Source organism: Solimonas fluminis, assembly GCF_002930645.1.
GTDB classification, from domain to species: domain Bacteria; phylum Pseudomonadota; class Gammaproteobacteria; order Nevskiales; family Nevskiaceae; genus Solimonas_A; species Solimonas_A fluminis.
In genome coordinates this window covers 165,659-221,995 of record NZ_PSNW01000007.1, presented here as the reverse complement: position 1 = coordinate 221,995, position 56,337 = coordinate 165,659, and the positions used below count along the sequence as shown (strand labels likewise).

52 protein-coding genes, 1 tRNA gene and 1 pseudogene (1 of these 54 running past the window's edge) are annotated in these 56,337 nt (G+C 69.4%); 37 read left to right on the top strand and 17 right to left on the bottom strand.

Going from position 1 to position 56,337, the window contains the following annotated elements:
• The 8 genes from C3942_RS14220 to ntrC all read left to right on the top strand — a co-directional run.
• Positions 1-158, top strand: partial view of an efflux RND transporter permease subunit gene (locus C3942_RS14220; RefSeq protein ID WP_104231014.1) — the final stretch only. The gene continues 2,443 nt to the left of window position 1, outside the view; the window shows 158 of its 2,601 coding nt (coding positions 2,444-2,601); its start codon lies off the left edge, out of view; its stop codon occupies positions 156-158.
• 44 nt (positions 159-202) lie between these two features.
• Complete coding sequence (locus C3942_RS14215; protein ID WP_104231013.1) at positions 203-1,558, top strand: DUF1329 domain-containing protein; 1,356 nt, start codon at positions 203-205, stop codon at positions 1,556-1,558.
• A gap of 81 nt (positions 1,559-1,639) precedes the next feature.
• Positions 1,640-4,135, top strand: coding sequence for a DUF1302 family protein (locus C3942_RS14210; protein ID WP_104231057.1), 2,496 nt, complete (start codon positions 1,640-1,642; stop codon positions 4,133-4,135).
• A 10-nt stretch (positions 4,136-4,145) separates the two neighbouring features.
• Positions 4,146-5,135: a WD40/YVTN/BNR-like repeat-containing protein gene (locus tag C3942_RS14205; protein WP_104231012.1), complete on the top strand. Its 990-nt coding sequence runs from the start codon at positions 4,146-4,148 to the stop codon at positions 5,133-5,135.
• Between the two features lie 120 nt (positions 5,136-5,255).
• The gene (locus C3942_RS14200) at positions 5,256-6,074 is read left to right on the top strand and encodes a helix-turn-helix domain-containing protein (protein WP_104231011.1); all 819 of its coding nucleotides are present in this window, start codon (positions 5,256-5,258) and stop codon (positions 6,072-6,074) included.
• 32 nt (positions 6,075-6,106) lie between these two features.
• Positions 6,107-6,694: a DUF4124 domain-containing protein gene (locus C3942_RS14195; RefSeq protein WP_104231010.1), complete on the top strand. Its 588-nt coding sequence runs from the start codon at positions 6,107-6,109 to the stop codon at positions 6,692-6,694.
• An 83-nt stretch (positions 6,695-6,777) separates the two neighbouring features.
• Positions 6,778-7,848 carry a nitrogen regulation protein NR(II) gene (gene glnL / locus C3942_RS14190; protein ID WP_104231009.1) on the top strand — a complete coding sequence of 357 codons (1,071 nt, stop codon included), beginning with the start codon at positions 6,778-6,780 and terminating at the stop codon, positions 7,846-7,848.
• 76 nt (positions 7,849-7,924) lie between these two features.
• Complete coding sequence (gene ntrC / locus C3942_RS14185; protein WP_104231008.1) at positions 7,925-9,445, top strand: nitrogen regulation protein NR(I); 1,521 nt, start codon at positions 7,925-7,927, stop codon at positions 9,443-9,445.
• Positions 9,446-9,541: 96 nt separating this feature from the next.
• On the opposite strand, the gene C3942_RS14180 is transcribed toward ntrC, so the two are convergent.
• The 4 genes from C3942_RS14180 to C3942_RS14165 all read right to left on the bottom strand — a co-directional run bounded on the left by C3942_RS14180 (position 9,542) and on the right by C3942_RS14165 (position 13,072).
• Positions 9,542-10,132 carry a LuxR C-terminal-related transcriptional regulator gene (locus C3942_RS14180; RefSeq protein WP_104231007.1) on the bottom strand — a complete coding sequence of 197 codons (591 nt, stop codon included), beginning with the start codon at positions 10,130-10,132 and terminating at the stop codon, positions 9,542-9,544.
• Positions 10,133-10,141: 9 nt separating this feature from the next.
• Entirely contained in the window at positions 10,142-10,447 is a 306-nt protein-coding gene (locus C3942_RS14175) for a hypothetical protein (RefSeq protein ID WP_104231006.1), read from the bottom strand.
• 85 nt (positions 10,448-10,532) lie between these two features.
• Entirely contained in the window at positions 10,533-12,308 is a 1,776-nt protein-coding gene (locus tag C3942_RS14170; protein ID WP_104231005.1) for an ATP-binding response regulator, read from the bottom strand.
• 104 nt (positions 12,309-12,412) lie between these two features.
• Positions 12,413-13,072 carry a QsdR family transcriptional regulator gene (locus C3942_RS14165; RefSeq protein WP_104231004.1) on the bottom strand — a complete coding sequence of 220 codons (660 nt, stop codon included), beginning with the start codon at positions 13,070-13,072 and terminating at the stop codon, positions 12,413-12,415.
• A 195-nt stretch (positions 13,073-13,267) separates the two neighbouring features.
• Here C3942_RS14165 and C3942_RS14160 point away from each other — a divergent pair, with 195 nt between their 5' ends.
• Together C3942_RS14160 and C3942_RS14155 are read left to right on the top strand one after the other, a co-directional pair.
• Positions 13,268-13,714 (top strand): nuclear transport factor 2 family protein, encoded by a 447-nt coding sequence (locus C3942_RS14160; RefSeq protein WP_207766095.1) that lies wholly within the window; start codon positions 13,268-13,270, stop codon positions 13,712-13,714.
• Positions 13,714-14,457 carry an SDR family NAD(P)-dependent oxidoreductase gene (locus tag C3942_RS14155; protein ID WP_104231002.1) on the top strand — a complete coding sequence of 248 codons (744 nt, stop codon included), beginning with the start codon at positions 13,714-13,716 and terminating at the stop codon, positions 14,455-14,457. The genes C3942_RS14160 and C3942_RS14155 overlap by 1 nt, the downstream gene beginning before the upstream one ends.
• 171 nt (positions 14,458-14,628) lie before the next feature.
• Here the strand turns inward: C3942_RS14155 and C3942_RS14150 are convergent, their stop codons facing one another.
• From C3942_RS14150 to C3942_RS14120, 7 genes are all read right to left on the bottom strand, one after another.
• Entirely contained in the window at positions 14,629-15,429 is an 801-nt protein-coding gene (locus C3942_RS14150) for an enoyl-CoA hydratase-related protein (protein WP_104231001.1), read from the bottom strand.
• A gap of 16 nt (positions 15,430-15,445) precedes the next feature.
• On the bottom strand, positions 15,446-16,585 hold the full coding sequence (locus C3942_RS14145) for an acyl-CoA dehydrogenase family protein (protein WP_104231000.1): 1,140 nt from the start codon (positions 16,583-16,585) through the stop codon (positions 15,446-15,448).
• Between the two features lie 159 nt (positions 16,586-16,744).
• Positions 16,745-17,434, bottom strand: a complete 690-nt coding sequence (locus C3942_RS14140) for an acetoacetate decarboxylase family protein (protein WP_104230999.1) — start codon at positions 17,432-17,434, stop codon at positions 16,745-16,747.
• A 148-nt stretch (positions 17,435-17,582) separates the two neighbouring features.
• On the bottom strand, positions 17,583-18,350 hold the full coding sequence (locus C3942_RS14135; RefSeq protein WP_104230998.1) for an SDR family NAD(P)-dependent oxidoreductase: 768 nt from the start codon (positions 18,348-18,350) through the stop codon (positions 17,583-17,585).
• A complete protein-coding gene (locus C3942_RS14130) occupies positions 18,347-20,029 on the bottom strand; it encodes a GMC family oxidoreductase (RefSeq protein ID WP_104230997.1) in 1,683 nt (560 codons plus the stop codon). The genes C3942_RS14135 and C3942_RS14130 overlap by 4 nt, the downstream gene beginning before the upstream one ends.
• Before the next feature lie 41 nt (positions 20,030-20,070).
• On the bottom strand, positions 20,071-20,997 hold the full coding sequence (locus C3942_RS14125) for an alpha/beta hydrolase (RefSeq protein ID WP_104230996.1): 927 nt from the start codon (positions 20,995-20,997) through the stop codon (positions 20,071-20,073).
• A gap of 10 nt (positions 20,998-21,007) precedes the next feature.
• Positions 21,008-22,510 (bottom strand): flavin-containing monooxygenase, encoded by a 1,503-nt coding sequence (locus C3942_RS14120; RefSeq protein WP_104230995.1) that lies wholly within the window; start codon positions 22,508-22,510, stop codon positions 21,008-21,010.
• A gap of 140 nt (positions 22,511-22,650) precedes the next feature.
• Here C3942_RS14120 and C3942_RS14115 point away from each other — a divergent pair, with 140 nt between their 5' ends.
• Entirely contained in the window at positions 22,651-23,676 is a 1,026-nt protein-coding gene (locus tag C3942_RS14115) for an AraC family transcriptional regulator (RefSeq protein WP_104230994.1), read from the top strand.
• A gap of 54 nt (positions 23,677-23,730) precedes the next feature.
• Positions 23,731-25,803 (top strand): TonB-dependent receptor, encoded by a 2,073-nt coding sequence (locus tag C3942_RS14110; protein WP_104230993.1) that lies wholly within the window; start codon positions 23,731-23,733, stop codon positions 25,801-25,803.
• 428 nt (positions 25,804-26,231) lie between these two features.
• Here C3942_RS14110 and C3942_RS14105 read toward each other — a convergent pair whose 3' ends face one another.
• The 4 genes from C3942_RS14105 to C3942_RS14090 are packed head-to-tail and all read right to left on the bottom strand — an operon-like array spanning position 26,232 to position 29,657.
• A complete protein-coding gene (locus tag C3942_RS14105) occupies positions 26,232-26,693 on the bottom strand; it encodes a DUF6691 family protein (protein WP_165797455.1) in 462 nt (153 codons plus the stop codon).
• Positions 26,690-27,124 (bottom strand): YeeE/YedE family protein, encoded by a 435-nt coding sequence (locus C3942_RS14100; protein WP_104230992.1) that lies wholly within the window; start codon positions 27,122-27,124, stop codon positions 26,690-26,692. The genes C3942_RS14105 and C3942_RS14100 overlap by 4 nt, the downstream gene beginning before the upstream one ends.
• A 27-nt stretch (positions 27,125-27,151) precedes the next feature.
• Positions 27,152-28,093, bottom strand: coding sequence for a hypothetical protein (locus C3942_RS14095; protein WP_104230991.1), 942 nt, complete (start codon positions 28,091-28,093; stop codon positions 27,152-27,154).
• A 19-nt stretch (positions 28,094-28,112) separates the two neighbouring features.
• Complete coding sequence (locus C3942_RS14090) at positions 28,113-29,657, bottom strand: OmpP1/FadL family transporter (protein ID WP_104230990.1); 1,545 nt, start codon at positions 29,655-29,657, stop codon at positions 28,113-28,115.
• A 279-nt stretch (positions 29,658-29,936) separates the two neighbouring features.
• Here C3942_RS14090 and C3942_RS14085 point away from each other — a divergent pair, with 279 nt between their 5' ends.
• The 18 genes from C3942_RS14085 to C3942_RS14000 all read left to right on the top strand — a co-directional run bounded on the left by C3942_RS14085 (position 29,937) and on the right by C3942_RS14000 (position 50,931).
• The gene (locus C3942_RS14085; protein WP_104230989.1) at positions 29,937-30,446 is read left to right on the top strand and encodes a rhodanese-like domain-containing protein; all 510 of its coding nucleotides are present in this window, start codon (positions 29,937-29,939) and stop codon (positions 30,444-30,446) included.
• 50 nt (positions 30,447-30,496) lie between these two features.
• A complete protein-coding gene (epsC, locus tag C3942_RS14080; RefSeq protein WP_104230988.1) occupies positions 30,497-31,462 on the top strand; it encodes a serine O-acetyltransferase EpsC in 966 nt (321 codons plus the stop codon).
• Between the two features lie 19 nt (positions 31,463-31,481).
• Positions 31,482-31,757 (top strand): helix-turn-helix domain-containing protein, encoded by a 276-nt coding sequence (locus C3942_RS14075; RefSeq protein ID WP_104230987.1) that lies wholly within the window; start codon positions 31,482-31,484, stop codon positions 31,755-31,757.
• A 62-nt stretch (positions 31,758-31,819) separates the two neighbouring features.
• A complete protein-coding gene (locus tag C3942_RS14070) occupies positions 31,820-32,746 on the top strand; it encodes a family 2A encapsulin nanocompartment shell protein (RefSeq protein WP_104230986.1) in 927 nt (308 codons plus the stop codon).
• Positions 32,721-34,655: a family 2A encapsulin nanocompartment cargo protein cysteine desulfurase gene (locus C3942_RS14065; RefSeq protein ID WP_104230985.1), complete on the top strand. Its 1,935-nt coding sequence runs from the start codon at positions 32,721-32,723 to the stop codon at positions 34,653-34,655. The genes C3942_RS14070 and C3942_RS14065 overlap by 26 nt, the downstream gene beginning before the upstream one ends.
• A 95-nt stretch (positions 34,656-34,750) precedes the next feature.
• Positions 34,751-35,692: an SDR family NAD(P)-dependent oxidoreductase gene (locus C3942_RS14060; protein ID WP_104230984.1), complete on the top strand. Its 942-nt coding sequence runs from the start codon at positions 34,751-34,753 to the stop codon at positions 35,690-35,692.
• A gap of 287 nt (positions 35,693-35,979) precedes the next feature.
• Positions 35,980-36,960 carry an HTH-type transcriptional regulator CysB gene (gene cysB / locus C3942_RS14055; protein ID WP_104230983.1) on the top strand — a complete coding sequence of 327 codons (981 nt, stop codon included), beginning with the start codon at positions 35,980-35,982 and terminating at the stop codon, positions 36,958-36,960.
• Positions 36,957-37,730, top strand: a complete 774-nt coding sequence (locus tag C3942_RS14050; protein WP_104230982.1) for an MbnP family protein — start codon at positions 36,957-36,959, stop codon at positions 37,728-37,730. The genes cysB and C3942_RS14050 overlap by 4 nt, the downstream gene beginning before the upstream one ends.
• Positions 37,727-38,755 carry a cytochrome-c peroxidase gene (locus C3942_RS14045; RefSeq protein WP_104230981.1) on the top strand — a complete coding sequence of 343 codons (1,029 nt, stop codon included), beginning with the start codon at positions 37,727-37,729 and terminating at the stop codon, positions 38,753-38,755. Before C3942_RS14050 ends, C3942_RS14045 begins: the two co-directional genes overlap by 4 nt.
• Positions 38,752-39,240: a hypothetical protein gene (locus tag C3942_RS14040; RefSeq protein WP_104230980.1), complete on the top strand. Its 489-nt coding sequence runs from the start codon at positions 38,752-38,754 to the stop codon at positions 39,238-39,240. Before C3942_RS14045 ends, C3942_RS14040 begins: the two co-directional genes overlap by 4 nt.
• On the top strand, positions 39,237-42,305 hold the full coding sequence (locus C3942_RS14035; protein ID WP_207766094.1) for an efflux RND transporter permease subunit: 3,069 nt from the start codon (positions 39,237-39,239) through the stop codon (positions 42,303-42,305). Before C3942_RS14040 ends, C3942_RS14035 begins: the two co-directional genes overlap by 4 nt.
• A gap of 139 nt (positions 42,306-42,444) precedes the next feature.
• The gene (locus C3942_RS14030; protein WP_104230979.1) at positions 42,445-45,228 is read left to right on the top strand and encodes a hypothetical protein; all 2,784 of its coding nucleotides are present in this window, start codon (positions 42,445-42,447) and stop codon (positions 45,226-45,228) included.
• A gap of 115 nt (positions 45,229-45,343) precedes the next feature.
• Positions 45,344-46,207 carry a peptidylprolyl isomerase gene (locus C3942_RS14025; RefSeq protein WP_165797454.1) on the top strand — a complete coding sequence of 288 codons (864 nt, stop codon included), beginning with the start codon at positions 45,344-45,346 and terminating at the stop codon, positions 46,205-46,207.
• A gap of 9 nt (positions 46,208-46,216) precedes the next feature.
• Positions 46,217-46,858, top strand: coding sequence for an ankyrin repeat domain-containing protein (locus C3942_RS14020; RefSeq protein WP_104230977.1), 642 nt, complete (start codon positions 46,217-46,219; stop codon positions 46,856-46,858).
• 10 nt (positions 46,859-46,868) lie between these two features.
• The gene (locus tag C3942_RS14015; RefSeq protein WP_104230976.1) at positions 46,869-47,903 is read left to right on the top strand and encodes an efflux RND transporter periplasmic adaptor subunit; all 1,035 of its coding nucleotides are present in this window, start codon (positions 46,869-46,871) and stop codon (positions 47,901-47,903) included.
• Positions 47,900-48,949: an efflux RND transporter periplasmic adaptor subunit gene (locus tag C3942_RS14010; RefSeq protein ID WP_104230975.1), complete on the top strand. Its 1,050-nt coding sequence runs from the start codon at positions 47,900-47,902 to the stop codon at positions 48,947-48,949. Before C3942_RS14015 ends, C3942_RS14010 begins: the two co-directional genes overlap by 4 nt.
• Before the next feature lie 142 nt (positions 48,950-49,091).
• Complete coding sequence (locus C3942_RS14005) at positions 49,092-50,120, top strand: hypothetical protein (RefSeq protein ID WP_133164309.1); 1,029 nt, start codon at positions 49,092-49,094, stop codon at positions 50,118-50,120.
• A 64-nt stretch (positions 50,121-50,184) separates the two neighbouring features.
• A complete protein-coding gene (locus C3942_RS14000) occupies positions 50,185-50,931 on the top strand; it encodes a hypothetical protein (RefSeq protein WP_104230973.1) in 747 nt (248 codons plus the stop codon).
• A gap of 181 nt (positions 50,932-51,112) precedes the next feature.
• Here C3942_RS14000 and C3942_RS13995 read toward each other — a convergent pair whose 3' ends face one another.
• The gene (locus tag C3942_RS13995; protein ID WP_104230972.1) at positions 51,113-51,613 is read right to left on the bottom strand and encodes a potassium channel family protein; all 501 of its coding nucleotides are present in this window, start codon (positions 51,611-51,613) and stop codon (positions 51,113-51,115) included.
• Between the two features lie 123 nt (positions 51,614-51,736).
• Here C3942_RS13995 and C3942_RS13990 point away from each other — a divergent pair, with 123 nt between their 5' ends.
• From C3942_RS13990 to C3942_RS13970, 6 genes and pseudogenes are all read left to right on the top strand, one after another.
• A complete protein-coding gene (locus C3942_RS13990) occupies positions 51,737-52,747 on the top strand; it encodes an RNA polymerase factor sigma-32 (RefSeq protein WP_104230971.1) in 1,011 nt (336 codons plus the stop codon).
• Between the two features lie 300 nt (positions 52,748-53,047).
• Positions 53,048-53,473 (top strand): Hsp20/alpha crystallin family protein, encoded by a 426-nt coding sequence (locus tag C3942_RS13985; protein WP_104230970.1) that lies wholly within the window; start codon positions 53,048-53,050, stop codon positions 53,471-53,473.
• A 112-nt stretch (positions 53,474-53,585) separates the two neighbouring features.
• On the top strand, positions 53,586-53,876 hold the full coding sequence (locus C3942_RS13980) for a TraR/DksA family transcriptional regulator (RefSeq protein ID WP_207766093.1): 291 nt from the start codon (positions 53,586-53,588) through the stop codon (positions 53,874-53,876).
• 35 nt (positions 53,877-53,911) lie between these two features.
• A pseudogene (locus C3942_RS22970) lies at positions 53,912-53,986 on the top strand (thiol reductase thioredoxin); the annotation flags it as partial.
• 33 nt (positions 53,987-54,019) lie between these two features.
• On the top strand, positions 54,020-54,334 hold the full coding sequence (locus C3942_RS13975) for a thioredoxin family protein (RefSeq protein ID WP_207766092.1): 315 nt from the start codon (positions 54,020-54,022) through the stop codon (positions 54,332-54,334).
• Positions 54,335-54,338: 4 nt separating this feature from the next.
• Complete coding sequence (locus C3942_RS13970) at positions 54,339-54,962, top strand: hypothetical protein (protein WP_133164308.1); 624 nt, start codon at positions 54,339-54,341, stop codon at positions 54,960-54,962.
• Positions 54,963-55,401: 439 nt separating this feature from the next.
• On the opposite strand, the gene C3942_RS13965 is transcribed toward C3942_RS13970, so the two are convergent.
• Positions 55,402-55,478, bottom strand: a tRNA-Arg gene (locus C3942_RS13965).
• A 151-nt stretch (positions 55,479-55,629) separates the two neighbouring features.
• On the opposite strand from C3942_RS13965, the gene C3942_RS13960 reads away from it, so the two are divergent.
• Complete coding sequence (locus C3942_RS13960) at positions 55,630-56,112, top strand: c-type cytochrome (RefSeq protein ID WP_104230967.1); 483 nt, start codon at positions 55,630-55,632, stop codon at positions 56,110-56,112.
• Positions 56,113-56,337: the final 225 nt, after the last annotated feature.

The following is a 56,337-nucleotide window of genomic DNA, read 5'->3' as shown; positions in this document are numbered from 1 at the left end:
AGGTCGACATGGGAATCCTGCTGACCATGATGTTCGTCGCCAATGCCGTGGCCGCCGTCGTGCTGCTGCCGGCCTTCGCCGCGTTCCTGCTGCGCCCTGCCGCCGCAGCCGCCGCCGATGCGGCGCCGTCGGCGGCAGCCGGCTCCCAGGTGACCTGAGTTGTTCCCCCCTTCTTTACTGACGTGACAGAGGAGAAATCGAGATGAAGATGCGAATGCTCGCCATCGTGGCGCTGGCGGCCGTGCTGCCCTCGGCGGCGCTGGCCAAGGTGTCCGCCGAGGAGGCCGCCAAGCTCGGCAAGGAGCTGACGCCGGTGGGCGCCGAACGCGCCGGCAACAAGGACGGCACCATTCCCGAATGGACGCCCGCCAAGCAGTCCGGCGCGCTGAAGGGGCAGTTCCCCTCCGACCCGTCGATCGAAGGCGAGAAGCCGCTGTTCACGATCGACGCCAAGAACCAGGCGAAGTACGCCGACAAGCTGACCGAGGGCCACAAGGAGTTGCTGAAGCGCTTCCCGGCCAGCTACAAGCTCAACGTCTATCCCAGCCACCGCAAGGTGAACTTCCCGGAGAAGGTGCTGGCGGAAACGGTCAAGAACGCCACCCGCGCCGAACTGGAAGGCGTGGACAACCCCAAGGGCGCCTACGTCGGCTTCCCGTTCCCGATCCCGCGTTCCGGCGCCGAGCCGATCTGGAACCACCGCGTGAAGTGGCGCGGCGACGCGCTGCGCCGCTACAACAACCAGATGATCGTGCAGCAGGACGGCAAGTTCACGCTGACCAAGATCGTCGAGGACGTGAAGTTCTACTACGCCAACGTCGGCAACGCGAACCCGCCGGAGCTGAAGCCGGGCGTGGATTTCCTGCGCTACCTGTCGGAGACGATCTCGCCGCCGCGCATCGCCGGCACCTTCATCCTGGTGCACGAGAAGGCCGGCTTCGGCACGGAAGGCCGCGCCGCCTGGCTCTACGCGCCGGTGCTCAAGCGCATCCGCCGCGCGCCCGCGGTCTGCTGCGACAACCCGTATGAAGGTACCGACGGCCACCAGTTCTACGACCAGGTGGACATGTACAACGGCGTGCTCGAGCGCTTCACCTGGAAGCTGGTGGGCAAGCGCGAGATGTACATCCCGTACAACGCCTACCGCATCGCCGGCAACAAGACCAAGTACGCCGACATCGCGCGTCCCAACCACATCAACCAGGACCTGCCGCGCTACGAGCTGCACCGCGTCTGGGTGGTCGAGGCCGACAACAAGCCGGACCAGCGCCACACCTTCAAGAAGCGCCGCATCTACCTGGATGAGGACAGCTGGAACATCGTGGCCATCGACGACTACGACCAGCAGGGCAAGCTGATGCAGTTCCAGGAAGGCCACCTGGTGCCGTACTTCAACATCCTGGCGGCGACGACCCAGCCGGAGGTGATCTATCACCTCAACTCCGGCCGCTACTTCGTCACCGCGATGATCAACGAAGACCAGCCCTACGACGCGACGGTGTCGTTCACCGACAGCACCTTCGAGGCCGAGACGGTGCAGAAGCGCACGTCCAAGTAAGCGATCCAGGGGGCGGCGGTCCGCCGCCGCCCCTCTTCTTCCCCCTTACATAAAGAAGCGTCCGTGCAGGAGATCACGAAGATGCCCATCCGAATCCTTCCGAGGGCGGCGCTGCTGTCCGCCTGCGGCCTCGCGTCCGTGGCGGCGCAGGCTGCCGAGTTCAACTTCAACATCGGCGACACCGCCTTCAGTGCGGTGCTCAACAATACCGTCACGCTGGGCGCGTCCTGGCGCATCGAGGAACGCTCCGACGATCTGGTCGGAAAGTCCAACCTGAACCCGGACGTCTGCAGCGGCGCCTTCCAGTCCTGCCAGGGCGTGCACCGCGCGCAGAGCTACCCGGCGCAACACCTGGCCGACGCGCCCGGCATGGCGTCGATGAACTTCGACGACGGCAACCTGAACTACGACAAGGGCGACATCACCCAGGCGCCGCTCAAGCTGTCCCAGGACCTGAACATCAAGTTCGGCAACTACGGCTTCTTCTTCCGCGGCATGGGCATCTACGACGACATCAACTACCGCGGCTTCAAGGAGACCTATCCCAACAAGATCACCGCGGAGAACTACCAGCAGGTCGGCATCACCGGCGATGCCGGCGTGGGCAACCGCTACTTCGCGCGCAGCTACGGTCCCGGCGCCTACGTGCGCTCGGAGCGCGACGAGGACGAGGCACGCGAGATCGGCATGCGCTACGACCTGCTCGACGCCAACTTCTACGGCGTCGTGCCCTACCTCGACGGCGAACGGGAGCTGATCTTCCGCGTCGGGCGCCAGACCGTGAACTGGGGACAGAGCACGGTGGCCGTCATCAACAGCGTCAACCAGGCGCAGCCGGTCAACGCCAACAGCCTCTACCGCCTCGGCTTCGGCCTGCTGGAGGAACTGTTCGTGCCAGTCGGCATGATCCGTGCCAGCACCGAGATCGCCGGCGGCGTCAGCATCGAGGGCTACTACCAGTTCGAGTGGCAGCCGATCGAGATCCCGACGCCCGGCAGCTACATGTCCTTCGTCGACATCGGCACCGACAACCTTCGCGATTCGGTCAACGCGGCCTTCGGCGGTTCCGCCGACGACCCCGACCATGTCGGCTTCCAGCTCAACAGCCCGCTGGCGCTGATCACGCCGACCACGCTGACCATCGACCGCCTCAAGGACAAGGAGGCCAGCGACCAGGGACAGTACGGCGTGTCGCTGAAGTACTACGCCGACTGGCTCAACGACGGCACCGAGCTGGGCCTGTACTTCATGAACTACCACTCGAAGCTGCCCTACGTCAGCTTCTATTCCACCGATGCCAGCTGCGCCCGCCGCGAAGGCAACTCGATGGGCATCGATGCCACCAACACGCTGGAATTCCTCAACGCCTGCCCGAACCTGCCGGTGGCGCAGCCGATGGCCTCCACCCAGATCCTCGGCGACATCACCGCGCTGGCGCTGCAGCGTCCGGGCATCCTCGGCGAGATCGGCCTGGGCCTGGACCTGGGCACCGCGCTCGGCGGCCTGACCAGCCTGCTGATCCCGCGCTCCGGCCCGCAGAGCGACGCCGTGCCGCTGGATACCGCCAAGCTGCGGATCGAGTACCCGGAGGACCTGAAGATGTACGGCTTCAGCTTCACCACCACGGCCGGCGACCTGTCCTTCCAGGGCGAGGTGTCCTACCGTCCCAACGTGCCCCTGCAGGTGGCGCTGATCGACCTGGCCTTCGCCTCCTTCGGTCCGACGCTGACGCGCTGCCACGACGAGTCGCTGGGCTGCGCCGGCGCCAGTGCCGGCATCGGCTTCAACGAGGCCGGCCAGTATGTCGTCTACGACCAGAACAACTTCGTCGACGCCAACGGCAACAACCCCTACCCGGACGCGGTCAACCTGATCGTCGGCGCGGCGCCGGGCTCGGCCCGCTCCTTCCCCAACTTCATCATTCCCTACCGCGGCGGCGTGGTCGGCGAGAACGCGCCCAACAGCTACATCAAGGGCTGGATCCCGGGCAAGGTGGCGCAGTACAACATTGGCGCCACGCAGGTGCTCGGCGCCTCGGAGAACTGGATCGGCGCGGACCAGGTGATCCTGCTCTATGAGCTGGCCGCCACGCACGTGCTGAACATGCCGGACTTCGATCGCCTGCAGATCGAAGGCCCGATGACCGCGACCACGCACGCCAGCGCCGGCGCCAACGGCAGCGGTGCCGACGGCTCGCGCCTGGCCTGCTCGACCAACCCGTCCTGCTCGATCGGCCCCGACGGCCTGCGCTTCAACCCTTTCCAGGCGCCGCGCAGCGCCTTCGCCGACGACTTCTCCTGGGGCTACCGCGTGGTCGGCCGCATCAGCTACGAGTCGGTGCTGCCGGGCATCAGCGTGCAGCCGCTGTTCATCTGGCAGCAGGACATCGACGGCAACTCGCCGGGCCCCGCCGGCAACTTCGTCGAGGGCCGCAAGTCGCTGAACTTCCTGCTGGAGACCCGCTACGAGAAGTCGATGGCCTTCACCATCGCCTACAACACCTTCTTCGGCGGCGGCAAGAACAACCTGTACGCCGATCGCGACAACCTCGGCTTTTTCGTCAAGTACCAGTTCTAGAGGAACGACCATGCTTCGTCCGATCCCCTTCACCCTCGTGCTGGCCACCGCGCTGGCGGCCGGCCAGCCGGCCTTCGCCGCGGAGGCTCCCAAGCCGCGCGCCGCCGAGATCGCGCCGATGTCGGCGCACAGCCTGCTGACGCGCATCGTGCCGGCCGGCCGCGGCCTGGTGGCGGTCGGCGGGCGCGGGCATATCCTGCGCTCCGAGGACGGCAGCGCCTGGACGCAGGTGCCGGCGCCGGTGGACGCGCTGCTGACCTCGGTGTTCTTCACCGACGCCCAGCACGGCTGGGCGGTGGGCCACGACGCCAGCATCCTGCACAGCGCCGACGGCGGCCGCAGCTGGAAGCTGCAGAACTTCCAGCCGGAACTGAACCTGGCGCTGCTGGACGTGCTGTTCCTGGACGCCCAGCACGGCCTGGCCGTGGGGGCCTACGGCCTGATGCTGGAAACCCGCGACGGCGGGGCCCACTGGACCCGGCTGGAGCTGCCGATCACCGAGGAGGGCCTGCATTTCAACGCCCTGACGCGCCTGGGCGACGGCTCGCTGCTGGTGGTGGGCGAGGAGGGCATGATGGCCCTGTCGCGCGACGCCGGCGCCAGCTGGGAGCGCCTGGCCTCGCCCTACGAGAGCTCGCTGTTCGCGGTGCTGGCCTCGGGTGCCTCGGGTGCCGTGGTCGCCGGCCTGCGCGGCAATGTCTTCCGCAGCGACGACGTCGCGGCCGGGGCCTGGCAGCGCCTGGACACCGGCAGCCAGCAGTCGGTCTTCGGGCTGGCCGCGATCCCGGGCGGCGGCGTGGGCCTGGCGGGACTCAACGGCTTCCTGGAAGTGGTGGGCCCCAGCGGCCGGATCGAGCCGCAGCACTGGCGCCGCGCCGGGGCGGGCCCGGCCGGAGCCGGGCACGAACTCGGCGCCTTCAGCCACCTGCTGGCCTGGCGCGGGGACCTGCTCACGGTGGGAGACAGCGGGGTCCAGCGCTGGTCCCCGGCCCAGCCCTGAGGCCTGTGCATTACTTCCGAGGTAATTGAATGACCGCCGTGGGCGACGGAAACTGCCCATGAACCCAACACTGCAGGAGGCAAGAGCGTCCGCGCCCCGCGCGGCCGCCGGAAACCGCTCATGGCTGGAGATCTCGCCGATGTCGTCGCCTTTCCCAACCTGCTGCGCGACTGCCGCCGCGGGCGCCGCCTGTCGCAGCTCGACCTGGCCGTGGAGGCCGAGGTCTCGCAGCGCCACCTGAGCTTCCTGGAATCCGGCCGGGCCAAGCCCAGCCGCGAGATGGTGCTGCAGCTGGCACAGGCCCTGGACCTGCCGCTGCGCGAGCGCAACCGCCTGCTGCAGTCGGCGGGCTATGCCGGCCTGTTCCCGCAGCGCCGGCTCGAGACCGGCGACATGGGGCCGGTGCGGCAGGCGCTGGAGCGCCTGCTGAAGCACCACGAACCCTATCCGGCCGTGGTGGTGGACCGCGCCTGGAACCTGTTCATGGCCAACGACGCGGTGACCCGCGTGTTCGGCCTGCTCGGCAACCTCGACGAGATCTACGCCCGCGTCTGCGGCGACGGCCCGCGCAACGTGCTGAAGCTGACCTTCCACCCGCAGGGCCTGCAGCCGTACATCGCCAACTTCGCCGAGGTGGCGGCGCCGCTGCTGGCGCGCACCGCCCGCGAGGCGCTGGAGCATCCCGAGGTGCAGGCGGTGCTGGACGAGGTGCTGTCCTATCCGGGCATCCCGGCGCGCTGGCGCGTGCAGGAGGTGCATCCGCTGGCCCTGCCGGTGCTGCCCACCGATTTCCGCGTCGGCCCGGTCAGCCTGAAGCTGTTCTCCATGCTCACCACCTTCGGCACGCCGCAGGACATCACCACCGACGAACTGCGCGTGGAAAGCTTCTACCCGGCCGACGCGGCCAGCGAGGCGCTGCTGCGGCAGCTGGGGAAGTAGACCGCCGGGGGCGGCGGCGCTACCCTCGGGCCATGCGCGAACTGGCCCTGCTGATCGTCCTGGCCCTGCCGCTGCCGCTGGCGGCGCAGGTCTACAAGTACACGGACGAAAAAGGTGTGATCCACTACACCGACAAGGCGCCCGGCAAGGGGGCCAAGCCGGTCACCCTGCCTCCGCTGCACACCTACAAGCCCCTGGCGCCGCCGGAGTCCGAGGGGGCCGCCGCGAGCGGCGCCGGCGGCAACGACGCCTCCGCGCCGCCGGCGGACAAGGGCAGGGCCGCCGGCGGCGGCGATTTCACGGTCAGCATCGTCTCGCCGGTTCCGGACCAGACCAACCGCGACGCCAGCGGCAACCTGGCCGTATCGGTCAAGGTCTCGCCGGAGATGCCGGAGGGCTACACCCTGGCCTATTACGTGGACGGCAGCCCCAGCGGCGAGCCCACGGCCAGCGCCAGCACCACCCTGAGCGGCATCGACCGGGGCCAGCACAGCATCTCGGTGGGCCTGCAGGACCCGGACGGCAACGAAGTGGCCCGCTCCGCCCCGGTGACCGTCTACCTGCGCCAGCCCACGATCAAGCGCGTGACGCCCGCTCCGCCCCGCCCTGCACCACGTTGATGCACTAAAACGGTGCAAACCGCCCCGGACTGCGCTAGTCTGGGGCTGCTGCCTTTTGGCGCGACTCTTGCTGTGTCCCGCGCATGAAATTCATTCCCCGCAGCTCATCGGTCCGCCCGGAGGACGTGCTGGACGGTCTGACGACCGCGGTCATCGGCCTGGATGAGCAGCTGTGCGTCACCTCCCTGAACTCGGCCTGTGAAAACCTGTTCGGCATTTCCCGCAAGCACGCTATTGGTGCACCGCTGGCCGAGGCCATCCCGCACCTGGCGCCGCATGAGCTGAGGCTGCGCCGGTCGCTGGACAACGCCACCGGGTTCATCGAGCGCGAGCTGCGGCTGCAGCGCATCGGCGACGAGGCCGTCACCGTGGACTGCACCGTCACCCCCTTCATCCTGGGCCGCAAGCCGGGCCTGCTGATGGAGGTGCTGGCGCTGGACCGGCACCTGCGCATCTCGCGCGACGAGCTGCTGCTGGCGCAGCACCAGGCCAGCCGCGAACTGATCCGCGGCATGGCCCACGAGATCAAGAACCCCCTGGGCGGCATCCGCGGCGCGGCCCAGCTGCTGGAGCGCGAGTTCCCGGATTCCGAGCACCGCGAATACACCCGCGTGATCATCCGCGAGGCGGACCGCCTGCAGAACCTGGTCAACCGCATGCTGGGCCCCAACCGCGCCCCGCAGAAGAACTGGCTCAACATCCACGAGGTGCTGGAGCACGTGCGCCAGCTGGTGCAGGCCGAGTCCTCCGGCGACGTCGCTTTCCTGCGCGACTACGACCCCAGCATCCCGGAGATCAGCGCCGACCGCGAGCAGATGATCCAGTCGGTGCTGAACATCGTCCGCAACGCCATGCAGGCGATCGGCGGCGAAGGCACCGTGACGCTGCGCTCGCGCACCCGCCGCCAGTTCACCATCGCCGCCGTGCGCCACAAGCTGGTCGTCCAGATCGACATCGAGGACGACGGCCCGGGCATTCCGCCGGCGATGCTGGAGAAGATTTTCTATCCGATGGTCACCACCCGCGCGGACGGCACCGGACTTGGCCTGCCGATTGCTCAGTATTTGATTCATGCGCACGGCGGCCTGGTCGAATGCAGGAGTCGACCGGGCTGCACCGTGTTCTCCCTGTACCTACCCCTGGAATCGACATGAACGCCCCTTCCCCCTGGGCCCCGCTGGACGAAGGATCGACCGGCCGCCGCCAACCGCTCTCCCGCGGAGCCGCGCCATGAGCCAAGCGCTGCGCGTCTGGGTGGTGGACGACGACGAGTCGATCCGCTGGGTTCTGGAACGCTCCCTGGCGCGCGAAGGCATGCGCGTGGAAAGCTATCCGGGCGCCGCGGAGCTGCTGGACGCGCTCAACGACGACACCCCGGACGTGCTGATCTCCGACATCCGCATGCCCGGTGTCAACGGACTGGAACTGATGCAGCGGGTGCACCACTCCAAGCCGGAACTCCCGGTCATCATCATGACCGCCCATTCCGACCTCGACGCCGCTGTCGCCAGCTACAAGGGCGGGGCCTTCGAATACCTGCCCAAGCCCTTCGACGTCGACGGCGTGGCCTCGCTGGTGCGCCGCGCCGCGCGCAAGCAGGATGCCCCCGTGGAACCGGCAGGCATCGAATCCAGCGCCGACATCATCGGCGAGGCGCCGGCGATGCAGGACGTGTTCCGCGCCATCGGGCGCCTGAGCCAGTCCAACATCACCGTGCTGGTCACCGGCGAGTCCGGCACCGGCAAGGAGCTGGTCGCCCGCGCGCTGCACGTCAACAGCCCGCGCGCCGCCAAGCCCTTCATCGCGATCAATACCGCGGCGATCCCCAAGGACCTGCTGGAGTCCGAGTTCTTCGGGCACGAGCGCGGCTCCTTCACCGGTGCCGCCACGCAGCGCAAGGGCCGCTTCGAGCAGGCCGACGGCGGCACGCTGTTCCTGGACGAGATCGGCGACATGCCGGCCGACCTGCAGACCCGCCTGCTGCGCGTGCTGCAGAACGGCGAGTTCTACCGCGTCGGCGGCGTGGCCCCGATCCGGGTCGACGTGCGCGTGGTGGCCGCGACCCACCAGGCGCTCGAGTCCCTGGTGAAGGACGGCCGTTTCCGCGAGGACCTCTATCATCGCCTCAACGTGATCCGGGTGCGCATCCCGGCCCTGCGCGAGCGCCCCGAGGACGTGCCGCAGCTCGCGCGCCACTTCCTGGGCCGCGCGGCCGAGGAGCTGAAGACCGAGCCCAAGCGCCTGCGTCCGGAGGTGATCGAGCGCCTGAAGGCCTTCGAGTGGCCGGGCAACGTGCGCCAGCTCGAGAACATCTGCCGCTGGCTGACGGTGATGGCGCCCGGCCAGGATATCCACCTGCAGGACCTGCCGCCCGAGGTGCGTCCGGCGAGCTACGCCGCGGGCCCGGCGCCGGCGGTCGCTGCCGCCGCGCCGCCGCCGGTCGCGCCGCCTCAGGCGATGCCGGCTCCCGCGCCCGCCGCACCGGCCTTCGCGCCGCCGCCAGCCGCTCCGTCCGCCGGCGTCGCCGCGGCGCCCTGGGACGAAGAGCTGCGCCAGTGGGCGAATGCCGCGCTGCAGGCCGGCAAGGACGACCTGCTGGGCGAAGCCACGCCGATGTTCGAGCGCGTGATGATCGAGGCGGCACTGAACGCCACCCGCGGCCAGCGCCAGGAAGCGGCGCGCCGCCTGGGCTGGGGCCGCAACACGCTCTCCCGCAAGATCAAGGAACTGGGGATGGGCGAAGACGAATAAATCTCCGGAGGAGATTTTTCGTCTTCGCGGGTGGCCACGGATGGCGCCCCGGATCGGTCCGGGGAGCCCGCTTGCGGGCGACTGGGCCAGCAGCCGCTATACCACCGGCGGCTTCTGCTGGCGCAGTACCAGTTCCAGCCGGTTGCGCACGCCGAAGACCGTCAGGATCGCGGTGACGTGTTCCTTCACCGTGTATTCGCTGATGCCGAGCGTGCGGGCGATCTGCTTGTTGGAGAAGCCGCCGAGCAGCGCCTCGTAGATGTGCCGCTGGCGCTCGGTCAGCGTCTCCTGCGGCGGGGCGCGCAGCCCGATCATCTCCTCGGCATCGACAAAGACCTTCTCGCCGGCCTGGATCCGGCGGAAACCGTCCAGCAGGTGATCGATGTCGGCGTTCTTCAGCAGCAGGCCGCAGACGCCGCGGCGGCGCGCCAGATCCACCGCCTCCGGCTCCGGGGCGGCAGAGATCAGGATCACGCGCGACAGGCGCGGCGCGAGGCGTTCCAGCGCGTCCTCGAAGCGCAGCCCCGGCAGGTGCATGTCGAGGAACAGGTAGTCCCAGCGCCCGGCCGAAGCTTCCGCGTCGAGCTGATGCCGTGTGTCGATGCGGGCCTGCGGGTAGCAGACCTGCAGCAGGCTGCGCAGGCCGGCGCAGGTCATGGGGTGATCGTCGACGATCAGCAGTTGCATGCGGGGAGATTACAGCAGGCCCGCGGCCTGCATCGCGGTGTCGATGGACAGGCAGCAGTTGGCGTAGACGATGCGCTGTCCGCGTGCCAGGCCGACGCTGCGATAGCGGCCGAGGTCGATGCGCTCCAGCTGCAGGACCGGCGTGCCATCCTCGGCATAGATGCGGAACAGCGCCGGCATGCCCGGCGGAATCTCGCCGTGGTGCCAGAAGCCGCGGAACAGCGCCGGCAGCCGCTCCCGCACCTGCTCGAACGCGGCGCGCAGCTCGGCGGCCTCGGTGCGGGTGTAGCCAGCGGAATGGGAGCCATCGGCCATGGATGCGAAAGCCTGGAGCGGGAAGGCCAGGCCATTAGACCTGCCGGGGCCGCCGCCGAGTACCCCTCCGTGGTGGGGGCGCCGTTCACGGCGCCAGGCCCGCCAGGGTGCGCAGCAGCAACTCCGGCGAAACCGGCTTGGTCAGCAGCAGCAGGCCTTCCTGCTCGGCGCGCTGATGCGTTTCCGGCGCCAGCTCGCCGGATACCAGCAGGCCGCGCGCATCCGGCCACTGCGCCAGCCAGTCGGTCAGCCAGTCGATGCCATCGCGGTCGCCGGGCAGGCGCACGTCGCAGAGGATCAGGTCGGGAGCCAGTGCGGATTCGACCTGGGAGGGGTCGCTGCGGTGGCTGATGCGCAGGCCCCATTCGCCGGCCCAGGTGGTCAGCGCCACCGCCGCCATCGGGTCGTCCTCCACCAGCAGCAGGTGACGGTCGCGCAGCCGCTGCAGCGGCACCGCATCGGCGAGGGCGCCCGGGGCCGGTGCAGGTTCCGGTGCCGCCGTCAGCGCCGCCGCGGGGAAGATCAGGGCGAAGCGGCTGCCTCGTCCGGGCTGCGAGCGCAGGCGCAGCCGGCCGCCCAGCAGCTGGGTGGCTTCCTGCACGATGCTCAGGCCCAGGCCGATGCCCTGGCTGCGGTCGCGGGTGGGATTGTGCAGCTGCACGTAGGGCTTGAAGACCTCGGTGAGCTGGTCGGCGGCGATGCCGATGCCCTGGTCCTGCACGGCCAGTTCAATCCCGCCGGCGCACCGGCGCAGCGACAGCAGCACGGCGCCGCCCGGCGCGGAGAACTTGATGGCGTTGTCGAGCAGGTTGTGCAGCACGCGGCCGAGCAGGACCGGATCGGTGTCGAGCGCGCGTTGCCGCAGGCGGCGGTCGATGCGCAGGCGCAGTTCGATCTGCTTGTAGCCGGCGGTCTGGCGATGCGCCGCGACGGCACGAGCCAGCAGTCCCTGCAGCGGCGCCGGCTGGCGGTTGAGGCGGTAGGCCCCGCCTTCCAGCTTCGACAGGTCCATCAGGCTGTTGAACTGTTCCGACAGCGCCTGTCCGGCTTCCAGCACGCGGTCCACCAGCTCGCGGTTCTCGGCGCCCGAAACGCGCAGGCGCAGGGTATGGCTGGTCAGCATCAGCGCATGCAGCGGCTGGCGCAGGTCGTGGCTGGCCGCGGCGAGGAAGGCGGACTTCTCGCGGTTGGCGCGCTGCGCGCTTTCCACGGCGGCACGCTGCTCCTCGATCAGGCGGTCCTTGTCCTTCTCCAGCATCAGGGTGCGGGCGTTGCCGCGGTGGCGCAGCACCACGGCCTGGATGATGGTGGCGTGGAAGAACAGGAACATGATCGCCAGCTGGATCCAGTTGTCGGCGAAGGTGTGGCGCAGCGGCGGCAGCAGCAGGACCAGCGACACCAGCGAGGCCGAGCAGACATGCGCCAGGCCGAAGGAGGCCATCGAGGAGGCCGAGACGCTGACGCCCATGTAGATCATCACGATCATCAGGTTGTGCCCGGCGGGCGCCGGCACCAGCAGGAAGCCCAGTGCGCCCCAGATGGCACCGAGCATCACGCCGCCGTGGAACAGCGCGACCCATTCACCCAGGCGCAGCGCCGCCAGCGACAGCTCGTGCACGCGGATCGCCTGGTAGTGGCGCCGCAGCACGATGCCCACCGCGCCGTTGACGGCGCTGACCGCGAACCAGCCCACCAGGAAGGCGCGGTCGTTCTGGCGCCAGCAAAGTCCGACCACGACCAGCACCGCCAGCGGCGACAGCCAGGGACGCAGGCTGTTCCAGCCCAGGGCCAGCATCTCGGTGGCCAGGGGCGGCGGGTAGGCCTGGTAGTTGAACAGCGCAAAGGGCAGGCGCGGGCGCATGGCGGCAACCGGTGATCCAGGGCGACACGGTAGCCGAGCCCCGGGTGAGGTGCGAACAGCCTAGGGGGGCGGAGGGAAGCTGCACACCCCTCCGGCGGGGGGCTTCAGCCGGGCCGGCGCCTGCGGGCGGCGGCGCGCGGCGCTTCCGGCGGGTTTTCGCGCAGCAGCAGGCCGATGGCGCGGCGCGCCTTGGCCGGCTGCGGATGGAAGCCGCCGATCAGGCCTGAATAGAGGAAGTGCTCGCCGACGCTGACCATCGCCTCCACCAGCGTCTCCAGGTCGGTGGGCGGGCGGTAGCGGCCGGCCTCGATCTCCTCGCGGATCAGGGCGATGTCGGCCTGCACCAGGCGGCCATGCACGCCGTCGGGATGGGTCACCAGCCGGTAGCCGGCCTGGCCCTCATGCTCGAGGAAACTGCGCAGCGGCGCGGCCGTGGCGATGACCTCGACCTGCTCGCCGAAGATGGCCTCCAGGCGCGCGGCCCCCGTGCCCCGGGCATTGGCGGCGGCGCGGTCCAGCGTTTGCCGGGTCAGCGACCAGATCACGTCCACCAGCAGGCGGTCGCGGTCGCCGATCCAGCGATACAGCGTGGCGCGGGCGATGCCCAGCTGCAGGGCCAGCTGGTTCATGTCGAGCTTTTCGCCGGCCAGGTAGATCTTGCGGGCCATGCGCAACATGTCCGCCGGCGTCGCCGGCGCGGCGCCGCTGCGCTGCAGTGCGGGGATCGGCGCGATCTGCGCCGGCTTGGGGTGGGCGGGAGTCATGGGCACAGCATAGGCCGGCCATGAGACACGAGCAACATCGTGTATTGACATTGAGACACTACAGGCATAGTGTCTCATTCCATGTCCGGGATGGACGGCCCATCGTGGGGTTCGGTCCGGCGCTCGCACGGCGCCGGGCCTTCTTTTTTGGGCGCCTGGAACGCGGTAGCGTTGGCGCGACAGGGAGGAGAGACCTTGGACGACCATCGCGCCATCGAGCGCCTGCTGTACCGTTATGCCGACCTGATCGACGCCGGCGACTTCGCCGGCGTCGGCGAACTGTTCGCCCGCGGCCGCATCCTGGCCGGCGGCCATGCCGTGGAAGGTGCGGCGGCGGTGCAGGCGATGTACGAGAGCTACACGCGCCGCTACGCCTGCGGCACGCCGCGCACGCAGCACCTGATGGGCAACCCGGTGATCGACGTCGACGCGGACGGCCGGGGCGCCAGCGCCAGGCTGCGCTTCACCGTGTTCCAGGCGCTGGAGGATTTCCCGCTGCAGGCGATCATCGCCGGGCGCTACCAGGACCGCTTTGCCCGCGACGGCTCCGGCTGGCACTTTGCCGAGCGGCGCATGCAGACGGAACTGATGGGTGACCTCAGCCGGCACCTGCTGCTGCCGGTGCCGCAGGAGAAGACCTGATGCGCTTCCAGTGCAAGACCGCGCTGGTCACCGGCGCCGCCTCCGGCATCGGCCGCGCCACCGCGTTGCGGCTTGCGGCGGAGGGGGCCTCGCTGATCCTGGCGGACGTCAACCTCGAGGGCCTGCGCAAGCTTGCCGCCGAGTTGCCCGGCCCGGCGCGTTGCCTGGCCTTCGACGCCGCCGATCCGGCGTCCTGCCGCGCATTGGTGGCCCAAGCCGCCGAGGCGGGTCCGCTGGACCTGCTGTGCAACATCGCCGGCGTGCTCGACTGGGCGCCCCTGGCGCAGTTCGACGAGGCGCGCTGGGACCGCGTGATCGCGATCAATCTCAGCGCGGTGTTCCATCTCTGCCGAGCGGCGATGCCGCATCTGCTCCCGCGCCGCGGCAACATCGTCAACATGGCTTCGGCCGGCGGCATGGTCGGCCTGCCCTATGGCACCGCCTACAGCGCCTCCAAGGCCGGGGTCATCTCGCTGACGAAGTCGCTGGCGGTGGAGTTCGCCGCGGCCGGCGTGCGCGTCAATGCGGTCTGTCCCACGGGCGTGGCCACGCCGATGCTGGCCGGCGGCTTCCCCGAGGGCGTGGACGTGGCGCTGCTGATGCGCAATGCCTCCAAGATGGACGGCGGCGCGCTGCTGGATCCGACGGAGGTGGCGGCGGCCGTGGCCTTCCTGGCCTCGGACGAGGCGGGCAAGGTCACCGGCGTCGCGTTTCCGGTGGACGGCGGGCAGACGGCTGGGTGAGGCGGACAAGCAAGCAGTCCGGTGGACTTTTTTCCCTCCGAACGGGCCGCCATGGACTGTCTGGCCCGGCTGAGGCAGGACTCGATGTCATGCCGAGGTAAGCCGAATACGCCCAGGGGCTCAATCAAGTGGCCGAGGTCGCGCCATGGATGGCCTCTCCAGACCCAGGCCTCAGCCCTTCCGGTAAACCGCCTTGCGCTTCTCCAGGAAGGCCGCCACGCCTTCCTCGAACTCGCCATAGTGCCCGCATTCGCCCTGAAGCCGGCGCTCGATCTTCAGCGATTCCTCCAGCGTGGCGCCATCGCCGGCATAGATCGCCTGCTTGATGCGTTCCAGCGCCGCGGCCGGACCGTTGGCGAGCTTGCGCGCCAGGGCCAGAGCGGTGGGGAGCAACTGCTCGTCGTCCACCACATCCCAGACCAGGCCCCAGGCCAGCGCCTTGTCCGAGGGCAGCTTCTCGCCGAGCATCGCCATGCCCATGGCGCGCTGCTGGCCGACCAGCCGCGGCAGCACCCAGGTGCCGCCGGCGTCCGGGATCAGGCCGATGTTGACGAAGGCCTGCAGGAAATACGCGGAGCGCGCGCAGAGCGTGAGATCCGCCATCAGGCCGAGATTGGCGCCGGCGCCGGCCGCGATGCCGTTGACGGCGGAGACGATCGGCTTGGGTAGCGCGCGCATCTTCAGGATCAGCGGATTGTAGAAATCCTCCAGCGCCTGGCCCGGGTCCAGCCGGCCCTGCGCATCGCGCGGCGTCATCGCCAGCGACGCGCCCAGGTCGGCACCGGAACAGAAGGCCTTGCCCTCGCCGGTGAGCAGGATCGCCCGCACCGCGGCATCGGCGGCGGCGCGGCCAAAGGCATCGTCCAGCTCGGTCAGCATCCGGCCGGTGATGGCGTTGTAGACCTTGGGGCGGTTGAAGCGGATGACGGCCACGCCGTCGTCCACGCCGTAGAGGATTTCCTGGTAGTCCACGCCGAGCTCCCGGGTTTCAGTCGAGCGTCGAGCGCGCGATGATTTCCTTCATGATCTCCGAGGTGCCGGCCAGGATGCGATGGATGCGCTCGTCCTGGTACATGCGGCAGATCGGATACTCATCCATGTAGCCGGCGCCGCCGTGCAGCTGCACGCCCTCGTCCACCATGCGGCCCTGCAGCTCGCTGGTGTAGAGCTTGGCGCGGGCGGCGTCGGTGGGGTCGAGCTTGCCGAGGTTGTGCTGCTCCACGCAGCGGTCGACGTAGACCTGGGCGATGTCCAGTTCGGCGTCCAGCGCGGCCAGCTTGAAGCGGGTGTTCTGCATCTTCGACAGCGGCTTGCCGAAGACCTTGCGGTTGCGCACGAACTCCTTGGTGACCTCGAGCGCGGCGCGCGCGCCGGAGACGTTGCCGGCGGCGGCGATCAGGCGCTCCTCGGCCAGGCCCTTCATCAGCTGGTAGAAGCCGGCGTGCGGCTGGCCCAGCACGTTGGCCTTGGGCACCTTCACGTCGCGGAAGAACAGCTCGGCGGTGTCCTGCGACTTCATGCCCATCTTCTTGAGCATGCGGCCACGCTCGAAGCCCTCCATGCCGCGCTCCACCAGGAACAGCGTCACGCCGTGCGGGTTCTCGGGGTGGGTCTTGGCGGCCACGATCACCAGGTCGGCCAGGATGCCGTTGGAGATGTAGGTCTTGGAGCCGTTGAGCAGCCAATGGTCGCCCTTGTCCTCGGCGCGGGCCTTCATGCCGGCGAGGTCGGAGCCGGCATCCGGCTCGGTCATGGCGATGGCCATGATCTTCTCGCCGCTCATGATGCCCGGGTAGAAGCGCTGCTTCTGCTCCTCGGTACCGAAGTGCTCCAGGTAGGGGGCCACCAGGCGGCTGTGCAGCGTGATGAAGTAGCCGCTGTCGCCGTGCAGCGCGTTCTCCTCGATCAGGATCTGCTCGTAGCGGAAGTCCTTCAGCCCCAGGCCGCCGTACTTCTCGTCGATCCACATGCACAGGTAGCCCGCCTCGCCGGCCTTGAGGAAGGCCTCGCGGTCGACGATGCCGGCCTCGCGCCAGCGTTCGCTATGGGGTCGGATCTCGGTCTGGAAGAACTTGCGGGCGGAATCGCGAAAGAGCTCCATTTCGGCATCGAGGGCGGGACGTTTCATAGTGACCTTGTTTTCCAGTTGAAAGGTGTGTGGCGATTCCGCGTCGACTCGCGACGCTAGGATCCCCGGCTCCGCCGGGGGGCCTCCACGCTGCTCGCGCCGCTATCCCTGAACAGCTCCATGTCGGAGTCGATGGCGGGGCGTTTCATATGCAGGACCTTATTTGCGGTTGATGATCTTCGAGACGGGGAAGGTCATGCGGAAGCGCGGCACTTCCACCGTCATGAGGGCCTTGGCGCGGCCGAGATTGGGGAACATAGCGGCATCGGCGCGGGCGCGCATCGTCCGCGCCGGCTTGATCCAGCCGCGGGCCGAGGGCGTGTAGACGAAGGTCTTGCTGTCGTAGTGCTGGCCCAGGGTGCGCAGGGACTTGGGGATCAGCGCGGTCAGGAAGGGAATCCAGAACGGGTAGCTTTTGAACTCCAGCTCGGCGAACACGCGGCCGTCCCGGGACAGGGTCACGCGGTCCACGCCCTGGTCGCCGTAGCGCACGTCGAAGTCGGCCAGCTCCTTGGGGATGCCCCAGTTGTTGCGGCCGTTGACGACGCTGTCCATGGTCGAGACGAAGATGCGGCTGATCGACAGGTGGCGCCGGCCGTCCTCGAAGGGGAAGCTGCCCGGGATGAACAGCAGCTCGTGGTAGGGACCCGCGTCCGAGCTCTGGTAGTCCACGAACATCAGCCAGCCGTAGGGCGAGCGTCCGCGCTTGCCGAGCAGCGTCTTGGGCAGGAACGTGTCCTGGACCTTGCTGTCCGGGGAGAAGCGCAGCATGGCGATGTAGCCGCGGCCGACCAGGTCCCAGGGGGCGGGGGCCTGCTTGACGGCGGGGGCGGAGAGGGGGGCATTCATGGGGAAACCTTGGTTCTATGTGTAAGTGGAGCGGGATGACAAGCGAAGCTGAAAGCAGGGTTGGGATCTTTGCGGAGCTTCTGCGCCAACCCCTTCGCTAGGATCCCCACGCCTTTTGGCGTGGGGCCCCTCCACGCGGTGGTTGGCTTTACTTGGGCGCCATGCGCAACGCGCCGTCCAGGCGGATCGTTTCGCCGTTGAGCATCACGTTCTCCACGATCTGCACGGCGAGCTGGGCGTACTCGGCGGGACGGCCGAGGCGCGGCGGGAAGGGCACCGACTTGCCCAGGGCTTCCTGCGCGGCCGGCGGCAGGCTGGCCATCATCGGGGTCTCGAACAGGCCCGGGGCGATGGTCAGCACGCGGATGCCGAAGCGGGCGAACTCGCGCGCCAGCGGCAGGGTCATGCCGACCACGCCGGCCTTGGAGGCGGCATAGGCGGGCTGGCCGATCTGGCCGTCGAAGGCGGCGACCGAGGCCGTGTTGATCACCACGCCGCGCTCGCCGTCGGCGTTCGGCGCCTGCTGGCTCATGGCCCAGGCGGCGAGGCGGATGACGTTGAAGCTGCCGGTGAGGTTGATGTTGATCACGCGCTGGAAGCTGGCCAGGGCTTGCGGGCCTTCCTTGCCCAGGGCCTTCTCCGGGGTGCCGATGCCGGCGCAGTTGATCACGCCGTGCACGCCGCCCATTTCCTTCACGGCCACGTCGACCGCTTCCTGTACCTGGGCCTCGTTGCTGACGTCCACGCGCACGAAGCGCGCGCCATTGCCCAGCTCGGCGGCCAGGGCCTTGCCGGCGGCTTCGTTGAGGTCGGCGATCAGCACCTTGCCGCCGCGCGCGGCCAGGGCCTGCGCGGTGGCTGCGCCGAGGCCGGAGGCGCCGCCGGTGATGATGAAGACGGAGTTCTCGATTTTCATGCGGTGGTCTCTTCGGTTGGGAGGTGGGCAGTGTCGCGTGAAGCCTGCCGGAAATGGTTCTTGCCCGCCCCGTGCGCGAGGACGAGGTCGGCGCCCTTCTCGCCGATCATGGTCGAGGGGGCGTTGGTGTTGGAGCCGTTGAGCGTCGGCATGATCGAGGCGTCGATCACGCGCAGGCCCTGCAGGCCGTGCACGCGCAGCTGCGGGTCCACCACGGCCAGCGGGTCGCGGCCCATCTTGCAGGTCCCCACCGGGTGGAAGTTGGAGCCGGCGTTGCGGCGCACCCAGTCCTCCAGCTCGGCGTCGCTCTGCACCGCGGGGCCGGGCGAGAGTTCCTCGCCGCGGTGCGTGTCGAAGGCGCGCTGCGCCAGGATCTGGCGCATGGCGCGTACGCCGGCCACCAGCCGCGCGACGTCGCGCCGCTCGCTGAGGAAGTTGCCGTCGATCCGCGGCGGCGCCAGCGGATCGGCGCTGGCCAGGCGCACGCTGCCGCGCGCCAGCGGGCGCAGGTCGCAGACGAAGGCGATGTAGCGGTAGTCCAGCATCGCCGACAGCCGGAAGCCGTTCTCGACATTGGCGGTGGGGGCGAAATGGCACTGGAGGTCGGGGATCGGCTCGGCCGGCGAGGACTTGAGGAAGCCGCCGGTCTCCACGACGTTGCTGCTGAGTTCGCCCCGGCGCAGGAACAGGTACTCGAACAGGCTGCGCAGCGAGCGCAGCAGCGAGCTCGGGTGCCAGGAGATCGGCGCGCGGCTCCGGGCCCGGGTCTCCACGATCACGTCGAGATGGTCCTGCAGGTTCTCGCCGACGCCGGGCAGTTCGTGGCGGACGGGAATGCCGTGCTTCTCCAGCTCGGCGCGCGGGCCGATGCCCGACAGCAGCAGGATCTGCGGCGACTGGAAGGCGCCGGCGGACAGGATCACCTCGTCCTGGGCGCGGATTTCCTCATCGCGGCCATCGCGGCGCAGCTTCACGCCCACCGCGCGCTTGCCTTCCAGCAGCACCTGCGTGACCTGGGCCCCGGTCAGGATCGTCAGGTTCGGGCGGTTGCGCACTTCGGGCGGCAGGTAGCCGCGCGCATTGCTGCAGCGTTCGCCGTCCTTCTGGAACACCTTGAACGTGCCGAAACCTTCCTGCGCCGCGCCGTTGAAGTCGTCGTTGCGGCGGTGGCCGCACTGCTGCGCGGCCTCGACGAAGGTTTCGCTCAGGGGGCTGGTGTAGCGCCGCTCCATGACGTTGAGCGGGCCGCCCTGGCCATGGAAGCGGCGATCGCCTTCGGCCAGCGGCGCCTGGTAGTTCTCGGAGCGGATGAAGTAGGGCAGCACGTCCTCGTAGGACCAGCCCTCGCAGCCCAGCTCGGCCCAGTGGTCATAGTCCCAGGCATGGCCGCGGGTGCAGACCGTGGCGTTGATGCTGCTGCTGCCGCCCAGCACCTTGCCGCGCGGCTGGTGGATGCGGCGCCCGGCGCAGTGCGGCTGCGGTTCGGTCCAGAAATTCCAGTTGGCGAACCAGCCGCGCACCAGCGCGACCACGCCCAGCGGCATGCGGATCAGCGGATTGCGGTCGTCCGGCCCGGCCTCGATCAGGCAGACGCGGCGCTGCCCGTCGGCGGACAGGCGGTTGGCGACCGCGCAGCCGGCGGAGCCGGCCCCGACAACGATGTAATCGTACTCGGCCACGGCTCTCTCCTGCGTTGCGCTGCGTGGACGCCGTCCTGGTATCAGGCGCCGCGCCGCGGGGCCGCGGCGCCGGCGGCCAGGGTTTCCCGGGCGAAGCTGCCGAGCTTGCCGATCGCATCGTCGGCTTCGTCCAGCACGCCGGCCTGCAGGTGGAAGTCATGCCACAGGCCCGGATAGACCTGCAGCGTGACCGGCACGCGGGCCTGCTGCAGCGCCTTCTCCAGGCGCAGCGTGTCGTCCAGCAGGATCTCGTCGCTGCCGGCCTGAAGGATCACCGGCGGCAGCCCCTTGAGGTCCGCGAACAGCGGCGAGCACAGCGGGTGGTCGGTGGGTACGCGGCCGACATAGGCCGCGGCCCAGCGCTGCAGGGCCGCCTGCGACAGCATGGGATCCGCGGCGGCGTTGCTCACCATGGTGGCGCCGCCGCAGCCCAGGTCGCCCCAGGGCGAGACCAGCAGCAATGCCGCGGGCGAGGGCAGGCCGGCGTCACGCAGGCTCAGCGCGGTGGCCAGCGCCAGGCCGCCGCCGGCGGAGTCGCCGGCCAGCACGATGCGTTCATGTCCCTCGTCCAGCAGGCTGCGGTAGGCGGACACCGCGTCGTTGAGGGCGGCGGGGTAGGGATGCTCCGGCGCCAGGCGGTAGTCCAGCGCGAACACCGTGAGGCCGCTGGCCTTGGCCAGCGTGGCGCTGAGCGGGCGGTGCGAGTCCAGCGAGCCGACGCAGTAGCCGCCGCCGTGCAGGAACAGGATCACTCCGTCCTGCGACACGGACGGCGGCTGCAGCACCTCGCCGGGGGCGCTGCCGATGGTGCGCGGCGTCACCTTCACGTCGCGCGGCACCATCGTGGCGAGGCCCAGCAGCTTGAGCAGGCGGCGTTGCGTGGGGATGGACGGCGTGGGGCCGAGCATCGGCTTGAGCGTCAGCCGGAGCGCGACGCGCAGGGTGTTGCGCAGCAGGTTGCCGGACATGGGGTTCTCCTCAGGCGGCCTGGGACAGCTTGGCGGCGGCTTGCTGCGGGGCGGTGCGGTAGGCGGCGAAATCCGGCTGGCGGGTGCGGCGGCTAAACTCCAGCATGGTGCCGACCCAGTTGTTGGTGTTGCGGCCCTCGGCCGTCTTGTACCAGCTCTGGCAGTTGCCGGAGTAGGTGGTCTCGGCGCTGCGGCGCTCGATCTCGGCGCGGTAGGCGGCCTGGGCTTCGTCGCGCAGCTCGGCGTAGCGCCAGCCACCGGCCTGCTGCGCCTGGATCATCTGCACGATGTAGCGCTGCTGGCATTCCAGCATGTAGATGATCGAGCCGGAGCCGACGTTGGTGTTGGGGCCGTACATCATGAAGAAGTTCGGGAAGCCGGGGACCGACATGCCCAGATAGGCCTCGGCACCCTTGCTCCAGGTCTGGCGCAGGTCGCGGCCGCCCAGGCCGCGCAGGCTCATCGGTGCCAGGAAATCGGTGGCGGTGAAGCCGGTGCCGTAGATCAGCGCGTCGACCTTGCGCAGCTTGCCGTCGGCGGTGACCACGCCGTCCTCGGTGATCTCGCGGACCGCGTCGCTGACCACCTCGACGTTGGGACGCGCCATCGTCGGTAGCCAGTCGTTGCTCAGCAGGATGCGCTTGCAGCCCACCGGGAAATCCGGCGTCAGTCGCTTGCGCAGTTCCGGGTCGCGCACCTGGATGCGCATGTGGGTCTTGGCCAGCAGCGTCACCAGGCCTTCGATCCACTTGCTGCCGTTGTAGGCGTTGGCCAGGGTCTCGGTGATGAAGAAGATGCGCCAGCGATCGATGTCGTGGATCACCGGGAAGGTCTTCAGCAGCCACCGCGTGAAGGGCCCGAAGGCCTTCTCGAACTTGGGGATGAACCAGCCCGGCGTACGCTGGCAGACGTAGAGCTGCTGCACCTGCTTGGCGATCTCCGGCACGAACTGCACGGCGCTGGCGCCGGTGCCGATCACCGCCACGGACTTGCCCTTCAGGTCGAAGTCATGGTCCCAGCGGGCGGAGTGGAAGGCCTTGCCCCTGAAGCGCTCCAGGCCGGGCAGCTTCGGGTAGGCGGGGCGGTGCAGCTGGCCGACGCCGCTGACCAGGTGCCGGGCCTGGATGCGCTCGCCGTTGGCGAGCTGCAGGGTCCACAGGCCGCTGGCTTCGTCGAACTCGGCGCCCGCGGCCTCGGCATTGAAGCGGATGTGGCGGCCCAGGCCGTACTTGCGCGTGACGAAGCGCTGGTACTCCAGGATCTCGGACTGCTTGCCGTAGCGGTAGGCCCAGGGGTAGTGCGGCTCGAAGGAGTACGAGTACAGGTGGGAGGGGATGTCGCAACCCGAGCCCGGGTAGGTATTCTCGCGCCAGGTGCCGCCCACCTCGTCCGCCTTCTCGAAGATGGTGAAGTTCTCGATCCCGGCCTTCTTCAGGTAATAGCCCAGGCCCAGCCCGCCGAAGCCGGCGCCGATGATGGCGACCTGCAGCGGTCCGTTGGTGGTGTTGGCCATGGTTCTCCTCGTTCTCGCTTGATTTCGATGTGGCGCATGATGGCCATGCAGGCTCCCCCCGTGGATGACGCACACGGCCATTCCATTGATAATTCCGGCCACCGCTTCCGGTCAAGCGGTTTCATGCACGGATGGGCCCGATGTCCTACGAGCAGGTTCGCCGCAGCATCGTCAGCGTCCAGCTGCAGGTCCAGCTGGCGGCCGAGTACGGCCTGCCGGCGGCGGCGGCCCTGGACGGCACCGGCATCCTGCCGGCCGTCCTGTCCGACCCGCAGCAGGAGATCAGCGCCGCGCAGGAACTGCGCGTGGCCTGCAACCTGGTGGAAGCCCTGGGCCATCTTCCGGCCCTGGGGCTGGAGGCCGGCCTGCGCTACCACCTGTCGACCTACGGCATCTGGGGTTTCGCGCTGCTGTCCAGCCCCACCTTCCGCAGCGCGGCCGAGCTGGCCCTGCGCTACCTGGACCTGTCCTATGCCTTCGTGCGCTTCGCCCTGCGCGAGCAGCGCGGCCAGCTGCACGTGTTGATCGAGGATCGCCACATTCCCGCTCCGGTGCGGCAGTTCCTGCTGGAGCGCGACTTCGCCGCGATGATCAACATGGTGCGCGAACTGCGGCCGGGCGGCCTGCCGATCCTGGGCGCGCAATTCGCCTTCCGCCGGCCCGCCTATGCGGCGCGCTTCGCCGAACTGATCGGTGCCGAGCCGCGCTTCGACGCGCCGGAGCACAGCGTCTGGCTGGACGCCGCCTACGTGGATGCGCCGCTGCCGCAGGGCAATACCCTGATGGCGCGCATGTGCCGGGAACAGTGCCAGCAGCTGCTGGCGCGGCGCCAGGTGCGCACGGGCGTGGCCGGCCGCGTGCGCGACCGCCTGCTGCAGAATCCGGGAGGCATGCCCGGCATCGAGGCCGTGGCGGCGGAGATGCACATGGCGGTGCGCAGCCTGCGCCGCCGGCTCGGCGACGAGGGCACCTCCTTCCGCGCCCTGGTGGACGAGGTGCGGCAGGCCCTGGCGGAGGAGCTGCTGACCACCGCCAAGCTCAAGCTGGAGGAGGTCGCGATGCGCCTGGGCTATTCCGAGCCCGCCGCCTTCGTGCATGCCTTCAAGCGCTGGAAGGGCATCTCGCCGATGGCCTACCGGGCGCAGCGCCTGGGCGGAGCGGATTGATGCTTCACGAAGAATGAAGTAGATACGCTGCAAAAATCCATCAAGGGAAAGATCATGGGAATCGCTGCGCGATCCTGCGCCGTCGCCGCCTGCCTGGCGGCCGCGGAGGCCACGGCTGGCGGTCTGCAGGCGGCTCCCGTGGAACTGGCGCCGGTGCCGGTCGGCGCGAGGGCCGATGCGCCGCGCAGCAGCGCCAGCGAGGGCACGGTGACGGCGGAGCAGCTGGCCAACCGGCCGCGGCTGCGGCCGGGCGAGCTGCTGGAGATCGTGCCGGGCCTGATCGTCACGCAGCACAGCGGCGACGGCAAGGCCAACCAGTATTTCCTGCGCGGCTTCAACCTGGACCACGGCACCGACTTCCGCACCACCGTCGCCGGCATGCCGGTCAACATGCCCACGCATGGCCATGGCCAGGGCTACACCGACCTGGGCTTCGTGATCCCGGAACTGGTTTCGTCCATCGAGTATCGCAAGGGCGCCTACTACGCCGAGGAAGGCGACTTCTCCGCCGCCGGCGCGGCGCACCTGGAACTGATGAGCCAGTTGCCCCGGCCGCTGGCGACGCTGGAAGTGGGCGAAGACGGCTATCGCCGCCTGCTCGGTGCCGGCTCCTCCAGCCTCGGCGGCGGCACCGTGCTGGCGGCCCTGGAAGCCAGCACGCAGGACGGCCCCTGGACCGTGCCCGAGGACACCGAGAAGTACAACGCGCTGCTGCGCTACGGCTGGCGCAACGACGCGGGCGCCTGGTCCCTGACCGGCATGGCCTACTCCAACCGCTGGACCGCCACCGACCAGATCCCGCAGCGGGCGGTGGACAGCGGCGCCATCGGCCGCTTCGACTCGCTGGACGATTCCACCGGCGGCGACAGCCACCGCTACAGCCTGTCGCTGGACTGGGTCCGCGGCAGCGAGCGCTCGGAGACGCGCGCCACCGCCTATTTCGTCGACTACGACCTGGACCTGTTCTCCAACTTCACCTACTTCCTCGACAACCCTGCCGATGGCGACCAGTTCGAGCAGGTGGACCGGCGCCGCTACGGCGGCCTGGGCCTGGTGCACGAGCGCCATGGCGAATGGCTGGGCCGGCACATGCACCAGCGCGTGGGCCTGGACCTGCGCTATGACGACATCGGCGAGGTGGGGCTGCATCGCACCGCCAGGCGGCAGCGCCTGTCCACGGTGCGCCAGGACGGCGTCGAGCAGCTCGGCACCGGGGCTTGGTACAGCAACGGCATCGAGTGGAGCAAGGGCTTCCGCAGCGTGCTGGGCCTGCGCGCCGATCACTACCGCGTGGACGTGGACTCCGACAACGCCGCCAACTCGGGCAAGGACGATGACGCCATCGTCTCGCCCAAGCTGTCGCTGATCTGGTTGCCCACGGCGAAGACCAACGTCTTCCTCAATGGCGGCTACGGCTTCCACAGCAACGACGCGCGCGGCGCCACCATCACGGTGGTGCCGGGCAGCAGCCCACCGGAGCCGGCCGACAAGGTGGACCTGCTGGTACGCGCCAAATCCTACGAACTCGGGCTGCAGGCACGCCTGCTGCCCGCGCTGCAGACCGCGCTGACGCTGTGGCAGCTGGACCTGGACTCGGAGCTGCTGTTCATCGGCGACGCCGGCAATACCGAGGCGACTCGTCCGAGCCGGCGCCAGGGCATCGAGTTCTCCAACTACTGGACCCCGCGCAAGGGCCTGATCGTCGACGCCGACCTGGCCTGGTCGCGGCCGCGCTTCCGCGACAGCGACGCGGCGGGCGATCGCATCCCCGGTGCCATCGAGCGGACGGCCTCGATCGGCGTCGTGCTGAACGACTGGCATGGATGGTTCGGCGGCGCGCGCCTGCGCTACCTAGGAAGCCGCCCGCTGATCGAGGACAATTCCGTGCGCGCCGGCTCCTCCACCCTGGTCAACCTGCGCGGCGGGTACGCCTTCTCGCCTCGCCTCAGGCTGGCGCTGGACGTGTTCAATGCCTTCGACCGTGCAGTCAACGACATCGAGTACTACTACGAGTCGAGGCTGCCGGCTGAAACGCCGGCCCAGGATCCGCCGGTCGGGGTGGAAGATCGCCATTTCCACCCTGCCGAGCCGCGCAGCGTCCGGCTGGGGCTGGCGGCCTACTGGTAACCGCGAACCGGCCTGGGGCCATGGAGGGCCGCCCAGGGGCTCAATGAGTTAACTGCCGTCCCGCCATGGATGGCGATCCGGACCTATCCGGGCCGCCAATAAGAAAGGCCCGCAGCCGGGGGAGGACTGCGGACCTTTGGGGGGTGCGGAGGTTTGGGGGAAACCTCCTGGGAGACCGAAGGGGGTGATCTCTTGGAAACAGAGTCTACGGATCGAATCCGAACGCTGGCTGAACGGGAATCTGCGTTCCGGATTGCGGATTGCACGGCCGCGAAAAGGCCGTTCCAGAATGAACCAACCCCCGCCCCCGACGCGGGGAAGGGGCGTCAGGGGCGGGAGCGGAAACCAGCATCAGGGGAAGAAGCCCCGACGGCGTCACTATCAGTGTCCGCTGTTACACCTGTCAATGGCGGAAGCGGACAGCCGTCTCAAGCTTGGCGCGGCGCTGCGGCCGGGGCTTCGGGCGCCCGCGGCGCCAGGTAGCGCCGCGACAGCAGCAGGCCCGCCGCCATGGCGGCGACGAACACCAGCACCGGCAGGCTGCCGCTGGAACCGACCACCAGGGCCGGGCCGGGGCAGAGGCCCGACAGGCCCCAGCCGACGCCGAACAGCGCGGTGCCGCCGACCAGGCGGGCATCGACCAGGGTCCGGTCCGGCAGGGTCAGCGGCGCGCCGGCCAGCGTGGTGCGGTGGCGCCGGGCCCAGGCGAAGGCCGGCAGGGCGGCCAGGATCGCGCCGCCCATGACGAAGGCCAGGGCCGGGTTCCACTGGCCGGTGATGTCGAGGAAGGCGCGGACCTTGGCGGGGTCGGTCATGCCCGACAGGATCAGGCCGAAGCCGAACAGCAGGCCGGCACCGGCGGCGGCGATTAGGGGCTTGGTCTGGCTCACGAGGTCACTCCGAATCCGAGGGCGACGGTGATCATCGCCACGCCCATGAAGGTAAGGACGGCGACCAGGCTGCGCAGCGAGAAGTTCGCCAGGCCGCAGACGCCGTGGCCGCTGGTGCAGCCGTTGCCCAGCTGGGTGCCGACGCCGACCAGCAGGCCGGCGCCGATCAGGGCGCCCCACTGCGGCGTGGCCAGCGCGCCGCCGAGTTCCAGCGGCTGCGCCAGCCGCCACAGCCAGGGCGTGGCCAGCAGCGCCAGCAGGAAGACGACGCGGACGCGGTCGCGGCCGGTGCTGAGGGCGTTGCCGAAGATGCCGCTGATGCCGGCGATGCGGCCGCTGCCCAGCAGCAGCAGCGAGGCCGAGGCACCGATCAGCAGGCCGCCGGCCAGCGAGGCCGCCGCATCCGGGGTACTGAAGACGATCGTGGTCATGTGACCTCCTTGCCTGTGCTGCCAGGCCTAGAAACTGAAGCTTTCCTTCTTGCCGCCGCTGACCTGGGCCAGCAGCTCCTCGATGGCGCCGGGGCTGCTCATCAGCTTGCCGAAGGTCACCATGGTCAGGTCAGGATGCCAGACCGCCATGCGGAAACGCATGTGCTGCGCCTTCACGCTCTTGCCGTCCACCAGCAGGGTGTAGGGCAGGTAGGCGGTGGTCTTGACGGTGAATTTCTGGTCCACGGTGTCCTGCAGGATGTGCTTGTCGTTGGCGCGCTGGTCGGTGACCTGGGCGCGCGAGACGCCGAACAGGGTGCGCTGGCCCGGCAGGTCCAGCCGGAAGACCTTGGCGGCGCCACCGACCTTCTTCTGCAGGTTGGCCTCCACGGCCTTGACCGCGGCCTCGTAGCTGGCGTGGCTGCCGAGGTCGTAGGTGTCCTCGAAGCTCTCCATGCCGACCATGTAGCGGTAGTCGCGCAGCTGCTCGGCGGTGCGGCCCTTGTCGGCGCCGAAGCTGTCCTGCGCGCCCAGGGCCTTGGCCAGGTTCTGCGCGACGCCGGCCAGGTCCACCGGCAGGCGATAGGCGGCGGCCTGGTAGCGCGGGTTCAGGTAGGCCACCTGCAGCTTGCCGTCGACCACGGTCAGGCCCACGTTGAGCACGGCGCCGAAGGCCGACAGCGCCGGCTTGGCGGCGGCGGCCTTCAGGTCCGCGCTGGTGAAGGAGACGACGTGCGCGTTCGGATAGGGGCTGTACTCGCCGACCACCTCGAAGCCGGCCGCGGCGAGCTTGCCCTTCACCGCGGCGATCTCGGCGCCGAGATCGGCGGTGCCGGTGTAGGCCAGCACGTAGGGCTTGAGCAGCTCGGCGGACCAGGCGGGGCCGGCGCTGAGCATCAGGCCGAGCACGGCGGCGGAGAGGACGGTGAGCGTGTCGCGCAGCAGGCGCGAGGAAAAGCGGAGGTTCATGGCGATTCCCTGATGGAGATCAGAAGCGGTAGCTGAAGCCCAGCGTGATTTCCCACTGGTGCATGTCCAGCGAGATGTCCTGGTCTTCCGGGTCGACGTCGAAGGCGTTTTCCAGCGCCGGGCTGCCGCCCGCCGCGCCGCCCGCCAGGATCTGGACCAGGTTGGCCTCGACGTTGCTCAGCGGGTTCTTGCCGCGCACGGGATTGCTCGGCGCATACATCGCGGAGAGGTCGAAGCCGATGCTCTTGGAGTACTGGTAGCTCAGGCCCGCGGTGTAGTGCTTCTCGATCACGGCGGGCGCCAGGATGTTGAACAGCACCTCGTCGCTGGGGATCGGCTGGCCGTCGTTGATGCTGTAGCCCGCGCGGAACTTGAAGGCGGCGAACTTGTACTGCACGCCGAACTTGTAGACCTGCACGTCCTGCCAGCCGAAGCCCGGGCCATGGTCGGCACCGAGGCAGGCGCTGCTCGGGGCATCGCTGCCCACGATCGGGATGATGCCGTTGAGCAGGCGCGGCAGGGCGCAGTCGTTGACGAAGCGGTTCGGGTCCAGCGGGTTGCCGACCGACGCGACCTCGCTGAAGTTGATGCGCTGGTAGTCGAACACCAGGCGCAGGTTGTCCGTCGGGTGGAGGGACAGCCCGACGTTCCAGGACGATGGGATGTCGAAGTCACCCTGTTCCGCGAACAGGCCCTCGTACTTCTCCAGCTCGGTCATGCGGACGCGGGTCTGGTAGGACGCGCCGATGCCCACGCCGGGGATGACGCCGGTCAGGAAGCCGATGCGGCCGCCGTAGCCATAGGAGATGTCGTAGCCGTTGCCCGTGACCTTGTCCGGCGAATTGGAGAAGGGCGCGAAGGCGCCGAGGCCGTCGGCACGGAAGCGCTGGCCGGCGATCAGCGGCGAGATGCCGATCGAGGTGCGCTCGCCGACCTTGAACGAGTAGGTCGGCGCGATGAACAGCTGGATCAGGTCCACGGCCGCGGCGGGCTTGCCGTTGCCGCAGAAGCCGATGGGATCGGCCCGGCCTTCCACCGGACGGCCGCCGCCAAAGGTGCCTTGGCACTGCGTGGCGAAGGTCGCCGGCCCCAGGCCGAAGCCCTGGCCGAACTGCGCGGTGTTGCCCTGGTACTCGGTGTTCATGCCGCCGTTGCCGTACACCGCGATGCCCCAGCTGGAGAAATCGTCGATGCGGCGGCTGAAGGCGAAGCCGGGGATGTAGAACAGGTCGTTGTCGCTCTTCACCGTCGCCGGGTCGATGGCGATGATGCCGATGTTGGCGTTCTCGCCGCGCTCGTAGGCGGTGTAGTCGCGCACCGGCGAGAACACGCTGAAGTTGACGTCGATACGGTTGCCCACCCAGACCAGGCCGGCCGGGTTGATGGTGGAAACCAGCGCATCCTCGGTCAGCGCCGTGCCGGCGCCGCCCAGGGCGCGCTGCGAGGCGCTGTAGCCGTGCGCGAAGTAGCCGTTGGTGGCGATCGCCGGCAGCGGCACCGACAGGGCCGCGACCAGCGCCAGGCGGCGCCAGTACGGCGAAGGTGAAGCGGATTCCCCAAACATTCTTGAATACCCCGGGCCTGACGATAGTTGTGCGGGCAAGGTATTCGGGGGAAACCCTGATGTAAAAGAATATCGGCTGATATTTATATGCCGCAGGCCCTGGTCATGGCGGCGAAAGCCGGCAAGCGCCGGATCGCCAGGCGTGCGGAGGATCGCCGCTTTTATATAACGCAAAGGAATTTAGACCTGAATTTATATTAGTTAGAGATTGCGTGGCGGCCGTCTAGGATGGCGTTCAACCAGTCCCGAATGGGACCGCCCAAGCAGAGAGGTCATCCCATGTCCGCCGTGATCCGTCCCCAGCCCGCCGCCACCGCCGCGATCCCGCCCGTCGTGGTCGGCGATCCCACGCACCCCACGCTGGTGGCGGCGCGCGGCCAGGCGCAGTCGGCCGGACTGAACTATGCCGGCGGCGTGACGCCGGCCGAAGCCTGGGAGCTTTACTCCTCCGGGCTGGCGGTGCTGGTGGATGTGCGCACCGCGGAGGAGCGCAAGTTCGTCGGCCACGTGCCGGGCAGCCTGCACGTGGCCTGGGCCACCGGCACCTCGCTGATCCGCAATCCGCGCTTCGTGCGCGAGCTGGAGGCCAAGGCGCCGAAGGGCGCGGTGCTGCTGCTGCTGTGCCGCAGCGGCCGCCGCTCGGTGCTGGCGGCGGAAGCGGCGACCAAGGCGGGCTTCACCAGCGTCTTCAACGTGCTCGAAGGCTTCGAGGGCGAGATCGACGAGCACAACCGCCGCGGCCAGCGTGGCGGCTGGCGCTCGCACGACCTGCCCTGGATCCAGGACTGAGGCCTCGCGGGTCCGGGGGAAGACGATGGCAATGCCAGCGGGGGACAGGTATGAGCCGGCATGACCTGGTCGTGGCGCCGCATGCGCCTGCGCAGCACTGGGACCTGGAGCGCATCGTCGCCGAGCTGCACGAGGCGCGGCGCCGCTGGCGCGAGGCCCGGCAGCGCAACCGCGAGTACGGCGGCCGTGAATTCCCCTCGCGGGATGCGCTCAAGGCCATCGCCGACGGCCTGCGCGGCGCGCTGTTCCCGATGCGCCTGGGGCCGGCGGACCTGCGCCAGGAGAGCGAGGATTTCTATGTCGGCCACACGTTGGACGCGGCCCTCAACGGCCTGCTGGACCAGGTGCGGCTGGAGCTGACCTACACCGCCCGGCACCAGCAGCTCGGCACCGCCGACGTGGAGCAGAAGGCGGTGACGATCGTGCGCGAGTTCGCCGCCGCGCTGCCCGGGCTGCGCGGCCTGCTGGACTCCGACGTCGAGGCGGCCTACCGCGGCGATCCGGCGGCACGCAGCGTCGACGAGGTGCTGCTCTGCTATCCCGGCATCCTGGCGATCATCCATCACCGCCTCGCGCACCAGCTCTACCGGCTCGGCGTGCCGCTGCTCGCGCGCATCCTGGCCGAGGTCGCCCATTCCGAGACCGGCATCGACATCCATCCCGGCGCGCAGGTCGGCAACAGCTTCTTCATCGACCATGGCACCGGCGTGGTGATCGGCGAGACCGCCGTCATCGGCGATCGCGTGCGCCTCTACCAGGCCGTGACCCTCGGCGCCAAGCGCTTCGAGACCGAGGAGGACGGCAGCCTGCAGAAGGGGGCGCCGCGCCACCCGGTGGTGGAGGACGACGTGGTGATCTACGCCGGCGCCACGATCCTCGGGCGCATCACCATCGGCCGCGGCTCCAGCATCGGGGGCAACGTCTGGCTGACCCGCAGCGTCCCGCCGGGCAGCCAGGTCACCCAGGCCCGGTCACAGCAGGAAAGTTCACGACAGGAATCGGCATCAGCCGGTTGAGACAGACAGGGAAAGAGCAATGAGCAGTCTGGAAACGCAGTTCGGCCAGGTCATCCGCGCCGCGCGCAAGCGCAACGCCTGGTCGCAGGAGCGTCTGGCGGAAGCCGCCGACCTCAACCGCAGCTACCTCGGCGAGATCGAGCGCGGCGTGGTCAGCCCGTCGCTGGCCACCATCCACAAGCTGGCGCTGGCACTGGGATCTTCGATCTCCGCGCTGATCGAACCCAGCGAACATGCGGTACTGCAACCGCCGCGCGCCTACGAGGCGCAGCTCAATGGCGGCGATAGCCTGTAGAAGCCGGGTTCATAACCGGCGAATCTGAGCTTATTCCAGAACGCTTCACAGGAGTGACCCCCATGGCTGAGTACACGGCCCCGCAGACTCTGGGCGACAATGCCGCGCGCCAGTTGGCCAATGCCACCAAGACGCCGGCCCAGTATTCCATCATCACGCCGCGCTGGCTGGTGCACCTGCTGCAGTGGCTGCCGGTGGAAGCCGGCATCTACCGCGTCAACAAGGTGGCCAACCCCGCCGACGTGCGCACGGCCTGCACCGCCAAGGAATCGGGCGAGCTGCCGGATTCCTTCGTCGACTACGATCCGAATCCGCGCGAGTACTTCCTCAACGCGCAGACCACCAAGCTCAACATCAACACCCGTGTCTCGGACCTCTATTCGAGCCCGCACGACCAGATCAAGGAACAGCTGCGCCTCACGATCGAGACGATCAAGGAGCACCAGGAGAGCGAGCTGATCAACAACCCGGACTATGGCCTGATCGCCAACGTCGCGGAGAGCCAGCGCATCTTCCCGCTGACCGGCGCCCCGACGCCGGACGACCTGGACGAACTGCTGACCAAGGTGTGGAAGGAGCCGGCCTTCTTCCTGACGCATCCGCTGGCGATCGCCGCCTTCGGCCGCGAGTGCACGCGCCGCGGCGTCCCGCCGCCGACCGTGAGCCTGTTCGGCGCCCAGTTCCTGACCTGGCGCGGCATCCCGCTGATCCCGTCCGACAAGGTCCCGGTGGCCGACGGCAAGAGCAAGATCCTGCTGCTGCGCGTGGGCGAGAAGCGCCAGGGCGTGGTCGGCCTGTTCCAGCCCGGCCTGCCGGGCGAGCAGAGCCCCGGCCTGTCGGTGCGCCTGATGGGCATCGACCGCTTCGCGATCGCCTCCTACCTGATCTCGCTGTACTGCTCGCTGGCGGTGCTGTCCGACGACGCGGTGGCGATCCTGGATGACGTGGAAGTGAACAAGTTCCATGACTACCCCGACACCTACAAGTGAGCTTGCAGGCCAGGGACCGGATGCAGGCGCAGGCGGACTCCCTGATCTCGGCGCGCTGACGCAGATCGCCAACGAGCTGTTCCGGGAACTGCCCAGCGGCGGCCAGTGGCCGACGGCGCCGTCGCGCCCGGCGGGCCTGGGCCTGCCGCAGCCGGGCGGTGCACCGCCGCTGCCGGCCAATCCCCTGCCGCTGGCTACCAGCCTGCAGGCCACGCCGCCGTTCCCGGCGTCGCAGCCGGCCGCCGCCGCGGCGGCCGCGCCGCCCTCGGCGATCACGCCGCGCGTGCTGCCGACGCAGGCGCAGTCGGCCGACCTGCATGGCTTCAACACCACCGTGGCGCCCGCGCTGCCGCATGGCGGCGGCCTGTCGCAGGGCGTGCCCGAGGCGCATGCCGCCGGCGCGCCGGTGGTGGCGCCGCTGCCGTTGCCCACCGACAGCGCCCTGCCGCCTGCGCCGGTGTCGCCGCCGTCGACGCCCTACTACTTCCTGGGCGAGGCCAGCGGCTGGCCCTCGTCCGCCGCCCAGCCGGCGCCGGTGCCGACGGTGCCCGACTTCGCCGTGCCCTCGGGCCTGGACGCCGGCAGCCGCCGCGAACCCACCGTCGCGGCAGCCCCGGCGCCGCAGTACTACTTCACCGAAACCGCCCAGCCGTCCGCGCGCGGCACGCCGGCGGTGCCGGAAGGCCGCCGCCATTTCGACGTGCAGGCCGTGCGCCGCGACTTCCCGATCCTGCAGGAGCGCGTCAACGGCCGGCCGCTGGTATGGCTGGACAACGCCGCCACCACGCAGAAGCCGCAGGCGGTGATCGACCGCCTGGCGTATTTCTACGCGCACGAGAACTCCAACATCCACCGCGCGGCGCACGAGCTGGCGGCACGCGCCACCGATGCCTACGAAGGCGCGCGCAACAAGGTGGCGCGCTTCCTCGGCGCGAGTTCGCCGGAGGAGATCGTCTTCGTCCGCGGCGCCACCGAGGCGATCAACCTGGTGGCGCAGAGCTGGGGGCGGCAGAACGTGCGCGAGGGCGACGAGATCATCGTGTCGCACCTGGAGCACCACGCCAACATCGTGCCCTGGCAGATGCTGGCGGCCGAGAAGGGCGCGAAGCTGCGCGTGATCCCGGTCGACGACAGCGGCCAGGTGCGCCTGGACGAATACCAGAAGCTGCTCAGCGACCGCACCAGGATCGTGTCCGTCACCCAGGTCTCCAATGCGCTGGGCACCATCGTGCCGGTACGCGAGATCGTGGAGATGGGCCATCGCGCCGGCGCCAAGGTGCTGATCGACGGTGCGCAGGCGGTGTCGCACCTGCGGGTCAACGTGCGCGCACTGGATGCCGACTTCTACGTGTTCTCGGGCCACAAGATCTTCGGGCCCACCGGCATCGGCGTGGTCTACGGCAAGCGCGAGGTGCTGGAGCAGACGCAGCCCTGGCAGGGCGGCGGCAACATGATCCAGGACGTCACCTTCGAGAAGACGGTCTACCACGGCGCCCCGGCGCGCTTCGAGGCCGGTACCGGCAACATCGCCGACGCCGTCGGCCTGGGTGCCGCACTGGACTACCTCGAACGCCTGGGCCTGGAGAACGTGGCCGCCTACGAGCACGACCTGCTGGAATACGCCACCAGCCTGCTGCGGCCGATCCCCGGCCTGCGCCTGATCGGCACGGCCAGTGAAAAGACCAGCGTGCTGTCCTTCGTGCTGCAGGGTTACCAGACCGAGGAAGTGGGCAAGGCGCTGAACCAGGAGGGCATCGCGGTGCGCTCCGGCCACCACTGCGCGCAGCCGATCCTGCGCCGCTTCGGCGTCGAGGCCACGGTGCGTCCCTCGCTGGCCTTCTACAACACCTGCGAGGAAGTGGAGCTGCTGGCCAAGGTCGTGAACCGGCTGGCCCGCGCCCGCAACTGAAGGCCGGGGCGGGGCGTCCGCGCCACGCTTTCGGACGAGGTGGGGCGCCCGGCGCCCCGGCGACACTGTCGCGGTTCCCCTCACCGGACCGCGACATGAGGCTGCCCGTTCCCGATACACCCGATCTGCTGCGCGGCCGCAGCGCCCTGGTCACCGGCGCTGCCGGCGGCCTGGGCTATGCCAGCGCCTCGCGCCTGCTGGGCCTGGGGGCCCGTGTGCTGCTGGCCGACATCAACGCGGCCGCCGGCGAACAGGCCGTGGCCACGCTGCGCGCGCGCCACCCGGGCGCGGAGCTGGAGTTCCTGGCGGCCGATCTTTCCGACATGGGCAGCGTGCGGGCGCTGGCCGCGGCCGTGGCGGCGCGCGGCGATCGCCTGGACCTGCTGCTGAACAATGCCGGCATCTATCCGCCGTCGCAGCGCATGCAGACCGCCCAGGGCTGGGAACTGAGCCTGGCCATCGCCCTGATCGGCCCGCATGCCCTGACGCTGCAACTGCTGCCGCTGCTGGAACGCAGCGAGGCCGGGCGCGTGGTGGCCGTCACCAGCCTGGTGCAGAGCCAGGGGCGCATGGATTTCGAGGATCCCTTCCTGCGGCTCCGCTACCGGCCGATCGATGCCTACCGCCAGAGCAAGCTGGCGGCGCTGGCCTTCGCGGTGGAGCTGCAGCGGCGCCTCGCCGCCACGGGCAGCCGCGTCAGCAGCGTCGCGGCGCATCCCGGGGTCTGCCGCACGCAGCTGGGGCAGAACCGCCGCCGCAACGCCAGCGACAGCTGGTGGCAGCGTGGCACGGCCGATTTCTTTGCCTATACGCAGCAGCGCTTCGGGCAGGAAGCCGAGCGGGCCGCCGACTCGATCCTGGCGGCGCTCTGCGCGCCCGGCCTGCCGGCGGGGGCGCTGGTGGGGCCTTCCGGCTGGCTGCAGATGGCAGGCCCGCCGGCGCTGCAGCGGCCGAACCCTTTGGCGCTGGACGCCGCTTTCGGCGCGCGGCTCTGGGCGCTGGCCGAGGACTGCAACGGCTGCCGCTGGCCGGCCTGAGGCGTCCCGGCGTGCGGCTCCCCGTACCGGCGGCTCCGTGCCCGGCGCGCTTGGCTGCCTCCGGCCCGCATCTGCAGCATTCGTGCATGCGTCGACGCCCCCTGCGGCGAACGGGTGGCGATCCCCGCCACATAGGGCGTTATGGAATATAAGTAAAACACCATATTCTTTTGATATATAACGCTGCTGCCCTAGATTGCTCGCCGGTTCGGAGAATCGGTTCTAAGGGTGGCGGCGATGCAACAGCAAGACAGGTCGGGGCGCAGGCCCTGGGCGGGAGTCCGTCCATGAAACTGCGACAGCTGCGGTACATCCACGAGGTCTCGCGCCGCGGGCTCAACGTCACGGCGGCGTCGATGGCACTGTTCACCTCCCAGCCCGGCGTCAGCAAGCAGATCCGCGTGCTGGAAGAGGAACTGGGCGTCGACATCTTCGAGCGCAGCGGCAAGCACCTGACCCAGGTGACGCCGGCAGGCCGGCGCATCCTCGAGCACACGCAGCGCGTGCTGACCGAGATCGAGAACATTTCGCGCATCGCCGGCGAGTACCGCGACACCGACGCCGGGGACCTGGCGATCGCCACCACGCATACGCAGGCGCGCTATGCGCTGCCCGGCGTGGTCAGCGCCTTCACCGGCAAGTACCCCAAGGTTTCGCTGCACCTCCACCAGGGCTCGCCGGTGCAGATCTCCAAGATCGCCGCGGAAGGGCAGGCGGATTTCGCCATCGCCACCGAGGCCATGGACCTCTACGACCAGCTGGTGATGCTGCCCTGCTACCGCTGGAACCGCTGCGTGCTGGTGAAGCCCGAGCATCCCCTGGCCCAGGCGCGCGAGCTGACGCTGGAGGACGTGGCCCAGTATCCGCTGGTGACCTACACCTTCGGCTTCAACGGCCGCTCGCAGCTGGATAAGGCCTTTGGCGCACGCGGGCTCAAGCCCAACCTGATGCTGACGGCGGTGGACGCCGACGTGATCAAGACCTACGTCCGTCTGGGGCTCGGCATCGGCATCGTGGCCGACATGGCCTACGACCCGCAGACGGACACCGACCTCGTGCGCCTGCCCGCCGGGCACCTGTTCGAGTCCAGCACCACGCACATCGGCTTCCGCCGCGGCATGTTCCTGCGCGGCTACATGTACGACTTCATCCAGCTGTTCGCCCCGCACCTGGGACGCGACATCGTCGACGAGATCGGCCGCCTGGCCGACCCCGAAGAGCGCCGCAACCGCGCGCGCGAACTGCTGCCGGTCCTGCGGACGCTATGAGCCGGCTGATCCTGCCGATCCTGGCCCTGGCGCTGGGACTGGCCGGCTGCACCCGCGCGCCGGAACTCGACGTGGAGATCGACATCAGCCACGTCGTCGGCAGCGAGCCGCTGCGCCTGGACGACGCGATCTACCGCAACGCGGCGGGCGAGGACTTTTCGGTCAGCCGGCTGCGCTACTACCTGAGCCTGCCGCGGCTGCGGCGCGCCGATGGCAGCTGGTTCGCGCCGCTGCATCCGGCGGAATCGGCCGAGGCCTATCACCTGGTGGACGAGGCCAGGGCCGACAGCCGGCGCCTGCGCATCGCCGGCGTGCCGGCGGGCGAGTACACCGGCGTCGAGTTCCTGGTCGGGGTCGACGAGGCGCGCAACCATGCCGGTGCGCAGACCGGCGCCCTGGATCCCGCGCGCGGCATGTTCTGGACCTGGAAGAGCGGCTACATCTTCCTGGTGCTGGAAGGGAAATCCCCGCAGTCGCCGGCCCCGGGCGGACGCTTCAGCTATCACCTGGGCGGCGGCGAGCCGTCGCTGGCGCGACGCGTCTATCTGCCGTTCGGCGAGCGTCCGGTCCGGGTCGAGGAGCGGCTGCGGCCGACCGTGCACCTGGCGGTGGACGTGGGCGCGCTGCTTTCCGCCGTGAACCCGGTGCGGATCGCGCAGTTGCCCGAAGCCATGGACCCGGTGTCGGCCAGGCCGCTGGCCGACAACGCGGCGGCGATGTTCCGCGTCGATCATCTGCACCACGAGCCGCGCCGGCGCGGTGGCGGATGAGGCGCCGCGCCTTGGCCCTGCTGCCGCTGCTGCTGGTCCTGCTGCTCGCCGCGAACGGCGTGCTGCGCCAGCGCCTGGCGGATTTCGTCGAGAGCTTTCCCACGCCTCGGGCCGCCGTGCCCGCGGGCTGGCCGGCGCCGCAGTACGACTTCTCCGGCAACCCGGTGACTGCCTCCGGCTTTGAACTGGGGCGGCGCCTGTTCCACGATCCGCGGCTGTCGCTGGACGGCAGCATTTCCTGCGCCAGCTGCCACCAGCAGTTCGCCGCCTTCGCGCACCTGGACCATCGCGTCAGCCATGGCCTGCACGGCGCCAACGGCACGCGCAACGCGCCGGCGCTGTTCAATCTCGCCTGGCAGCCGGCGCTGATGTGGGATGGCGCGATCCACAACCTGGAACTGCAGCCGCTGGCGCCCCTGGCCAATCCGGTGGAAATGGGCGAGACCCTGGAGGGCGTGCTGGTGAAGCTGCGCGCCGATGCGGGCTACCGCCGCCGCTTCGAGGCGGCTTTCGGTCCCGGCGAGATCGACAGTCGCCGCGTGCTGCTGGCGCTGACCCAGTTCATCGGCACGCTGCGCTCGGCAGACTCGCGCTACGATCGCGGCGAGCTGTCGGCACGGGAGCGGGAAGGGCTGGCGCTGTTCCGCCGCCACTGCGCCACCTGCCACCGGGAGCCGCTGTTCACCGACTACAGCTACCGCGGCAACGGACTCGACGCCGACAGTGCCGATGCCGGCCGCGGCGCCATCAGCGGCAAGGCCGCGGAGCGTGGCCGCTTCAAGGTGCCGTCGCTGCGCAACGTCGCGGTCACGGCCCCCTACATGCATGACGGCCGCTTCGACACGCTGTCGCAGGTGCTGCGCCACTATGCCTCGGGAATCCGCGACTCGGCGGCGCTGGATCCCGCGTTGCGCGGCGGCCTGGCGCTGGGGCCGGAGCAGCAGCAGGCGCTGGTGGCCTTCCTCGAGACGCTGACGGACGAAGCCTTCCTGCAGGATGCCCGCTACGCGGAGCCCCTGCCATGAAGCGGGTCGCCGCCCTCCTGCTGCTGGCATCGGCCTTCCTCGCCCAGGCCCACGAGGGCCATGAGCATGGCGATGCGGCCGAAGCCGCCGCCGCGCTGGAGCCGCGGGTGGAGTTCCACAGCGCGCGCATCGAGGGCGTCGTGGCGCGGGGCGCCGAGGCGCTGCTGGTCTATGCCGACGACTACGCCAGCAATGCGCCGCTGGAGAACCTTTCCGTGGCGGTGGCCGTGGCGGACCGCCGCATCGAGGCCCAGCCGCTGGGCGAGGGAATCTATCGCCTGCCGCTGGACCTGCTGCCGGAGGAGGAATCGCTGCAGCTGCAGCTGCGCGGCGAGGGCTGGCAGGAGAGCTTCGCGCTGCAGCTGCCGCCCGCGGCGCTGCAGGGGGAGGGAGCACCGCGCCCCCGGTGGCCCTGGGCGCTGGCCCTGGTGCTGGCGGTGTCGGCGGGCCTCGTCCTGCTGCGGCGCCGCCGGAGGCGGGCTTGAGCTTCGCCGGCATCCTGCGCTGGAGCCTGCACAACCGGGCGCTGGTGCTGCTGTTCTCGCTGGCCCTGCTGATCGCGGGACTGGCCAGCCTGCAGCGCCTGCCGGTGGACGTGCTGCCCGAACTGAACCGCCCGACCGTCACCGTGCACGTCGAGGCGGCCGGCCTGGCGACCGAGGACGTAGAGACCCTGGCCACCGTGCCGCTGGAGGCGGCCCTGCAGGGCATTCCCGGGCTGCAGCGCCTGCGCACGACCACCGCCCCGGGCCTGGCGCTGGCCTATGCCGAATTCGGCTGGGACATGGACCCCTACCGCGCCCGCCAGCTGGTGGCGGAGCGACTCGATCTCGCGCGGCTGCCGGAAGGCCTCAAGGCCCGGCTGGGGCCGATGACCTCGCTGATGGGCGAGATCCTGCTGCTATCGCTGCAATGGCGTGATCCGGGGACGGACGATGCCGCCGGCCTGCGCGACGCGGCCGACTGGACGCTGCGGCCGGCGCTGCTCGGGGTGCCGGGCGTCGCGCAGGTCAGCGTGATCGGCGGCGATGTGCGGCAGGTCGAGCTGCGGCCCGACCCGCAGCGCCTGCAGGCGCTGGGCGTGTCGCTGCAGCAGATCGAGCAGGCCCTGCGCGGGCACGGCCGCGCGGCCGGCGGCGGCTACGCCGAGGACCAGGGCCAGCAGATCGCGGTGGGGAGCCGCGCCGCGCCGGCGGACTTCGGCGAACTGGCGCAGGTCGCGGTGGACTGGCGTGGCGGTTCGCCGCTGCGCCTGGGCCAGGTCGCGGAGATCGGCCAGGGTCACGCGATCCGGCGCGGCGCCGCCGGCTATGGCGGGCGGGCCGCGGTGATCCTGGCGGTGCAGAAGCATCCGGGCGCGGACACCGTGGCCGTCACGGCCGCGGTGGAACGCCGCCTGGCGGAACTGGCGCCGCGGCTGCCGCCCGGCACCGAGGCCGCGGCCCTGTTCCGCCAGGCCGACTTCATCGGTCGCTCCATGGACAATCTCGGCGCCTCGCTGCTGCATGCCAGCGTGATCGTCGCGGCGACGCTGCTGGCGTTCTTCGCCGGCCTGCGGCCCAGCCTGATCGCGCTGGCGGCGATTCCGCTGTCGATGCTGTCGGCCGTGCTGGTCTTCCACGCGCTGGGCCTGTCGGTGAACACGATGACCCTGGGCGGGCTCGCCATCGCCGTGGGCGAACTGGTGGACGACGCCGTGGTCGGCGTCGAGAACGTGATGCGGCGCCTGCGCACCGGCGGCGGCGACGCCTTGGCCACGATCCTTGCCGCGACGGTCGAGGTGCGCTCCGGCATCCTTTACGCCACCTTCATCATCGTGCTGTCCTTCCTGCCGCTGTTCGCGCTGGGCGGCATCGAAGGACGGCTGTTCCTGCCGCTGGGCATCGCCTATGTCACCGCGATCCTGGCCAGCCTGCTGGTGGCGGTGACGCTGACGCCGGTGCTGTGCAGCCTGCTGCTGCGCGGCGGCACGCCGCGGCGGATCGGCGAGCGGCGCTGGCTGTCACGCCTGCGCGAGCGCTACGCGTTGCTGCTGGCGCGGAGCCTGCGGCATCCCCGCGCGGTGACGGCCATCACGCTGGCGGTGCTGGCGGTCGCCGCCGTCGCGGCCCTGCTGCTGCCGCGCAGCTTCCTGCCGCCGTTCAACGAGGGCACGCTGACCGTCAACCTGGTGCTGCAGCCCGGCATCTCCCTGGAGGAGTCCGACCGGCTGGGGCGCCTGGCGGAACGCCTGATCCTGCCGCTGCCGGGCGTCGAAGCGGTGGGCCGCCGCACCGGCCGCGCCGAACTCGACGAGCATGCCGAGGGCCTGCACTACTCGGAACTGGACGTGGCGCTGTCCGCGGATGCCCGGCGCGACGACCTGGTGGCGGCCTTGCGCCGCCGCCTGTCCGTGCTGCCGGGCGACATCGCCATCGGCCAGCCGATCTCGCACCGCATCGATCACCTGATGTCAGGCGTGCGCGCGCCGCTGGTGGTGAAGGTCTTCGGCGACGACCTGGCGACGCTGCAGCGGCTGGGCCTGCAGGTCCAGGCCAGCCTGCGGGAGCTGCCGGGCCTGGCGGACGTGCAGCTGGAGCGCCAGGACGCGGTGCCGCAGGCGCGCCTGCGCGTCGATACGCGGGCCGCCGCGCTCTACGGCCTCTCGCCGGCGGCCGTGCTGCGCCAGGTCGGCAACCTGACCGTGGGCCTGCCGCTGTCGGAGTTCGTCGACGGCGACCGGCGCCATGAACTGGTGCTGCGCCTGCCCGAGCGGCAGCGCAGCGTCGAGGCGCTGCGCGAGCTGCCGCTGGAATCGCCGGCAGGCCGTGTGCCGTTGTCCTGGATCGCGACCCTGGAGCTGGAGCCGGGCGCCTACCAGGTCGGCCGCGAGGGCTCGCGCAGGCGCATCGCGGTATCCGCCTTCCCCGCGGCCCGGGGGTTCGAGCGGGCCGGCGCCGCCGCGCGCGAACGCCTGAAGGCGCTGCCGCTGCCGCCCGGGTACGAACTGCGTTTCGAAGGACAGGCCGAGGAGCAGCGCCGTGCCGCGCAGCGCGTGCTGCTGCTGGCGGGCCTGTCGCTGCTGTTCATGCTGGTGCTGCTGCACGGCCGCTACCGCTCGCTGCGGCTGGCGCTGATCGTGCTGGGCAACGTGCCGCTGGCCTGCGCGGGCGGCGTGCTGCTGATGGCGATCACCGCCACGCCGCTGTCGGTGGCCAGCCTGGTGGGTTTCGTCACCCTGGCGGGTATCGCCGTCCGCAACGCCATCCTCAAGATCAGCCACTACATCCGGCTGGCGCGCGACGAAGGCGAGTCCTTCGGCGAGGCGCTGGTGGTCCGCGGTTCCGCGGAGCGCCTTGCTCCGGTGCTGATGACGGCGCTGATCGCGGCCCTGTCGCTGCTGCCGCTGGTCATCGCCGGCGGCACGCCGGGGCGCGAGATCCTGCATCCCGTGGCCCTGGTCGTGTTCGGCGGCCTGATCAGCAACACGCTGCTCGACAGCTTCGTCACGCCGGCGCTGTTCCTGCGCCATGGCGAAGCCCCTCTGCGCGTCCTTGCCGGAAAGTCATGAGCTTATGCCTTCGCCGACCATAACCGCGGAAAAACTATTCTATTTCAGAGAGGGTCTACGGCCTCTCCTGCGTGGCTATTCTGCGCTCCGAATGCCGTTCGTATCGCGGCACAAACAAGCGAAAGCCACAGGAGTGGACATGTACGAATTTTCCAAGGGAGTCCTGCGGTCGTTGCGGCGAGTTGCGCTCGCGGCGACGGCCAGCGGCGTGATCGCCGCGGCGGGAGCGGCACAGGCGTCCGCGCCTGCCGCCATCAACAAGTACACGGGGGAGATCATTCCCAACGGTTCGGTGCTGCTGGTCTGGACGGGCGACGGTTGCGCCCTGCCGGTGCCGGTGGGTACCTGCAGTCCCGACAGCGCGCAGGACTTCCTGGCGGTGGTCGACGTGGAGCCCAACTCCACCCGCTACGGCGACGTCATCTGGACCGCCGAGCTGCCGCGCGTGACGCTGTCCAACATCCTGCCGGGCGGCCTCATCGCCAACTCCGATGCGCACAACGACCCGCATCACATGCTGAGCTACACCTCGTACATCTCCGGCGGCGGCGACGGCCTGCAGAAGGGTCGCAAGTACACCTTCGGCGGCGGCGTGATCAGCAAGAACGTGTTCCGCTACGACATCACCAGCGTCCGCAACATCCAGAAGGCCGACCTGGTGGTCTGCGGCACGCAGCCCAAGCGCTCTTCGCTGACCGACGACTTCATCGTCATGCCGGCGCCGGGCGGCGACCACAAGATCATCTACACCTACATGGGCAGCTACGGCTACGGCGCCATGGGCACGGTCACCGAGATCGACCCGGGCCGCAATGCGCCGACGCTGGCCGGGTTGTGCACGCCGTCGGTTCCCGCGGTGGCGCCGCTGCTCGAGACCGTGGGCCTGCTGGGCTGCGTCGGCGGCACCGCGCCGGAAGACAGCGCCGAGCCGGGCCACAAGGGCATCACCGAGTACCCGGGCTGCGTCAGCGCCAACCAGCCGCGCAACCCGACGAACTACACCAGCTACCCGGACCAGCGCGAGTCACGCAAGCGCAACCAGGGTGTGTTCTTCCTGGGCAACGCCGACGCCGGCCACGAGTCTCAGCCGCACGGCATGGGCCTGACCTATGACGGCAAGTACCTGGCGACCTCGGACTACGCCGTGCCGGCCTCGATCGGCGCCGCCGCCATCAACGGCGCGCTGTCGGTGTTCTGCGCCAAGAACCAGAACATCAACGCCGGCCCGCTGGGCATCTGCGGCTCCACCTACGGCGCCTCGGTGCGCGTGTGGGAGACCAGCGGCGTGTACAACCTGGGCAAGACCCGCGACTCGCTGAAGGAAGCCAACGTCTATTCCGGCAACTCCTACATCCGCTCGGTCAGCGCCGTGCCGGATGGCCCGCGCCACGAGGAAGTGTTGTTCCACGAGGAGAACGAGGGCCTGATGGCTTTCGGCCTGGCGCACCAGTCGCATCACTGCTCGGGCCAGAAGGGCTGGGAGAACCTGGGCGATCCGTCCTACGACGCCGCCGTGACCAAGGCCGGTGTCGCGGCCAACGACGCCTCGAAGGTCAGCTCCTCCGACTGCAAGCCGGGCGATGCCGACTACGTGCCGCATGACGGTGCCTTCACCGCCAGCATGTGCGGCGGCGTGCTGTACTACTCGCCGGACATCACCATCCGCGGCGACCAGCCGAATGCCTACGGCGGCACGGGCCCCTACTGGCGCCCGGTGTACGACGTCGGTCCCTGCTCGGGCGTGTCGTACTTCACGCTGTCGGACGACGACCGCTTCCTGATCCAGCCGGTATCGGGCATCCAGAGCCCGCCCAGCATCGATCCCTCGGGCAGCGCCGTGTTCGACCGCGACTACCCGCGCCAGCACAGCCGCCGCGTGCTGACCGTGGACGTGCGTCCGCTGCTGGCCAAGGGCAAGGCCGACACCGCCGAGACCCGCATCCAGTGCGACTTCCCGCCGCCGGACGCGACCCGTCCCGCCAACACCTCGCTGGGCACCGCAGCCACGCGCAGCAACCGCTTTGCCGGCGCCAGCGGCAAGTTCAACGTGCTCAAGCACAACAACGAGGCGGACGATTGCCCGCGTATCCGTGGCGCCATCGGCCAGTTCGAGACCGGCCCGCACGGCAAGGGCCTGCCCACCACGGTGTCTTCCAACACCGACCAGGTCGGCACCGGCTACCTGCGCCTGGTGAGCGTGCTCGACAACGTGCTGAACCCCGGCACGCTGCTGAACAACATCACCGACGCCGCCGGCAACGTGCTGGACGGCAGCGCCATCCGCAACCTGCTGGAGCTGAACGTCGACGGCCTGGGCGTCCTCGATGGCCTGGACGTGGCCGGCATCATCCTCAACGGCCAGCAGACCGGCGGCGAGCCCTCGGGCGACGGCGGCACGCCGGGCAGCGGCAACCTCAACTCGCTGCAGAACCTGTACACGCACGGCGGCCCGCACTTCACGCTGTACGACCGCGTCGGTCACCAGCGCACGCCGAGCGGCGAGGGCGGCTACCTGGACCTGCGTCCGAAGGTGGTCAACGGCCTGGGCCTGCCGCGCGACCAGGTGGAAGGCCAGCCGGAAGCCTCGGGTTCCGCCCGCTTCGCCTTCATCCAGTACTTCGTGGAACTGCAGCACGTCCCGGGGCCGGGCACCGGCTCCGACGGCGACCGCACGATCTGCCTCGGCAAGTTCGACCGCAAGACCGGCGCGACGGTGCTCGACACCTCGTTCACCGACGAGCTGCTCGGCACGCCCTGCCTGGATTTCGACAGCAAGGCGCGCGACGGCTGGAACTGGCCGGGCGCCCGTGGCGCCAAGGGCGGCGCCAAGCCGCACGCGGCGGCCTTCGAGCGCGACGGCGCGGCGCTGTTCGGCCCGGGCTACTACCCGGCCAAGCCGATCGACGCGGATGGCTCGCAGTAAGACAAGGCCGACAAAGCGGCCGTGATGGAAACCGGACGCTGCCTGCGCAAGCAGGCAGCGTCCTTTCGGCTTCAACGGCCGTGCAACCGACCTTGATTCAACAGAGATGAACGACATGACTTACACCAAGAATCTCCTGGCCCTCGCGCTCTCGACCGTGCTGGGCTCCACCGCGGCGCTGGCCGCCCCGGCTTCGCAGGGCCTGGCCGCGGACGTACTGGTCAACGGCCAGCCCATCAGCCGCAACCACGTGCTGCTGATGAGCCAGGGCATCGACCCGGAGAACCAGTCGAAGCGCTCGGACAATGCCGACGCGCAGGCGGCGGCCCGCGCCGAGCTGATCACCCAGGAAGTGCTGGCGCAGGAAGCGAAGAAGCAGGGCCTGGACAAGGTGCCGGTGATCGCCGACCAGCTGGCCTTCCAGAATCGCGTGATCCTGTCGCGCGCCTACCTGGAGGACTACTTCGCCAAGGACCCGATTACCGATTCGGTCCTGAAGAAGAGCTACGACTTCAAGAAGGCCAACGGCAAGATCCAGGAGTACAAGATCCGCCACATCCTCGTGCAGACGTCCGGGCAGGCCCAGGACCTGATCGCCAAGCTCGGCAAGGGAGAGGACTTCACGGCGCTGGCCAAGCGCAGCACCCAGGATCCCGGGGGGCAGGCCAACGGCGGCGACCTGGGCTGGTTCCGCCCGGACATCTTCGTGGACCATCACTTCACCGACGCCGTCGAGGCGCTGAAGAAGGGCCAGTACACCAAGACCCCGGTGCGCACCCGCTTCGGCTGGCACGTGATCAAGCTCGAGGAGGCTCCGCGCCCGGTGGCCAACCCGGAGACCTTCGAGGCGCTGGACGACTCGGTCAAGGAGGCGCTGCGCCAGAAGGCCGCGCAGATCCGCATCGAGGAGCTGACCGCGCGCCTGACCGCCGGCGCCAAGATCAGCAATCCCGGCACCGTCGCCCGCCGCGAGCCGTAAGGAGCCGACATGAACCCCAACAAGATCGTCGTCGCCCTGCTGCCGCTGCTGCTGGCCGCCTGCGCCAGCACGCCCGGCTCGCCGGAAGCCGCCCAGCCTGCCGCCACCCCGGCCGCCGCCGCGCAGCCGGCGCTGACGCAGGAAGAGCGCGTCGCCTTCTTCGTCAACCATGCCCGCGCGGGCGAACTGCTCGACGTGGCGCGCGAACTCAAGGCCGGCCTCGACGTCAATGCCTTCGACTCGCTGGACCAGACGGCACTGATCGGCGCGGTCAGCCACAAGCAGATCCTGGCGGTGAAGCTGCTGCTCAACAGCGGCGCCAACCCTGGCCTGGCGGACCGTGCCGGCTGGACGCCGCTGATCCATGCGGTCTACGCGGGCGCCGATCCGGAGCTGCTGGGCCTGCTGCTGGAGGCGGGCGCCGACATCAATGGCCGCAATGACCGCGGCATCACGGCTCTCTATCTCGCCAGTGTCAGCGGGCGCGAGGAGCAGGTGAGCTACCTGCTGTCGCGCGGTGCCGATCCAACGCTGGCCTCCAAGGCCGGGTACACGCCGCTGAAGATCGCCCAGCTCAAGGGCCTGCAGAAGGTGGTTGCGCTGCTGAAGGATGCGCCGTCGCCCTCGACGGCCGCCCGCGCCACGCCCTGAGGAAAGCCCGATGCTGCGCGCCGCCGCCCTGCTGCTGTGCCTGCCGCTGCTGGCATGGGCGGCGCCGGGCGAGGGCGTGCTGCAGCTGGACAAGGCCGAACAGCGGCGGCTGCAGCTGCGGACCCAGCGGGCCGACGCGCCGCCGCCGCCGCTGCTGCTGCCGGCGCGCGTGGTGGTGGATCCGCGGCGCCACCTGCGCGTGACCAGCATCCAGGCCGGCACGCTGGAGCCGCCGCCGGCAGGTTTCGCGGTAGCGGGCGACGCGGTGGCGGCAGGCCAGCTGCTGGCCTGGCTGCGGCCGGCGCTGACGGCGCCGCAGCGGCGCGACCTGGAAGCCGAGCGCGTCGGCGTGGAGCGCGACCTGAAGCTGGGTCGCCTGCAGATCGACCGCTACTCGATCGACGAGGCGGAGAATCTCGACGTGCGCCTGCCGACGCCTTCGATCCAGATCCTGACCGACTACCGCATCGCCAAGGCCCGGCAGGTGGAACTGCGGCGCGCCCTCGACGGCCGCGTGGCGATCCGCGCGCCGGCCTCGGCCATCGTGCTGCGTTCCGCCCTGCGCGCCGGCCGCGTGGCCGGCGAGGGCGAGACGCTGCTGGAGCTGAACAGCAGCGGCGGCATGGCGGTGGAACTGCTGTTCGACGGCGAGGACTACGACAGCGCCCGGGCGGAATCCGCCTGGACGCTGCAGGGTGAAACACTGGCGCTGGGATTCCTCGGCGAAACCCTGGATCCGGCCTCGCGCTCGCGCCGCGCGCTGTACTCGGCCGGCGCCGCGGCCGCGCCGCTGGCCGTGGGACAGCCGCTGCGATTGGGCCTGCCGCGCAAGCCGCAGCCGGGCGGCCTGCTGCCGGCGCGCAGCATCCAGAACCGCGGCGGCCGCCAGTTCGTCTGGCTGCACGAGGCCGCGGAACGCTTCGTGAGGCGCGAGGTGACGGCCACCGTCCTGCCGGATGGCTGGGCGCGCATAAGCTCCGGCCTGGAGCCGGGCTCGCGCGTGGTGGTCGAAGGTGCGGCGGCACTGTCGGGGAGGGGGCCGTGAATCGCCTGCGCCATTCGCTGGCAGCCATGCTCCTGGCAATGGCCTGCGCCGGCCATGCCGCCGTGCTCCCTGCCGAGGGCGTGCAGCGCGTCGGCCCGGGCGAACTGCGGGTGCCCAAGAGCCTGCAGAGGCTGCTTGGCCTGCGCACGGCCGTCGCCGCAGAGGTGGATGCCCGCGAGTCGCTGCTGGCCGAAGTCGTGGCCGACCCGCGCTACTCCGGCGAACTGCGCGCCGCGCAGGCCGGTACGCTGGAGCCGGCGGAGCGCTGGGCCCTGCCGGGCGAGCAAGTGCGCAAGGGTGAATTGCTGGGCTGGCTGCGGCCGGCCATGCCGCAGGCCGAGGCGGCGCGGCGGCAGGCCGAGATCGCGCGCCTGGATGAAAGGCTGCGCATCGCGCGGATGAATTTCGAGCGCCTGCGCGTGCAGGCCGACGCCCTGGACAATCCCGAGGCCACGCAGAACAACGTCTACTACGAACAGGCCGAGCTCGACTGGCAGGCGCTGCAGCGCCAGCGCGAACTGGCGGCACTGGGCCTGGCGGTGCGCCAGCCGCTGCGCGCCCCGGCCGGCGGGACGCTGGCCAGCGCGCCGGTGCGTGAAGGCGAGAGGGTGGCCGCGGGCCAGCTGCTGTTCGAGATCGCCGATCCCTCGCGCCTGCAGCTCTCGGCGCTGAGCCATGACGCCACGCTGCCGGCACGCCTGCGCGGCGCCACGCTGCGGCTGCCGGACGCGGTCCTGTCCCTGCGCTACCGCGGCAGCGAGCCGCAGCGCGGCGCCACCGGCTGGAAGCTGTTGTTCGAGGCGCTGGAGCCGCCGCCGCGCCCGCTGCTGCCGGGCGAGCTTCACCGTATCGAACTGGCCGCCGCGCAGCCGGCGGGCGCGGCGCGCCAGGGCTGCCTGGCGCTGGGGCAGGGCGAGTCGGGGGTCTGGCTGCACAAGGCACCGGAGCGCTTCGTGCTCAAGCGCGGTGCCGCCTGCCCCGCCTGGACGACCGGCGAGCGCCGCGTGGTGCAGGGTGCCGCGCTGCTCGGGCAGTACCTGCGCTGATGCGGAATAACCATATGCCGCGCACCGGAAGAAGGCCGCACAAAAAGTTCCTTCTGGCATGCGGAACGCTTCACTAGAGTTCAGGAATATCAAGACACCGTGGGCCGCTGCGGTCCGCAGAAATCAGGGAGCGATGGGATTCATGGCAACGACGCACAAGGTTCAACAGATTCTCGGGTTCGCGCTGGCAGGCTCGCTGCTGACGCTGGCGGCCTGCAGCCGCAGCGACCAGGCCAGCGACGGCGCGGTCCTTCCGAGCCGCGGCACCAACACCAGCGCCGCGGCCCTGGGCTCCAAGGCCGATGCGCTGCGTGAACTGGGCGTGATCGGGGCACTGGCCAATCAGGTGGCCGGCGGCGCCTCCGCCTGGAACAGCGGCAACGCCGACGCGCAGCGCGTGCGCCCCTGGGCCTTCAACAATGCCGAGCGCGCGCAGTCCAGCGGAGCCGACAGCTCCAGCGGCAGTTGCCCGGGCGGCGGCAGCTTCACCAGCCAGGACAGCAGCGCCAGCCGCAGCTACACGCTGTTCGGCGGCCAGTCCGCGGAAACCGCGCAATCCAGGAGCAGCGAGGTCAACTGCAAGTCGGCCTTCCCGCAGCAGGGCGGCGTCACGCAGACGCTGTCGCTCAACGGCGTGCAGGAAAGCGGCGCGGCGCAGGGTCTCAGCTACGGCAGCGCCGGCAGCGGCAGCGAGCCCTACACCGAGCTGTACGAGAAGAAGGAGGGATCGCGCCTGGTGGACAGCATCAAGCTCAGCTACCAGGGCCTGTCGGAGGTCAAGTCGGCGCAGGGCAGCCCGCTCGACGCCCGGGCCGTCTATGCCTATCGCTATGCGCGCTCCAGCGGTGATTTCTTCAGTGCCGATGTCGGCAGTTCCGGCACGCCCTTCAAGGTCGTGCAGGGTGACCTGCTGAGCGTCAGCGGCCCGTACTCCTACAGCTCCAAGTCCTGCAACGGCGGCGCCGCCACGGTGACCACCACCGACGGCCTGGCCTTCGCCGGGGCCGGCGACCAGATCGTGGCCGGCACGCTGGAGCTGGCCTCCGGTTCGAACAAGGCGGTGTTCCGCTTCAAGCCGGACGGCAGCGCCGAGCTGGACCTGAACGGCAACACGCAGACGCTCAGCGCCGACGAACTGCGCGCCGCGATCAACCCGGCCAACCCCTGCTGAGGCAGGGGCAGCCCAACGACAACATTCGTGCGCCGGCAGGGATGCCGGCGCGCAGGGGGAAGCAATGAAGCTGAAGACCATGGCCCTGCTCGCAGGGCTCTGCACCGCGCCCGCCTTCGCGGTGACTACTGCCGGTTACGACATCCCGTACGCCGGCATCTACTACGGACACGAGATTTCCGACAGCGCCCGCGATTCCGATGACGGGCGCGGCCTGCAGGTCAATGTCGGCCTGCCGCTGGACTACGGCCGCAACAACGCGCTGGAAGTCAGCCTGTTCGACGTGGGCCGCGAGCGCGACGTGGACGGCCGCAAGGACTACCAGACCGCGCTGTTCGTGGATTGGGTGCATCACTACGCCTCGACCGACGCCGGCATCGCCGCGTTGCCGGCGTTCACGCCGCTGGTGCTCGGCGGCGTCGGCCTGATCAACGAGGATGTGGATGGCGACGAAGACCTGCACGTCGGTGCCAGTGCCGGCGCCGGCCTGCTGTTCCCGCTGCCCTGGTACGGCTTGGCCTTGCGCACGGAGGCGCGTGCCCAGCTGCAGGTCAACGACAAGTCTGTCAGCGGCGAGGACTGGCTGCTGGATTACCGCGTCAATGTCGGCCTGCAGGTGCCGCTGTATTTCCTGCGCGAGGGAGGCTTCGACACCGCCCCGGCCGCCGAATGCCCGGTGGCCGTGGTGGATCCGGCCGGCCAGCGCAGGGATTGCGGCGCGGACAGCGACAGCGATGGCGTCAAGGACGGCACCGACCAATGCCCGGCGACGCCGGCCGGCGTTGCGGTGGAGGGGAACGGTTGCCCCTGAGGCCGATGCGCTGGGCCCGGGCAGGGCTTTGCGCCTGCCTGGGCCTGCGGCGATCCGTCGGCGCTGTCCGGTGACAGTATCCTTCGCTCGCGGCTGAGCCACTCGCGTTACGGGTCGCGCCGGCTCGACCGGTCGTTGGTTTGGGCGTCGCGCTCGCGGCTGCCGCCTGCAGATAAGCGCTCTAATGCCGCCGCTCGCGCCGGCGTCTTTGGGGACGCCAATAGCGCTCCATCTCCAGGTAGGTAAAGGAAGCTGACCAGGTGATCATCACCAGGCCGGTCAGAGCCTCGCTGGCAAGAACCAACCGCAGCGGGCCGTGCGGCACCAGGTCGCCATAGCCCACGGTGGTATAGGTGATGGCCGAGAGATAGATCGTATCCAGCAGCTTCAGCGGCGGCAGATGCCGGGGTGCCTGCAGTCCCGGCATTCCGGAGAGGCCATGGATGCCGATGCCGAACATCCAGATCTCGACGCTATGCAGTCCGATGAGGAAGAACACCACGAGCACCATGCGCGCGCGGGTAGGCACGCGCCAGTTGCCAATTGAGCGGCTGAGGGCGTCCATGCCCTCGAAATGAAGCACCACGCTGAGAGCAACCAGCGTCACCGTCGCGACACCCGCCAGCCAATAGGACGAAGAGGCCAGGGCCTGGAACAGGTCCGGCGTGGCGGTTCCGATCATCGTGAAGGTCCCCTGACAGGCATGGGCCCTCAGGATGCGGTTTCCCCGAGGCCATTGGCCCTGATCCAGGTCAATGCCGGAGCAGGCGGATGAGCCTAGCCTCGCCGTAAAGGAGATCGCTCCATGATCACTACCCTGATGCCGCTGGCGGTACCCTTTGCCGGCTCACGCGCGGAGGGCTTCGATGCTTTCCTGCAGGCGATATACGCCACGCCACTGCTGGAAGGTGAGCGCGAAATGGAGCTGGCGAAGCGCGCGCAGGAGGATGATGCCGAGGCAGCTCAGCAGCTGGCTTTGTCAAACTTGCGGTACGTCGTCTGGCTGGCACGGCGCTACATCGGCTATGGCCTGCCCCTGCCCGATCTGGTGCAGGAGGGCACCGCCGGCCTGCTGAAGGCGATCCGCCGCTTTGATCCTGCTTGTGGGGTCCGTCTGATCAGTTATGCCACCCATTGGATCCGCTCGGAGATCCATGAATACATCCTGCGCCACTGGCAGATCGTGCGCCGCGCCACCACCAAGGCCCAGCGCAAGCTGTTCTTCAGGAGGCAGCAGCTGGCGACATTGGAGGGGGCCAGCGAGGAAGGACAGCAGGAAGCACTCGCCCGGAATCTGAATGTGTCGCTGGAGGAATTGCATGACATGCGTGAACGCCTGGCGGGGTCAGATGTGTCGCTCGACATCGACATGAAGGATGGATCCGGCTGGCATCCGGTGGATCGCCGCGATCCGCTCTGCCTCCTGGAGGAGGCGGAGTCGGAACGGAGGGACGCACCGCGGCTACGTGCGGCCATCGCCAGCCTCGATTCTCGTTCACGCGATATCCTGGTAAGCCGCTGGCTCAGCGAGCCGGCACTTAGCCTCGCCGCACTGGGTGCACGTTACGGCATCAGTGTCGAACGCGTCCGTCAGATTCAGAACCGAGCGATGGGTCGCGTCCGCGAGGCGCTGGAGCTGAACGACCGTCCTGTGCCGACCGGAGGGTCACGAATCCGGTCCATGGATGCGCGCGCCGGTGCTGCGCCAGGGGTGACGTGCAAGCGCCGACGGTCCCGCGGAGCTTGTGGAATTTCGAAGGCCAGGGAGCGCGCAGCGGCCAGCGTGGATCCGTTCTCGGCTCGCCCGTCGCCATAGCCATGGGCAGGTGGCGGTACGGCAGGGGGATTCCGACCAGGCCTCTGTGAGAAGCGCACCGGTATCGCGTCCCTCCGCCACGCTGGACCAGAACCGCGTATCAGCCAGAGCTTCGGGATGTTCCTCCGCCATCTGCCGGAGGCGGCCGCACGGATGAGTGACCCCGGCAGCCAGCGGATATTCGTGCTTCACCTTGGCCGGTCTGCGTGGCGCGCAATTGACCTGCATCAATGCCCGGGGAGGGCCCCGGAGCGAAACTGGGCTCCCGGCTCGATAGCCGGACAGCCAACGGAGATCGACATGCAACTGACCCAGTGGAACCCCTTCCGTGAGATGGAAGACCTGATGACCCGCCTTTCCCGCGGAATCGCACGCCCCCAGGGCAGCGATCTGGCCGAGTGGGCGCCGGTGGTGGATATCACCGAGAACGAACGCGAATACCTGGTCAAGGCGGAACTTCCCGGCCTGAAGAAGGAAGACATCAAGCTGGACCTGGCCAACGGCATGCTTACGCTTTCCGGCGAGCGCAGCAGTGAAAAGGAAAACAAAGGCGAGAAGTACCACCGCATCGAACGCTCCTACGGCCGATTCTCCCGCAGCTTCTCGGTGCCCGACGACGTGAAAGTGGACCAGATCAAGGCCGAGTGCAAGGACGGCGTGGTCTCCGTGCACCTCCCGCGTGCAGAGGCCAAGCCCGCCGCCGCCAAGAGCATCACGGTCGAGTAGGTCGGGCCGGGAGGGGCGCCGCCCCTGCGGTTCCCTTCCCGGCTCCGCAAAGGAGGCCTGCATGCCGTCGAGCTTTGACAGAATGAGGTTTCTGGAGGCTGAGCGCGGCCGCATGACCGATCAGCTGGCACGTCTTGAGTCCTTGCGTCAGCACCGCGAGGATCCGGTATCCCCGGACTTCTCGGAGCAGATTCAGCAGTGCCAGAACGATCCTGTGGTCGAGAAGCTTGAAGCGGCCGCAAGAGCGACGCTGGCGCAGCTGGACCGCGCCATCGAGCGCTTATCAAAGCAGCAGGGCGAGCTGTGCGAGGATTGCGGCCAGGCCATCGATGTGGCCCGGCTGAAGGTCTTGCCCGCGGCGACGCGCTGTCGCAACTGCGAGGAACATCGGCCCTCGCACTGAGTCCGCCCAGCCGCGAAGACCTGCCGGAACTGCCCATGATACGAACCTGCTCCCATTGCGGAACCCGCAACCGCATCCCTGCCCGGCATCTGGCGGATACCGGCCGCTGCGGCGCCTGCCGGCAACCTCTGCCGGCGCTGTCCGTGCCGATCGACGTGGACTCGGCTCTCTTCGATGACATCGCGAACGAGGCCCTGGTCCCCGTGCTGGTGGACTTCTGGGCCCCCTGGTGCGGCCCCTGCCGGACGGCGGCGCCAGAAGTTGCCAAAGCCGCCGGTCGCCTTGCGGGCCAGGCGATCGTTCTCAAGGTGGACACCGAAGCTCAGCCTGCCCTGGCGCAGCGCTACGGAATACGCAGCATTCCCAGCTTCGTTCTGTTCCGGAACGGTCGCCTGGTGCGGATGCAAGCCGGCGTCTTGAGCCATTCCGAACTGGAATGCCTGGCCCTGTCCGGGTGAAATGATGAACGCCGCGGTCCTGCAACGGATGGAAATTTCGCTTTCCAGTCTTGCCCAGCTGTTCAACTCCATGGACCCTGCTCCTTTCTACGAGCGTGATCTCGACCAGCATGCCGAGCACTATCTGGTCAGCTGGGCTCAGGAACTGCCCGAGAATTCACCCCTGGAGCTGATAATCCACCTGCGAGGTGAAGCCGCTACTCCGGCGGCCCAGGCATATGTGCGCGAAGGTTTGTCCCATTACTTTGGTGAGCGGAGCCGCCTCGCCGCCTTGCAACTGCGGGATTTGCTTCGTCAGGGGCGCGCCAGTCTGTTGATCGGCATCGGGTTCCTGTTTGTCTGCCTGGCCCTCGGCAGTTTCTTTGCGGCCGCACCCCGAGGCAGCATTGGCGAACTGCTGCACCAAAGCCTCACCATTGTCGGATGGGTGGCGATGTGGCGCCCTCTGGAGATTTATCTCTATGACTGGTGGCCGCTGCGCCGACAGATGCAGCTCTACAGACGGCTGCAGAACATGCCGGTCAGCTTGCGCGAAACCGAGCAACCTGCGCCCATGGTTTCAGCATCCGTTGCCAGGCGGCCAGATCCACAGGAGGCACCCGTGGCGTCCCAAGATCCGCTGCCCTGATCGTCAGCGCTTCGTGGCGCAGCTCGGAGAACAGCTCCTCTCGAACATGCATTTGTTCCAGGCCGGGCGCGGCCGCACGGCGGTCATGATGGGCGGACTCTAAATCTTTGATTTGGCAAGCGTGGCAGGATGACTCGGCTGTCCTGTCCCTCGGACTCCGGGGATCTGGCGAGACTGCAGCGCCCTGATCCATCCCCAGCCCAGGGTGGCTTACTTCGGCATGACATCGAGTCATGCCTTAGCCGGCCCAGCATTCCATGGCCGGGCATTCGCCGGCAGGAAGTGCATTCAAGGCTTTCCACGGCAAGCCCGACTCAACGCTTCGGCATCGCTGCCTTGCGGCAGCGATGCCACCCGCTGTGAGGGCAGTCGAACCTTTCCTTCGACTGGTCGCAGGCTCGGCTCCCGCCGGGGGCGGGTTTGGAGGGAGAAGCAGATTTGGCGCGCCCGGCAGGATTCGAACCTGCGACCTACGGTTTCGGAAACCGGCACTCTATCCAGCTGAGCTACGGGCGCGTGATATGGTCCCGATACCGCCCTGAAGGGAGCCGAGCCACGGGACGTGGGCGGGGGCGGGTGGGGCCGGCAAGGATACCCGTAAAAGCCGGCACCGGCTATACTCCCGCGCCGCAAAAGCCATATAGCCACGCCATTCAGGGAGTCGTCCGTGGAGCACAAGAACCACGATCAGGTGTTTTTCGTCAATTTCGGCAAGGTCATGGGTGGCCTGTTCCTGATCTTCTTCATCTGCATCGGCGCCGCCGCGCTGATCGACGACGGCGAGGGCCACGGTGACGCCACCGGCCTGGATCGCCTGAATGCCCGTATCGCCCCCGTGGGCACCGTGGTGACCGATCCTTCCGTGCTGCTGCAGCTGCAGCAGGCCAACAAGGTGCAGCGCGCCGCCTACACCGGCGAGGAAGTGGTGACCAAGATCTGCGCCGGCTGCCACGAGACCGGCGTCCAGGGCGCCCCGCACGACAAGGGTGCATGGTCGGCCCGCAAGGCCACCGAAGGCGGCCTGGACGGTCTGGTGGCCAAGGCCATTTCCGGCAAGGGCATGATGCCCCCCCGCGGCGGCGATCCCGACCTGTCCGATGACGAGGTCAAGGCGGCCGTCGAGACGCTGCTGAAGAAAGCCGGCGTCTGATTCCAGGCGCAGCGGCACCCAAAGGCCGGGCTCGATGCCCGGCCTTTTTCGTTTCCGGCGCCCAGGAACGGCCCTGTTTCATTTTCATGACAATTTTGTGAAGCCCTGTTAGAGTCGGACCGCTCTGCACCATCTGGGTGCTTGCGCGAGAGAGGGGATTCCGGCAGTGCGCACCAAAACCGCACGCCCGATTCACGAAAACTGATTCCAAAATGTGTGAAAGGA

Excerpts from the sequence above, each read along its gene's own strand:
- C3942_RS14165 (WP_104231004.1), bottom strand. The coding sequence starts at position 13,072 with ATGACTCCCGCCCACCCCAAGCCGGCGCAGATCGCGCCGATCCCCGCA.
- C3942_RS14025 (WP_165797454.1), top strand. The coding sequence starts at position 45,344 with ATGACTTACACCAAGAATCTCCTGGCCCTCGCGCTCTCGACCGTGCTG.
- ntrC (WP_104231008.1), top strand. The coding sequence starts at position 7,925 with ATGAGCCAAGCGCTGCGCGTCTGGGTGGTGGACGACGACGAGTCGATC.
- C3942_RS14120 (WP_104230995.1), bottom strand. The coding sequence starts at position 22,510 with ATGGCCAACACCACCAACGGACCGCTGCAGGTCGCCATCATCGGCGCC.
- C3942_RS14155 (WP_104231002.1), top strand. The coding sequence starts at position 13,714 with ATGCGCTTCCAGTGCAAGACCGCGCTGGTCACCGGCGCCGCCTCCGGC.
- C3942_RS14205 (WP_104231012.1), top strand. The coding sequence starts at position 4,146 with ATGCTTCGTCCGATCCCCTTCACCCTCGTGCTGGCCACCGCGCTGGCG.
- C3942_RS14115 (WP_104230994.1), top strand. The coding sequence starts at position 22,651 with ATGTCCTACGAGCAGGTTCGCCGCAGCATCGTCAGCGTCCAGCTGCAG.
- epsC (WP_104230988.1), top strand. The coding sequence starts at position 30,497 with ATGAGCCGGCATGACCTGGTCGTGGCGCCGCATGCGCCTGCGCAGCAC.
- C3942_RS14210 (WP_104231057.1), top strand. The coding sequence starts at position 1,640 with ATGCCCATCCGAATCCTTCCGAGGGCGGCGCTGCTGTCCGCCTGCGGC.
- C3942_RS14040 (WP_104230980.1), top strand. The coding sequence starts at position 38,752 with ATGAAGCGGGTCGCCGCCCTCCTGCTGCTGGCATCGGCCTTCCTCGCC.
- C3942_RS14095 (WP_104230991.1), bottom strand. The coding sequence starts at position 28,093 with ATGAACCTCCGCTTTTCCTCGCGCCTGCTGCGCGACACGCTCACCGTC.
- C3942_RS14070 (WP_104230986.1), top strand. The coding sequence starts at position 31,820 with ATGGCTGAGTACACGGCCCCGCAGACTCTGGGCGACAATGCCGCGCGC.
- C3942_RS14090 (WP_104230990.1), bottom strand. The coding sequence starts at position 29,657 with ATGTTTGGGGAATCCGCTTCACCTTCGCCGTACTGGCGCCGCCTGGCG.
- C3942_RS14170 (WP_104231005.1), bottom strand. The coding sequence starts at position 12,308 with ATGCGCCCGCGCCTGCCCTTTGCGCTGTTCAACTACCAGGCCTACCCG.
- C3942_RS14195 (WP_104231010.1), top strand. The coding sequence starts at position 6,107 with ATGCGCGAACTGGCCCTGCTGATCGTCCTGGCCCTGCCGCTGCCGCTG.
- C3942_RS14060 (WP_104230984.1), top strand. The coding sequence starts at position 34,751 with ATGAGGCTGCCCGTTCCCGATACACCCGATCTGCTGCGCGGCCGCAGC.
- C3942_RS13970 (WP_133164308.1), top strand. The coding sequence starts at position 54,339 with ATGAACGCCGCGGTCCTGCAACGGATGGAAATTTCGCTTTCCAGTCTT.
- C3942_RS14085 (WP_104230989.1), top strand. The coding sequence starts at position 29,937 with ATGTCCGCCGTGATCCGTCCCCAGCCCGCCGCCACCGCCGCGATCCCG.
- C3942_RS14200 (WP_104231011.1), top strand. The coding sequence starts at position 5,256 with ATGGCTGGAGATCTCGCCGATGTCGTCGCCTTTCCCAACCTGCTGCGC.
- C3942_RS14015 (WP_104230976.1), top strand. The coding sequence starts at position 46,869 with ATGCTGCGCGCCGCCGCCCTGCTGCTGTGCCTGCCGCTGCTGGCATGG.
- C3942_RS14110 (WP_104230993.1), top strand. The coding sequence starts at position 23,731 with ATGGGAATCGCTGCGCGATCCTGCGCCGTCGCCGCCTGCCTGGCGGCC.
- C3942_RS13995 (WP_104230972.1), bottom strand. The coding sequence starts at position 51,613 with ATGATCGGAACCGCCACGCCGGACCTGTTCCAGGCCCTGGCCTCTTCG.
- C3942_RS14215 (WP_104231013.1), top strand. The coding sequence starts at position 203 with ATGAAGATGCGAATGCTCGCCATCGTGGCGCTGGCGGCCGTGCTGCCC.
- C3942_RS13990 (WP_104230971.1), top strand. The coding sequence starts at position 51,737 with ATGATCACTACCCTGATGCCGCTGGCGGTACCCTTTGCCGGCTCACGC.
- glnL (WP_104231009.1), top strand. The coding sequence starts at position 6,778 with ATGAAATTCATTCCCCGCAGCTCATCGGTCCGCCCGGAGGACGTGCTG.
- C3942_RS14125 (WP_104230996.1), bottom strand. The coding sequence starts at position 20,997 with ATGTCCGGCAACCTGCTGCGCAACACCCTGCGCGTCGCGCTCCGGCTG.
- C3942_RS14145 (WP_104231000.1), bottom strand. The coding sequence starts at position 16,585 with ATGAAACGTCCCGCCCTCGATGCCGAAATGGAGCTCTTTCGCGATTCC.
- cysB (WP_104230983.1), top strand. The coding sequence starts at position 35,980 with ATGAAACTGCGACAGCTGCGGTACATCCACGAGGTCTCGCGCCGCGGG.
- C3942_RS14050 (WP_104230982.1), top strand. The coding sequence starts at position 36,957 with ATGAGCCGGCTGATCCTGCCGATCCTGGCCCTGGCGCTGGGACTGGCC.
- C3942_RS14045 (WP_104230981.1), top strand. The coding sequence starts at position 37,727 with ATGAGGCGCCGCGCCTTGGCCCTGCTGCCGCTGCTGCTGGTCCTGCTG.
- C3942_RS14180 (WP_104231007.1), bottom strand. The coding sequence starts at position 10,132 with ATGCAACTGCTGATCGTCGACGATCACCCCATGACCTGCGCCGGCCTG.
- C3942_RS13980 (WP_207766093.1), top strand. The coding sequence starts at position 53,586 with ATGACCGATCAGCTGGCACGTCTTGAGTCCTTGCGTCAGCACCGCGAG.
- C3942_RS14075 (WP_104230987.1), top strand. The coding sequence starts at position 31,482 with ATGAGCAGTCTGGAAACGCAGTTCGGCCAGGTCATCCGCGCCGCGCGC.
- C3942_RS14030 (WP_104230979.1), top strand. The coding sequence starts at position 42,445 with ATGTACGAATTTTCCAAGGGAGTCCTGCGGTCGTTGCGGCGAGTTGCG.
- C3942_RS14135 (WP_104230998.1), bottom strand. The coding sequence starts at position 18,350 with ATGAAAATCGAGAACTCCGTCTTCATCATCACCGGCGGCGCCTCCGGC.
- C3942_RS14100 (WP_104230992.1), bottom strand. The coding sequence starts at position 27,124 with ATGACCACGATCGTCTTCAGTACCCCGGATGCGGCGGCCTCGCTGGCC.
- C3942_RS14020 (WP_104230977.1), top strand. The coding sequence starts at position 46,217 with ATGAACCCCAACAAGATCGTCGTCGCCCTGCTGCCGCTGCTGCTGGCC.
- C3942_RS14140 (WP_104230999.1), bottom strand. The coding sequence starts at position 17,434 with ATGAATGCCCCCCTCTCCGCCCCCGCCGTCAAGCAGGCCCCCGCCCCC.
- C3942_RS13985 (WP_104230970.1), top strand. The coding sequence starts at position 53,048 with ATGCAACTGACCCAGTGGAACCCCTTCCGTGAGATGGAAGACCTGATG.
- C3942_RS14065 (WP_104230985.1), top strand. The coding sequence starts at position 32,721 with ATGACTACCCCGACACCTACAAGTGAGCTTGCAGGCCAGGGACCGGAT.
- C3942_RS14175 (WP_104231006.1), bottom strand. The coding sequence starts at position 10,447 with ATGGCCGATGGCTCCCATTCCGCTGGCTACACCCGCACCGAGGCCGCC.
- C3942_RS14005 (WP_133164309.1), top strand. The coding sequence starts at position 49,092 with ATGGCAACGACGCACAAGGTTCAACAGATTCTCGGGTTCGCGCTGGCA.
- C3942_RS14000 (WP_104230973.1), top strand. The coding sequence starts at position 50,185 with ATGAAGCTGAAGACCATGGCCCTGCTCGCAGGGCTCTGCACCGCGCCC.